This window comes from Nocardia carnea NBRC 14403 (assembly GCF_000308515.1).
GTDB classification, from domain to species: Bacteria; Actinomycetota; Actinomycetes; order Mycobacteriales; family Mycobacteriaceae; genus Nocardia; species Nocardia carnea.
Map to the genome: position 1 here is coordinate 57,672 of NZ_BAFV01000072.1, position 57,671 is coordinate 115,342.

The window sequence follows — 57,671 nt, forward strand, 5'->3', positions numbered from 1 at the left end:
TCGTCGAACATTCGGCGTATTCCCGCTGCTTAACGTGGCATTCACCCCGGCGCCGGGCGTGCCGAAGGCTGAGAGCGGCCCACCCTGGCCTATGGAGGACCGTGTGGTGGTAATCCCCCGGCGCCGGGTGTCCAACGTTGACACTTTGCTTGGGGAGAGGGAGATATGCACGAGCGACTTACGTCCGTCCGGACGCCTCCGAACAGGGGAATGGGCCGTGCCGTACAGCTGTCGAACGCCGAACCCTGTTCGGATCTCGCGCTTCTCCAGCGAGTCGCCGCGGGGATTCGTGCGCTCGACGCAGGCGTTGTTCCCGGCCTGCCGACACCAGGCGACCAGGGCCTGGTCAGCACTGAATTCGAGCGCGCTGTCGGTCGATTGCGTGCCGCCGATATCGAAGTGGCGCGGGATGCCCGGTAAGCGGGCGGTCGTGCTGCAGCGGGCAGACGACGACGGCCTCGAACTCGAACGGTTGGTCCGGTTGCACGATCTCCGTGTCGTGTTCACCGCGGTCACCGATACCGTCGTGCCGCGGCTGGCCGTGATGATCGCGGCCGGGCACGCGCTCGAGAATCGCGCCGAAGTCGTCGTCGTACCGCATCTCACTGCGGAGGACGTGTGGAAGGCACGGGAATGGCACGCACTCGTCGAGATCGCCGACGTGGTCGGCGCCGATGTGGTGCTCGAATGCAGCGCCGTTTTCCCTCGGCGGGCGCAGAATTGAACGAACTCGTCCAGGGCCCGCACGAAAGGGAACAAGATATGCGGCTGGCGATCAGAACACTGTCGCGCCTCGTGACCGATACCGGGAATCGCCATGAACTACATGAGGTAGCTGCTGAACTCGGGATCTCGCTGATCGACTGATATGGCGAAGAATCCTCGACGGAGCCTGGGAAGGCGGTCGGCCGATGGTCCGGCGAGAAACCGGGATCGGCGGGCTCAGCCGGCGCGCAAGAGGCGGAATCGGGAGCCGTGGAACACCAAGGGTTCACGTCCGGGGTGGATTGCGAGACGGTGGACGCGCAGGATGACCACCGTGTGGTCGCCTGCGGGGACATGCGCTTCGGGGGTGCCTTCGATCCAGACCGAGGCTCCGTCGATGAACACAGCTTCACCCGTGCCGTCGTGCAGGTCCAGGCCGCGGAAGCGGTCGCCGTCGCGGGAGGCCAGTGAGCGGGCGGCGTCCTGCTGGTCGGTGCCGAGGAGGCTGAGGCCGAGGTGGCCCGCGTGGACGAGGCGGGTCCAGGTGGCGGAGGTGTTCTGGATGCAGAACGACACCAGCGGCGGGTCCAGGGAGACCGGGACGAAGGTGCTCACGGCGAGACCGTGTGGTTTGCCGTCGACCCGGGCGCAGACCGCCACCACCCCGCTGGGGAAGTTGGCGAACGCACGGCGCAGGCCCGTGCCGTCGGCGGGGGTTTCGAAAAGCTCGTTCACGATTCGACCTCTTGTTTTTCGGGAGACACCGTGGACAACGCTTGCGCTACCGGGCGCCAGCGTTCGGCGTAGGCGGCGAGTACACCGTCGTCGCGGAAGGTCCGGTCGGACAGGTAGAGGCCGGGCAGGGCGGTGGTCGCGCCCAGCTCCACCAGTACGGGTTTGAGCAATAGATCAGGGGCGAGGGCGTGTGCGGGGCCCGCGCCGAGCATCAGCGGAACGGCGAGCACACCTTCGAGCCCGGTGCCGCCTTCGAACTGTTCCAGGAACAGTTTCAGCAGGCCGGTGTAGGTGGCTTTGAATGTGGGGCTGGCGAAGACAACCAGTTCGGCGGTGGCGACGGTGCGCACGGTTTCGGTGACCGCCGGGTCGCCCCAGCCGAGCAGGGCGGGCCCGAGATCGACCAGGTCGATGATCGCCGGTTCGGTATCGGGGCGCAGCGCCGCGGCGAGCGCGACACCGGCCGACAGGGTGCGGGATGCCGGTTTCGGGTTGCCGGCCACCACGGTTACGGCCACGTCGACGCCTCCTCCCCGGCCGACGCCGGGATCGCTGAGTGCTGTATGGCCAGTCCAGCATCTGGACGCGCGACCCCGCCAGGGTTGAGATCGAGGCGATCGGAACCGGACGGGCAGCGTTTACATGTTCCCGAAGGGGCACCGGCACCGCTTCACTGCCGGGCCGAGCGCAGCGCCGACAACCTGGTTCGCTTCGACGTCGATCTCCGCCTCGGCACCGCACCTCGGCGTAACAGGACCGCCGGGCCTACGCGGCACGATATCGAATCGACGGCAGCGATGTGCGGGCGCCGGAAATACAACACGGTCCACGATTCGCGGTGGAACGCTCCGTCACCCGAGCTACGTCCGGGTGACGGCGCGATCGAAGCACCGATGCGGCGCGGTGCGTTCCGGCATCGACTTACCGCGAACCGCCTACTGCGATGTCCCGAGGCATTCGCCGACGATTTTGGTGGTCGCGGCTTCGGCCTTGGTTTTGTCGTCCGGGCTCAGGCCGAGGGTCTCCGGATCGGCCATCCGGGTATCGAACTCGTCGCTGATCATGGTTTGCAGGCCCTCTTGGGAAATACCTTCCGCCAGGTAGACCTTGGCGGCACAGTCGGCGAAGGCCGGGTCTTTGAGACCTTTTTCCTGCAGGGCTTTCGACAGGTCCGCCTCGGTGAGCGCGGGCGCGGATTCGGTATCGCTACCGCAGGCCGCCAACAGCGGCAGAATGACTAGGGTCGCGGCAAAAAGGGTCTTCCGCACCGGGTTCCTCTCTCAGATGTATCACCTGGACGCCGCGGTGCTCGGGGGATCGTCCCACGGTCGTCCGCGTGACGCCCACGCATGTGTGTAGTCGCAGTCACACTCGTGCCGCAACTCGGAAGCCGATAATTCGAGAAGGCTCACATCGCGCGACATCGAACAATACGGATGCGAACCGAACTGATGTCCCCTGCCTGCTGTTAATGTGATTCCGCAGTTCGGGTCCCGATCGGAGAGCTGGATATGACTGATCTCGAGCACCATCGCGAAGGCAGCGGTGAGCCCCTCGTCCTGGTCCACGGTGTGGGCAGCCGGTGGCAGGTGTGGGAACCGATCATCGGCACCCTCGCCGAACATTTCGACGTGATCGCGGTCGATCTGCCCGGTTTCGGCGGTTCCGCACCACTACCCCGGACCACCGTCGACACGCTGACCGGCGCGCTCGCCGATTTCTTGGCCGCCCAGGGCATCGAGCGGCCGCATCTCGCGGGTAATTCGATGGGTGGCGGGATCTCGCTGAACCTCGGCGCCCGCGGCCTGGCACGCTCGGTGACAGCCTTCTCACCGATCTTCTTCTGGGACACACCGGGCCGGGTCTGGTGTCAGCAATCGCTGGGTCAGTCCAAGAAACTCGGCCGTATCCTCGGCCCGGCAATGCCGAAGGTGCTCGGCACACCGGCCGGCCGCACCGTGTTCTTGAGCCTGGTCTTCGGTAAGCCGTGGGCGGTCGATACGCAGACCGCCCTGGACACCGCCGAAGGCGCGGTGAAATCGCTGGGTTTCTCACCGGCGCTGGACTCGTTCACCGAGGCCGAACTCGCGGACCCGGCGGCGCTCGCGGACCTTCCGGTGACCATCGCCTGGGGTAACCGCGACATATTGCTCACCTACAAGACCCAGAGCCGGCGCGCCCGCGAGGTCCTCCCGCACGCCCGCCACATCACGCTGGAAGGCAGCGGGCATACGCCGTTCTACGACGATCCCGCCGCCTGCGCCCGCGTAATACTCGCCCAACTGCCCTCGTAACGGAACCCCGGAGACGCACCGGAGCGCAGTGTCCGCCGGCCACGGCAACGCGCACCGATACCGACGGCTGGGCGCGGAGGGCACCGGCGATAGCCGATATGTGGTCCGCTGCCCGTTCGGCCGCCCACTGACGATGCGGTTCGAACGGGCCGACCGCTTCCGGCAGTCGACGAGGCCGCTGACCGCCGGAGCGCCGGCCGAGGCCGGTTCGCTTCACCCGTGCGGCGCCGGAAACCTCAGCGACCCTGCCATACCGGGTCGCGCTTCTCGGCGAATGCGAGCGCGCCCTCGGCCGCGTCCTTGGAAGTGATCGCAGGAAGAGCGAGTTCCCCCTGCTTCGCGAAACCCTCGGCGGCACTCCAATCCGGGGACTCGTCGATGATCCGCTTACTGGCCGCCACCGCCAGCGGAGCCGCGGCCGCGATCTCACCCGCCAGCTCCAGCGCGACCTCCAGCGCCTCGCCGGGTTCGGTTACCCGGTTGACCAGCCCCAGCTGATGCAACCGTTCGGCGCTGATCCGGCCACCGGTCAACGCCAGTTCCGCCGCGATACTGCGCGGCAGGCGCTGAGTCAGGCGCATCACGCCGCCGGCCGCCGCCACGAGTCCGCGTTTCACCTCGGGGATACCGAATTTCGCGTCCCGGGCGGCGACGATGAGGTCACCGGAGAGTGCCAGTTCGAAACCACCGGCCAGGGCGAAACCCTCGACCGCCGAGATCATCGGTTTGGCCGGCGGTTTCGCGGTGATACCGAGCGGTCCGCGATGTTCGGTCACCGGGAATTCCCCGCGGGTCATCCCGATCAGATCCATTCCGGCGCTGAAGGTTCCGTCGGCCCCGGTGAACACGAGTACCCGCGCGGTATCGTCGGCCTCGAATTCGTCGATCGCGGCCTCGATCGCCTTCGCCGTCGCCAGGTCGATGGCGTTGCGCGCCGCGGGCCGGTTGACGGTGAGCACGGTGATCGCATCACACCGGTCCAGGAGCACGGTGTCGGTCATCAGACTGTCCTCTCGCTGCGCAGAATGAAACGGTCGGCGGCGGTGATCTCGATGGCAGCGCCCAACCGGTCGCCGATGGTGCAGGCGGCGACGGTTTCGCTGTCCGTCGCCCGGACAAGTATGCGTGCCCCGGCCGGGTTCAGCGCACTGACCACCACGGCTTCGGCTTCGTCGCCAGCTTCGCCCTTGCGGTGCGGGATCGTGTACGCCTCGATAACCGCCGGGCCCGTATAGCCGGGATCCGTCTCGCGCCGCGCCACCGGGACTTCGGCCTCCACCGGACGGAACGGTTCGGCCGGCGGTTTCGCCGAGTACACGCCCACCCCGTGTTTGGTGATGTACCAGCCGAGCGCGGTGGTGAGCCCGTAGTCGCCGGGATTGTCGCGCAGTATCCCGGCCATGGTGGCGATGCCGTGGGTGCTGTAGTTGTTGCCCGGACCGCCACCGAAGGTGAGACCGCCGGTGACCGTGAGCGATCGCGCGGGATCGTCGATCGGCAGGCCCAGCGCGGCGGCACCCACCTGCACGGCCACCGGGAAGCAGGAATACAGGTCGATATGGGCGATATCGTCGATACCGACCCCCGCGCCCGACAGCGCGGCCCGGCCGGCCGCCGCGATCGCCGGGGAGGCCGCCATATCGGTGCGTTCCGAGACGTACCAGGTATCGGTGGCGGTGGCGCCGCCGTGCGGGAAGACCCACCGTTCGCGGGGCACCCCGGCCGCGTCCGCGGCCGCGGCGCTGCACAGGATGAGGCCCGCGCCCTGGTCGACGGTCAGGTTCGCCATCAGCAGTTTCGGATACGGGGTCGACACCATCCGGTTGTCGGGTCCGGTGGTGACGAGTTCGGTGACGGTCCGCTGCGTCGGCATCCAGGCGTACGGGTTGCGGGCCGCGACCTCGGAGAACCGCGACCACAGCCCGCCTATCCGCGCGCGATGGGTCGGGAGATCGAGACCGAGACGGTTGCGCATCGCCGATTCCATCAGCGCGTATATGTAGATCGGGCCCCACAGCCCGGCCGCGGTTTCCATCGCCGAACTGGGGGCGTCGGTGGCGCCGATGATCTCGTCGGGGACGGCGTTCTCGTGCTGTTCGGGCCAGCCGGGGTCCACACCGGTTTTTTTGGCCTTGTTGAGCGAAGCCACCGATTCGGCGCCGCAGATCAGCGCGATATCGCATTTACCCTCGGTGATCTGCCGTCCCAGTAGGTTGAGCAGCCGCTGGGGGGCGTCGCCGCCGGCGGGCGCGGATTGCAGGGTCCGTTTCGGGGAGGCGCCGATCTGCGCAGCGACCGTCGCGGCAAGGTTCGGGTAGGAGCCGCTGACCGTGGCGACGGCGGCCACCACATCGGCGGATCGCAGCAGCGCATCGCCGGTTCCGCTGTCCGTACCGGCCCGGCGCAGCGATTCCGCCGCCAATTCGACTGCCCCGGGCAGACCTGGTTCACCGGACCGATGCACGATCTGTCCGACTCCGACGAGCACCGGTGTGCGCGGGTCCATTCCGGCTGGCAGCATACGTCCTCCGCTTCCTCACTGAAGTAAACCGCTGAAATGCGCGGTTAACTTCTCGATTAGACCATGGAGTGATCTACGGCGCTCTCGAGCAACGATTCCACGGACTCACCGCTGGTGACAATTCAGCAACAACCCCGCCGACCTGTGTGACACCAGCAGGGAACCGCCGCGCAAAGCCTCTGATCAGCCCATATCCACTGCTAACATGACCGCGATCTGCCAGCCAGTCGAAATGAGCCGTGTAACAGATCCCGAGGTGCCCACGTTTATCCGCGGCGATTCTCGACGCAACCCGGAGGTCCGACGGACTTGAAAAGAACCGGATCCATACTTATGTCTCTGCTGGCGGGCGCATCGGCCGCAATGCTCGCGGCGACCGCACCGGCCACGGCGAATCCCAACGCCATCAATCCCATACCGGTGCTGAACGGCACCAATGGGCTTCCGCAATTACACGGGGCCACCCGGGCCGTTTTCCAGGTCACCGGTATGGCCAGCCCGAACGGCACCCACACCTACAACATGCTCGGCACCGATCTGGGCATCATGTGGGACAACGGGCACGGTGAAATGCTCACCGCGTTCGGTGATACCGCCGGCGTCGGATTCCCCAATCTCCTGTCCGGCAGTATGTGGGCGTGGCGCAGCAATGTGCTGGTCCGCAGCCATACCCACGACCCCCGGCACGGCATCTACTTCGACAGCGTGGTCCGCGACGTCTTCGGTCAGGCCCGTGATCTGATCCCCAGCCCGAAGATTCCGTTCCTGGAGATCAGCCGTATTCCGACCGCCGGCATCTCGGTGAACGGCGTGCAGTACATGAGCATGATGTCGGTGAAGACGTGGGATACCCCCGGCGAATGGACAACCAATTATTCCGGGCTGGCCGCGTCCGCCGACAACGGCGAAACCTGGGCCGATCTGACATTCGCCCGCCGGCCCAACGAAGGCGCCAACCGCAATTTCCAGATGAATGCCTTCGCGAAAGACGGTGGCTACGTTTATGTTTACGGTACCGCGTCGGGCCGCGACAATGCCGCCTACATATCCCGGGTCCGCGAGGCGGATATCCAGAATCTGGGCGCCTACGAATACTGGGACGGCGGTAGTTGGAAGCACGGCGACGTGAACGCCGCGAAGCCGATCATGCACGGGGTCGGCGAATTGTCGGTCATGTGGAACGACCATCTGGGTCAATATGTTTCGCTGACCACCGACCCGTTCAATTCGGTGGTGATGCGTACTGCCCCCGCCCCCCAGGGCCCGTGGAGCCCGCCCCGGGTGCTGATCGACGCGCGAGAGCTGCCGACCGCGTACGCGCCCTCGATCTTCCCGTATCAGACCGGTAGTGACCTGTACTTCCTCACCACCGTCCACAACCAGTACAACGTGGTCCTGATGCGCACTCGCCTCTGATCGCGGTTGACCTAAACGATAGTTGAGGTACGAGGCTGGTTCCCGACACTCCGACGAGCCACCAGGAGCCTGGCGTGACCACGACCTCGACATCCACCGATACCGCCGGCGCAGTGCACCGGTGGCTGCGCGACAACGCGCGGCCCGTACACGGAACCGACGCCGCCGATACCGGTCCGGATCTGCGGACGCTGACCGACCACCTGGCCGCGGCCACCGTGGTCGGCCTCGGCGAATCCACCCGCTTCTCGCACCAGACCTACGGGATCCGGGAACGGATTCTTCGCACCTTGGTCGGCGAGCACGGCTTCCGTGCCCTCGCCATCCAGGACAGCGCACGTTCCGGCGCCAGGCTCGACGCCTACGTACGCACGGGCAGCGGTGATCCGCACACCGCGCTCGCCGGCGCCTGGCGCCCCCTGCGCACGGCCGAAACCGTCGCGACGCTCGAATGGCTGCGCGCCTACAACATCGACCATCCCGGCGATCAGGTCGGCATTTTCGGCATCCGGCCGGCGTCCGCCGAATCCGCCGACTACGACGAGGTGCTCGCCTACGCCCACCGGTGGGCTCCGGACCGGGCCGGCGAACTCGCCGCACATCTGACCCCGATCCGCAGTGCACACCGGATCGACGAGCATGTCCAGCATCACCAGGGCATCCACCCCGGCCGGCCGTTCGCCGAAGGCGCCCGCGCCGCACTCACGCTGCTGCATTCGTTGCCGCAGCCGGCCGGCCCCGAGGCCGCCGCGGCCTATTCGAGGACACTCGACCGCGCCCGGCTGATCGTGGCCTTCCACGAGAACAGCGTGGCGGGTCGCGGGAGCTTCGGTGGCGACGACCCAGAACCGGCCCGGGCGATCATCGACCACCACCTCGCCACCGGTGCACGAATCGTGTATTGGGACGGGATCGCCCACACCGCCGGTGCCGAGATCGGCCTCGGCGCGGCCGAGACCCGGTTCCACGGTGAAGGCAGCGGGCTGCGCGCATATTTCGGTACCGGCTACCTCTCGGTGGCGATCGGTTTCCAGCACGGCGATCTGGGCTCGGCAATTGCGCCCGGCCCGCACCCGGACCTCATCGACGCCGATCTGGGGACCGTCGACCTGCCCGCCTACTACGTCGACCTGCGCGACGACGCACCGCCGGCGGTCCGGGCATGGCTGTCGGCACCGGCACGGATGCGGGTGATCAGTGGCGTGTACGACCCTGCCGAAGACGAGGCCGCGCGGTTCGAGGTGAGTTCGCCGGCAGCGGCTTTCGACATCCTCGTCCACGTCCGTGAAACCTCGCCGGTGCATTGGCTGCCCGACCCCGCCGACAAGTGATATCCGACCCCGAAGCGATACGAACCGGGCACCGCGTCCATACACTGGCCGTATGGACGCGGCCGAGTGGGATGCGCGGTATGTGCAGAGCGAACTGGTGTGGGGCGCACCGCCGAACAACACGGTGGTGGAGTTCGTGCACGGGCTGGACCGGCGCATACCGCGCGCGCCCGGCCCGGACGGCACGGTTCCCGAATTCCCGCGCGCACTGGATCTGGCCAGCGGGGAGGGCCGTAACGCGCTGTGGCTGGCCACCCACGGCTGGCAGGTGCACGCGGTGGATTTCTCCCAGGTCGGGATCGATAAGGGTCGTACGGTGGCGACACGGCTGACCCGGTCGATCCGGGAGCGGATCACCTGGCAGTGCGCCGATCTCACCGAACCGGGTGTGGATATCGGCGGGCCGTACGAACTGGTCCTGATGGTGTTCCTGCACCTGCCGGCCGGGCAGCGTCGCGAGATGGTCCGGCGGGCGGCGCAACTGCTCACCCGCGGCGGCATGCTGCTCGTACTCGGGCACGACAGCGCGAATCCGGAACGAGGGCACGGCGGTCCGCAGGATCCGGAGATCCTGTTCACGCCCGAGGATGTGGTCGCCGATCTGGGCGAGGACAGCGGCCTGCAGATCGATACCGCCCAGCAGGTCCTGCGGCCGACCGAAGCAGGAGATGCGATCGATGCCCTCGTGGTCGCCACCAAACCGGTTGAATAGCCCCGGACCACGCAGGCGATACGGTCAGGCGCCTGTGTCAGCGCGGCCCGTTCGACTCGAGATGGGTAGTCTCACCGACTCCAGCGCCGGAACCAGGGCGCGAGTGTTTCGGCGATGGTGTCGAATCCCTTCTTGAGAGAATGCGGCTGTCCGGCGATAACCCTGACCTCTGCCGCGTCCGCCAGGTCCGGGATGCCGAACGGATCGCTACCACCGTTGATCACCACGACCTCGGCCGGTGCGGCGGCCAGTAATTCGTCGCGCCGGGATTTCTCCGGTTTCCCGGGCGGATGCAGCGGGAAGGACACCGCCACGATGCCGCGGGCGCCGAGTTCGCCGGCGGTCCGGCAGGCTACCCGCGCCCCGTTGCTGCGGCCGCCCTGTATCAGCGGCAGATCGGGGCCGAGGTCCGACCGCAGGGCGGCGACGAGTTCGGCCCAGGCCCTGTCCTGCGGCTCCGGCTTACCGGGCGCACGGCGGCCGGCCACCCGATAGGGCTGCAGGACTCGGGCCACCACACCGCCCGCGGCCAGTGCCGTATCGCGCACCGTCAGGATGTCCCGGCCGTCCACACCGCCACCGGCGCCGTGGGTGAATACCAGCAGGAAGGCGGGGTCGTCCGGGTGGTCGATCTCGGCCTCGGCGGGCCCGGCGCTCGTCTCGATCCGCACACCTCACCCTATCTACTCCGGGACCGGGCGCACTGCCGCGCGCCGGTGCGTCGCGGCACCCGGGCTGCACCGTAAATACCTGATCAGAACGTGTCTATCCGAAAATCGGGGAGGGTGGAGCTCGGATTCCGCGATATCGCCGGCGGCACTGTCATAGGGCGTCATATACCCCTGGGACCGCCCTTGGCCGGTTGTTTTTGCAGGTCACGGAGCCGCGGCCTGTTTTCCGCGTCACATTGCCGCGAGAAGCTTTGCCGACTGCCTTACCCGTCGGTAATATAGGTTGTAAGTTACCCGCGAGTAGCCTGCCGCGTTCCGGTAGCTACCCGGTGGCAACAACGGGCGGGAACGGCTAACCACACCGACCGCACCCGACTCAACGGAGAGTGAGTATCACAATGGGTCATTACAAGAGCAACGTCCGCGACCTGGAGTTCAACCTCTTCGAGGTCCTCGGTCTGGACAAGATCCTGGAGTCCGGCGCCTACGGCGATCTGGACGCCGACACCGTCAAGGAGATGCTCAACGAGGTGCGTCGCCTGGCCGAAGGCCCGCTGGGCGAATCCTTCGCCGACGCCGACCGCAACCCGCCGGTCTTCGACCCGGAAACCCATACGGTGAGCCTCCCCGAGTCGTTCAAGAAGAGCTACCGGACCCTGCAGGAAGGCGGCTGGGACAGCTTCTCCGTCGACCCCGAACTGGGCGGTATCGATGTTCCGCGCGCCGCCTACTGGGCCATCGCCGAACTGATCCTCGGCGCGCAGCCCGCGGCCTTCATGTACGCCGCCGGCCCCGGTTTCGCGAACATCTTCTACAACAACGCCACCGAAGAGCAGCAGAAGTGGGCCAAGATCGCCGTCGAACAGGGCTGGGGCGCCACCATGGTGCTCACCGAGCCCGACGCCGGCTCCGATGTGGGCGCGGGCCGAACCAAGGCGGTTCAGCAGGAGGACGGCTCCTGGCATATCGAGGGCGTGAAACGCTTCATCACCTCGGCCGACTCCGACGACCTCTTCCCGAACATCATGCATCTGGTGCTCGCCCGCCCCGAAGGCGCCGGCCCGGGCACCAAGGGCCTGTCGCTGTTCTTCGTGCCGAAGTTCCACTTCGACCACGAGACCGGTGAACTGGGCGACCGCAACGGCGTATTCGTCACCAATGTCGAGCACAAGATGGGCCTGAAGGTTTCGGCCACCTGTGAGGTCACCTTCGGCGGCCACGGCATCCCGGCCAAGGGCTGGCTCGTGGGCGAGGTGCACAAGGGTATCGCGCAGATGTTCGAGGTCATCGAACATGCGCGGATGATGGTGGGCACCAAGGCCATCGCGACCCTGTCCACCGGTTACCTGAACGCGCTCGACTACGCCAAGCAGCGCGTACAGGGTGCCGATCTGACCAAGATGTCGGATAAGGCGGCGCCGCGGGTCACCGTCACCCACCACCCGGATGTGCGGCGCAGCCTGGCCACCCAGAAGGCGTACGCCGAGGGCCTGCGCGCGGTGTATCTGTACACCGCGGCCCACCAGGACGCCGATGTCGCCGCGGCCGTTTCCGGTGCCGACGCCGATCTCGCGGCCCGGGTCAACGATCTGCTGCTGCCGATCGTGAAGGGTGTGGGTTCCGAGCGGGCCTACCAGTACCTCACCGAATCGCTGCAGACCCTGGGTGGTTCCGGCTTCCTGCAGGACTACCCGATCGAGCAGTACATCCGCGACGCCAAGATCGACTCGCTGTACGAGGGCACCACCGCCATCCAGGCGCAGGACTTCTTCTTCCGCAAGATCGCCCGTGACCGCGGTGTCGCGCTGGGGCATGTGGCCGGACAAGTCCAGAAGTTCATCGACTCCGAGGCGGGCAACGGTCGGCTCAAGGCCGAGAGCAAGCTGCTGGCGACCGCGCTCGAGGATGTGCAGGCCATGGCCGCCACCCTCACCGGGCACCTGATGGGCGCCCAGGAGCAGACCGACGAGCTGTACAAGGTCGGCCTGGGTTCCGTGCGGTTCCTGCTCTCGGTCGGCGATCTGCTGATCGGCTGGCAGCTGCTGCGGCAGGCCGAGGTCGCCGGTGCCGCGCTGGATGCCGGCGCGGAAGATGCGGACAAGGCCTTCTACCAGGGCAAGGTCGGCGTGGCGCAGTTCTTCGCCCGCAATATCCTGCCGGAGCTGACCGCTACTCGCACCATCCTGTCGAATCTGGACAACGACATCATGGAGCTGGACGAAGCGGCGTTCTGATCCGCTGCGAAATCGCTCTGCCGGCGGCCCGGATATCCGGGCCGCCGGTTTTTTGTGGACTGCCCGGATGCCCGCGGCCGGCGGAGAGCGCACAGCCGACGAATCCATGAGCCGGTGACGGCATACAGCGGTCGAAAGAATCGTTTCGAATTCCTCCCCACTTCAACATATATCGCACCGGGGGCCTTGCGGCAAGACCCGGGTGGTGCCGCAGAATATCCGGCCGAAGCCACGGTACCTGCGGAAACAGGTTTGCTCGTGGTGGCCGGGGACCACGGATTTCGAGGGATGGGCGATATATGTTCGATGTGATCATTACCGGCGGCGGGCCCACGGGCATGATGCTGGCCTGCGAATTGCGGTTGCACGGTGTGCGCGTGGTCGTGCTGGAAAAGAACGCCCAGCCGTCCGAATTCATCCGCGGGACCGGACTGCACGTACGCAGTATCGAAATTCTGGACCAGCGCGGGATCTTGGAGCGTTTCCTCGCCCACGGGCAGAAGTACCCGCTTCGCAGTCATTTCGCCGGTATCGACAAAGCCGTGCCCGCCGGGCTCGATACCGCCCACCCTTACATCCTCGGTATCCCCCAGCCGGTCACCGACCGGCTGCTGACCGAACGCGCGCAGGAACTGGGCGCGGAGATCCGGCGCGGCTACGAGCTGACCGGGCTGGAGCAGGATGAACACGGGGTCACCGCCGAGCTCGCCGACGGCACGCGGCTGCGGGCTCACTACCTCGTCGGCTGCGATGGAGGGCGCAGCACGGTACGCGATCTGATCGAGGTGGAATTTCCCGGGGAACCGTCCACAACGGATGCGCTGCTGGGCGAAATGGCGGTGACCGCCGCCCCGGACACCATCACCACCGTGATGTCCGAAGTGCGCAGAACAGAACACCGATTCGGTCTCATGCCGCTCGGCGACGGTCTCTACCGAGTGCTGGTGCCCGCGGCCGAGGTGGCGGCCGACCGGTCGGTGCCGCCGTCCCTCGCGGATTTCGCCCGGCAGCTGCGCGCCGTTGCGGGTACCGATTTCGGGGTGCATTCGCCGCGGCGGCTGTCCCGGTTCGGTGATGCCACCCGGCTGGCCGAACGCTATCGGGTCGGGCGAGTACTGCTGGCCGGCGACGCGGGACATATCCATCCGCCACTCGGCGGGCAGGGTCTCAATCTCGGGGTCCAGGACGCGTTCAATCTCGGCTGGAAACTCGCGGCCGCGTTGACGGACTGGGCGCCGGACGATCTGCTCGACAGTTACGAGACCGAACGCCGCCCGGTGGCCGCGGGCGTGCTGGCGAATACCCGGGCGCAATCGGAACTGCTCTCCAATGAGCCAGGGCCACGGGCAGTGCGCGGGCTGGTTTCGGAACTGATGGACTTCCCCGAAGTGACCCGCCATCTGCTGGCCAAGATCACCGCGCTCGATATCCGCTACGACTTCGGCGGCGACGAGCCACTGGGACGGCGGTTGCGGGATATCGCATTGACCGGGGGCCGGCTGTACGCACTGATGCACCGCGGTCGCGGTTTGCTGCTCGACCGGACCGGGCGGCTCTCCGTCGCCGGGTGGGCGGACCGTATCGACCGTATCGCCGACCCTGGCGCCGAGCTGGATACGCCCGCCGTCCTGCTGCGACCCGACGGGCATGTCGCCTGGGCCGGAGAGGATCAGCAGGAGTTGCTCGACCGGATTCCGCGGTGGTTCGGTAGCGCGGACCGGCACGCCGATACCGCGGCCGTGGCAAGATGGCCCGCAGACCGCGCAGTTCCGCAGGAGGACAACCGAGAATGACTCGTCACCCGCTGTCCGTACTCGTGCGTGCCGGGATAGTGGGTGCCACCGCGGCGCTCGTCCTGGCCGGTCCGGCCGTTGCGGACCCCAATAATGTGAATCCGATCCCGGGGGTCAACGGCCAGCCACGCGGCCTGCCGTCGCTACCGGGCGAAACCCAGGCCGTCTTCCAGGTCACCGGGATGGACAGCCCCAACCACACCGAACGGGTGAACGTGCTCGGCACCGATCTCGGGGTGATGTGGGACGACGGAGCCGGAACCATGATCACGGCGTTCGGTGATTCCGCGGGCCTGGGTATCCCCAACCTGCTGGCCGGCAGCGCATGGGCGTGGAGCAGCAATGTGCTCTTCCACAGCCGTACCAAGGACCCGTCGCAGGGCATAGTTTTCGACGGCGCAGTCCCGAATCCGCTGCCCAGTCCGAAGATCCCGGGTATCGAGATCAGCCTGATCCCGACGGCCGGGGTCGCGGTGGGCGGTGTGCAGTACATGAGCATGATGTCGGTGAAGGAATGGGGTGACCACGGCAAGTGGACCACCAACTTCGCCACCCTCGCCTCCTCCGGTGACGGCGGCCGGACCTGGGCCCAGCTGCCCACCACCCGCCGGGCGAACGGCGGCGGCCACGAACGTTTTCAGCAGAACGCGTTCGTGAAGGCCGATGGGTACGTGTACCGGTACGGCACGGCGGCCGGGCGGGGCAACCCCGGCCACATCTCCCGGGTGCGCGAAGCGGATATCGCGAATATGGACGCCTACGAGTACTGGGACGGCCGCGGCTGGAAGGTGAACGATCCGGCGGCGGCGACGCCGATCGTCGAGGGTGTCGCCGAACTGTCTGTGCAATGGAACGACCATCTGCGCAAATACGTGATGCTGACGACCGATCCGCACAACTCGGTGGTGCTGCGCACCGCGGACAGCCCGGAAGGTCCGTGGAGTACACCGCGGGTGCTGGTGGAGGCGGCTTCGCTGCCCACCGCCTACGCGCCCATGATCTTCCCCTACCAGACGGGCAGCGACCTGTACTTCCTGCTCACGGTGCACCGGCAGTACAACGTCCTGTTGATGCGTACACCGCTGTAGGCCGTCAGGGCCCCACCACCCGAGCCGGAGAACGGGACTGCGCAGTCACCGTACCGGCCCTGTCTCCGTCTGCCGCGCCGCGCCCGAACCCCGCAGACCCGAATCGGAATACTCCTGCGCAGCCCCGTCTCGGTGCGAGCCCGGCCGGCCCAGCGGTGTCCTGAGCAGAGAGTCCACTCACGGACACCGGCGATCCGCAGGCGTAGAAAACCGGACAGGTGAGCGGTGAACCGGTACCGGGCCCACCCGTGCTCAGGTAGCACGCGGCCACAGGCCGGAGCCGACCGAGCACCGGCCGGGCAGAACCCCACCTGCTACCGGCCCGGACTTCAGCGGTTACCCGCCCGGTTGGTGGGCCGGCTGCCCTCATTTCCGCTGCTCGGCTCGGCCGTCGGCGCGGCGGTTTCCTCGGGCTGTTCCTCTTCGGACTTCTCGTCGTCCGGGGAAACGCATTTCACCTCGGGAACCGGGTCGTACTTGACCGTCCGCGTATGGCGCGAAATCTCCTGCCCCGTGTTGATATCGGTGATCACCCGGGTATCGGCGATCGTGAAACCGGGTGCTCCGGTGGAGGCGATACAGTCGTCGCCCGCGGGCAGGGTGATGGTTTCCGGTTCGGTCGGCTTGGATTTGTCGCCGGTGATGGATTCGACGTTCACCGTCTTGGTGCCCCAGATACGCACCGTCACATCGGAGCTGTCCGCGAACGCCTGGATGTACACGCCATGCGGGGTGTTGTTGCGGAACTGCAGGTCGATGGCGCCGTCGAAGACGGTCGCCTCGCGGGCGGCCGGGTAGCGGGAGATGTAGTAGCTGTGCTCGGTGTGGCCCGCGTCCTCGAGCCCGGCGAAATAGGCGGCGTTGTAGAGAGTTGTGGCGAACTGGCTGATCCCGCCACCGACGGCCGTGCTGGGACGGCCGTGGTCGATGATGCCGGATTCCACATACCCCTCGGCCGCACCGCGGGTGCCGGTATGCCCGTTCAGCGAGAACGTGTCACCGGGTTTCACGACCGCGCCGTTCACCTCTTGCGCGACGGTGCGGATATTCACACCCGACGGACCGGAGAAATCACCGGTGGTGAACTCACCCACCACTTCGGTGATCCCCAGCGACTCCGCCGCCTGTGTGGTGAGCTTCGGTTCGATCCGCTCGTAGATCGCCGCGGTGGTGCGCTGCGGCCCGGCGGCGGCCAGCATCGCCGGCAACTGCTCCAGCGATTTGGGCCAGTTGATCTTGTCGCCGACGACGGCGGGTACCACGGTCGGCGCACCGGAAAAGGTGAAGGTCGCATCCTTCGGTTCGACCTCGGTCGGCGCCAGCTGCGGGGCGAGCAGATCCGTCGCCACCTTGTGGTCGAATTCGACGCGCAGCCCGCCGTGGCCGTCCGGAACGAATTTCACGATGGCGGCGATCTGCTCCGGGTTCAGAGTTGCGGTTCCGCTGTCCTTGCCCGAATACACCACCGGCGCGCTCACTGCGGGCTCGGCGATCTCGTGCAGCGCCTTCTCGATGGCGTCGCGCCGGACCGCGGGTGGCGCGGGGGTAACGGGCAGATCCAGGGTGTTCGCCGTGGCCCACTGGTCGGTGAGCACGGTCCGCGCCCCGGCCGTGTCCAGAATCCGGCCCGGCACCGGGTTCACCGCGACCGGCCGGATGCCCTCGAAGGCGATACCGCCCTCGACCGGCGGCTGATCATGGACCCGCAATTCGTCGAGCGTGCGCCCGAACGTGGCCTCGTCGACCGTGCTGGCCACCGTGACCTCGCGGGTGGCGACGAACGACAGCAACCGGGCGGCCGGATTGAGCGGCTGGCCACCCACCCGCTCCCAGGTGGCGTCCCAGTCCACGCCGAGGCCGGCGGCGCTGGGTACCAGCTCGGTCTGCACATCGGCGATCTTCACCGGGACCACCTCGCCGGAGCGAGCGTCGAGTGTGGTCTGCAGCTTCGCGCGCGCCTCGTCCTTGTCCATCCCGCCGATCGCGACCCCCGCGACCTCCACACCACGCGGCATGCTGCCGGAAGTCATCACCAGGTCGGCGATATAGCCCACCAGGGCGATACCGAACACCACGGCGGCGGCCAGTAGGACGCGGCGCGCGGTCGCGGAATCGCGGAACCGGTCGCGGATGCCGGACGGCGAACGCTTGTTCCGGTCGTCTCCGCCGTCGCCGCCGGAACCGCCCGAGCGGCCCTGCGGTGGACGGGGTGGCGCCGGGGGGACCGAACCGCTCTGTGCGAGGGCGTCGGTCGCGGCGGTGTCATCGGAGTAGGCCGGCCAGGCGGCCTCCTCGCCCGCCAGGCGTTGCGTGAGGGCGGAGGATTCGAAGACTTCCGTGGGAGCGTCGGAATCGGGGCCGGCGGCGGCATAGGCGCCCGGCGGCGGATTGGGGCCGGTGCGTGGCAACTGCTGGGTTGCGAAATCCGATCCGGCCGGATCGACGCCGCCCCCGGTCTGCCGCGGTCCGGTATACCCCGCCGCGAGCGGCGCGGCAGCCGGACGGGAAACGGTCGGAGCGGGGCCGGAGGTTTGGCTGGGCGAGCCCTCGGATACTGAATCTGGAGAGGCGGCGGGGTCGTCCGCGCCGGGCGCACCCGTCGGCGGGTTCAACCACGAACTGCCGCCGCGCCAGCCGGGCGCGACGGTTTCTGCCGGATTCGGTTGTGCGGGCGGCTGTGCCTGCTGGTCACGACCGGTATGCGACGGCTGAGATGGGCCGCCGCCGGTCGGCTGTGGTCGGCCGGGGTCGTGTCTGTCGCCGCGGTCGGTATTCGATTCGCCGCTCACGAACCGTCCTCCCCAATCGATATGTCCGGGGACTCGCGAGTGCGAGCCTTCGCCAACGATAGTTGTCCGAACTGTAATCTTCAGTGCCTGATCGATCACAGCTGCGCCATCGGGCGGTCCGGGCAGCGTCTCAATTGAGACACCGCACCGTAGCCGGGCGATACCGCGCACCGGCCTGCACGGCCACTGCGCGATACCGGTCCGGACAGCAAAGTGGCCCCGTGCAGTCGCCGGGTCGGGGGTCAGGCGAATACACGGAGCCAACCGGTATATCGACCCCGCCGACAGGGCGTTACACCCGCGCACACAGAAGTTCGCGACGGCGGCGGGCACAATCGACTACGACCTGCGATCCGGACCTCCAACCCAGGGAAAAGAGGACGCGAGATGCAGTTGGGCATGATCGGGCTCGGCCGGATGGGCGCAAATATCGTGCGACGGATCGTCGCGGCCGGCCATACCGCGGTGGGCTGCGAACGCCATCCGGAAGTGATCACCGGCCTCACCACCGAACTGGGCGACGGTTTCCGCGGTAGTACCGATCTGCGGGAATTCCTCGCGATGCTGGACACCCCGCGCGTGGTCTGGGTGATGATCCCCGCCGGGGCGACCGGCGCGGTGATCGATCAACTGGCCGACCTGCTCGAACCCGGCGATATCGTGATCGACGGCGGCAACAGCCGTTACCACGACGATATCGCCCGCGCCGCGAAGCTGAATCCGCTCGGCCTCCACTATCTCGATATCGGCACCTCCGGCGGGGTCTTCGGCCGCGAACGCGGTTTCTGCCTGATGGTCGGCGGCGAACCGGAACCGTTCCGGCTGGTGGAACCCCTGCTGCAGGCGATCGCGCCCGGTATCGCGGCCGCGCCCCGCACCCCCGGCCGCGCAGGTGAGCCGAGCCCGGCCGAACAGGGGTATCTGCACTGCGGCCCGGCCGGGGCCGGGCATTTCGTGAAGATGGTCCACAACGGGATCGAGTACGGCGTGATGGCCGCCTACGCCGAGGGCCTCAACATCCTGCACAAAGCCGACTACGGCAACCGCGCGGCGGGCGAATACTCCGCCGAGGAAACGCCGCTGGAGAACCCCGAATACTACCGCTACGACCTCGATATCGCGCAGGTCACCGAGGTGTGGCGGCGCGGTTCGGTGGTCGCGTCGTGGCTGTTGGATCTGACTGCGGCCCAGCTGCACGCCGATCCGAACCTGGACTCCTTCGGCGGTCGCGTCTCGGATTCCGGCGAGGGCCGCTGGACCCTGGACGCCGCGGTCGATATCGGCGTACCCGCCCCTGTCCTCTCCGCCGCCCTGTTCCAGCGCTTCGCCTCCCGCGGCGAATCCGGCTACGCCGACAAAACCCTCTCGGCTATGCGCGAGGCCTTCGGCGGGCACCACGAACTACCGGGCACCGAATAGGCATCCGATCCGCGCGGCCCGCGGCCGCACACACGCAGTAGGCAGGCACGGCAGACGCGACAGCGAGCGGTTCGAAATCCGCGGGCAGTCCTGTCTCGACCGGTCCACCGTGCCGGCGAGCTCCCTGCTCCCGCCGGCACGACGCCCCCCGGTTCTCAACCCACCCGTTTCGCGAGGGCCCCACCCGGACCACCGTCACCCCGGACAGCCGCCGAGGCTCAGCGGTCCCCCTCGCATGGCCCACCCCCGAACCCATCGGGTGGGGCCCGCCCGGTTCTGGAGCGACGGAGCGGGGGAGCGAAGCGGAGGAGCGCAGGAGTGAAGAACCGGGCCCAACAGGGCCCCACCCTCGAGACGCGGAGCGTCTCCAAAATTACAGCCCGCCCCTCCACGGAAGGTCCACCGCGAGAGCAGGGGCATATAGACGACCACGCCCTTCACTTCGCGCCGATCAGCACACTCACCGCGGCGGCATAGTCGATCTGCCCGCTCCGAAGCTCACTCGCCCCGGCCTGGAATCGCCGCACCCGACCCGCGCGCAGCCGGATGCGGCGATATCCGCTCAGCGCTCCAGAATGGCGACCACGCCCTGCCCGCCCGCAGCGCAGATGGAGATCAGCGCCCGACCGGAGCCCTTCTCGGCCAGCATCTTGGCCGTCTGGGCGACGATCCGCCCACCGGTGGCCGCGAACGGATGCCCGGCTGCCAGGGAGGACCCGTTGACGTTCAGCTTGGTCCGGTCGATCGGGCCGAGGGCACCGTCGAGACCCAGCCGCTCCTTGCAGTACTGATCCGATTCCCACGCCTGCAGGGTGGCCAGCACCACCGACGCGAAGGCTTCGTGGATCTCGTAGTAGTCGAAATCCTGCAAGGTGAGGCCGTTGCGGGCCAGCATGCGGGGCACCGCGTAGGTCGGGGCCATCAGCAGGCCGTCGGGGCCGTGGATGTAATCGACGGCCGCGACTTCGCTGTCCACCAGATGTGCCAGTACCGGCAGGCGGCGTTCGGCGGCCCATTCGTCGCTGGACAGCAGTACCGCCGAGGCGCCGTCGGTGAGTGGTGTGGAGTTACCGGCCGTCATGGTGGCGTCGCCGAGTTTCACGCCGAAGACCGGTTTCAGGGTGGCCAGTTTCTCGACCGAGGAGTTGGGGCGCAGATTGTCGTCGCGGGTGAGCCCGAGGAAAGGCGTCACCAGATCGTCGAAGAATCCGCGCTCGTAGGCGGCGGCCATGTTCTTGTGCGACAGGTAGGCCAGTTCGTCCTGCGCCTCGCGGGCGATACCGAATTCCTTGGCGGTGACCGCCGCGTGTTCGCCCATGGACATCCCGGTGCGCGGTTCGGCATTACGCGGGATCTCGATACCGACCATGCCGGGCCGCAGCTGACCCACCAGCTTGAGCCGGTCGGCGTTGGTGCGGGCGCGGTTGATGTTCAGCATCCATTCGCGCATCCGCTCGCTCACGCCGATCGGCGCATCGGAGGTGGTATCGGTTCCGCCGCCGATACCGGCCTCGATCCGGCCGGCCGCGATGGCGTCGCCGACGGTGACCACGGCCTGCAGGCCGGTGCCGCAGGCCAGCTGCAGATCGTGGGCGGGGGTGTAGGGGCTCAGCGTGCTGCCGAGCACGCTCTCCCGGATCATGCCGTGTTCGCCGACCCGTTTGAGGACGGCACCGCCGGCGACCATGCCCAGGCGTTCGCCCTGCAGGCCGAAACGGCTCACCAGACCGTCCAGGGTCGCGGTGAACATGTCCTGGTTGGAGGCGTGCGCGTAGGCCTTGTCGGAGCGGGCGAACGGGATGCGGTTGCCGCCGACGATGGCGACCGGACGGGTCGAACGGGGTGTGGTGGTCACTCGGGTCTCCCAGGTTGTCGAGTTGGCGAGATGGTCGGGTGTTTCCGGCTCCGGATCCGCGGTACCCGGCCGCGGCGGCCGACGCCCGCCCGCGATCGGTTTACGATAAACTTACTCCGGAGTAAGTTCAATGTCGACACCGCCTCCGGCGACTGTGCGCCGGCTAACCTGCCGACCCCGCTCCCGCGGGCGAAGCGCAGTTCGGGCAGCAACGGCGCCGGTGCGGCGGTACCGGTGCACGACCGGTACCGACACCACTCGAGCAACAGAAAAGGTGGGAACAGTGGCAGCCAAGAGCAAGGGCGCACCCAACCTCTACGGATCGTTCGTCAACTCCGCGCCCGGCGGGTTCCTCGCGAACAAGCTGGGCCTGCCGAAGCCGGAGAAACTACGGCGCTACGCCGCCGGCGAACCCGCACTGCCCGGCCCGGTACTGCTGGGCGGTAAGGGCCGCGTGGCCGAACCGCTGCGCGCGCTGCTGGCCGGCGACTACACCTTCGCCGATGCACCGGCCGCCGGCACCAAGTACGGCGCGCTGGTCTTCGACGCCACCGGCATCGGCAGCATCGAGGATCTTTCGCAGCTCTACCAGTTCTTCCAGCCGGCCATGCGCAGTATCGCGCCGTCGGGCCGGGTGCTGGTCATCGGCACCACCCCGGAACTCGCCGGATCGGTCGAGGGCCAGATCGCCCAGCGGGCGCTGGAGGGCTTCACCCGTTCGGTCGGTAAGGAACTGCTGCGCGGCGCCACCTCGCAGCTGGTGTACCTGCACCCCGAAGCCTCCCCGGCGGCCACCGGGCTGGCCTCGACGCTGCGCTTCGTCCTTTCGGCCAAATCGGCGTTCGTGGACGCGCAGGTGATCCGGGTCGGCAAGGACGATTCGACCGCACCCGCCGATTGGGACCGCCCGCTCGACGGGAAGGTCGCCGTGGTCACCGGCGCGGCGCGCGGTATCGGCGCCACCATCGCCGAGGTCTTCGCCCGGGACGGCGCGACCGTGATCGTCGCCGATATCCCCGCCGCGGGCGAGGCGCTGGCGGAAACGGCGAACAAGGTCGGCGGTACCGCGCTGGCACTCGACGTGACCGCCGCGGACGCGGCCGAGCGGCTCGCCGAATTCGCCACCGAACGTTTCGGCGGTATCGACATCATCGTGCACAATGCCGGGATCACCCGCGACAAACTGCTCGCGAACATGGACGAGGGCCGCTGGAACGCGGTGCTGAACGTGAACCTCGCCGCCCCGCACCGAATCACCGAGGGACTGGTGTCCTCGGGCGCTCTGAAGGCGGGCGGCCGCGTGATCGACGTATCCTCCATCGCGGGTATCGCCGGAAATCGCGGGCAGACCAACTACGGCGCCTCCAAGGCCGGTGTCATCGGTATGGTGAACGCCGAGGCGCCCGCGCTGGCCGAGAAGAACATCACCATCAACGCCGTGGCGCCCGGATTCATCGAAACCGCCATGACCGCCGCGATCCCGCTGGCGACCCGTGAGGGCGGCCGGCTGATGGCCTCGCTCAACCAGGGTGGGCAGACCGTGGACGTCGCCGAAACCGTCGCCTTCTTCGCGAGCCCGGCGTCCAATGCGGTGAACGGCAATATCGTCCGCGTCTGCGGCCAGAGCATGATCGGCGCGTGATGACCGAGACCATCACCCTCGACGCACCCCCGAAGAACGGCAGTCTCTATGTGAAGGCTGCCCTGGGAGCGGTTCCGCTGCCGTTCGTATCCGGCCGGGCGCCGGCCATCCCGGACCGCGAGGTCCGGCTCGAGGGCCTGCGGGTGGATCCGGAACATCTGGCCGCGTACTGCCGCGCCACCGGGTTGCGGTTCGGCGACAAACTGCCGCTGACCTATCCGTTCGTCATCACCTTCCCGATGGTGATGAAAATGATCGTGCAACGCGATTTCCCGTTCGTCGCGGTGGGCGCCGTCCACGCGGAGAACCTGATCGAACGCACCCGCGATATCTCGGTCGGCGAACCGCTCGATATCACCGCGCATATCGAGAACCTGCGCGAACACCCCAAGGGTCTGCTGGTGGATGCGATCAGCGAGATCCGGGTCGGGCGGGAACTGGTGTGGCGGCAGGTGACCACCTTGCTGCATCAGCAGAAGACCTCGCTGTCGGGCGGCCCGAAACCCGAACCCAAACCGGAAGAGGTCCCACCGCCGCCGCTGCGGACCCTGAAGGTCGACCAGTCGACGATCACCCGCTACGCGAACGCGTCCGGCGACCAGAACCCCATCCATACCTCGGCATTGGGTGCCAAGGCGTTCGGTTTCCCGCGGGCAATCGCCCACGGGATGTGGTCGGCGGCGGCCATCCTGGCCACGCTGGAGGGCCGGATTCCCGGTGCGGTGTCCTACGCGGTGAAGTTCGGTAAACCGATTCTGCTGCCCTCGACCGTGAACGTGTACGCGGATCAGGTCGCCGACAGCTGGGAACTCGCCCTGCGGCATCCGAAAAAGGGCTACCCCCACCTCACCGCCACTCTGCACTGAACCGGCGCATCCCGGCGAACAGGCACAGAATCCCGCTCCCGTAGCCCCGGGAGCGGGATTCTGTCGTTCGGTCGATGAGAGGTACGCGATGCCGGCGGGCCCTGTCCAAGGACCTCGGCTGGTATCTGTCCCGGGGCGGGATCGCGTCGTTCCGGGTGATCGAAGTGCACACTGCCGTCGACACAGCTTCGTCCAGCTACCGAAAAAGCTCCCCGGACCACAGGTCCGGGGAGCTTTTCGTCGACTCTGTTCGGGCGACCGTTTCAGCCGAGGGTCAGAGATCCTTCGGCATCTTGATGGTCTCCGTCGGTGCGTCCGCACCACTGCTACGCGGCAGGGTGGTGGTCGGCGCATCCGAGCCGGCGGGAGCCGGAGCCGGGCCGCCGGGACGGCTACCCGAGGGGCCACCGGCACGGGCCGGGCGGCCGGAACCGCCGCCCATGACGCCGAGCAGGATGCCGGCGATCAGCGCGATGACGCCGAGGACACCGAGGACGATCGGCAGGATACGGCCGAACAGCGAGAGCTGGTCGATATTGTCCTTCGCGATCGCGAGCTGGGCTTCGACGGTATCGGTGTCGAACACCAGATGCGATTTGAGCGCGGGCACCTCGGGCTTGTCGGCGGAGCGCGCGTAGAAGATGTTGAGCTGCTCGCCGCCCTTGACGACGGTGCCGGTCTGCGGCTCGACCCACAGATCGCGGACGTTGCTGTAGAAGCGCGACATGGTGATCGGCTCATCGCCGCCCTCGAGGCCCCACTTCGCGGCCGGCAGGCTCAGCTTGTTGGTGGGCAGGTTGGAGACCTTGGACAGATCGGTCGGCGGGACGTTCTGCCGGAAGTGGTAGACCGTGGTGCCGTTGATCTCGGTCTCTTCCACGAACTCCATATCGGTGCTGGTCTCGGCATAGACGTCGAAGTACGGGTAGGTCTTCTTCTCGGTGCCGATCGGGAACCGGTACTGCAGGCCGGTGCGGTGGACCGGTTCGGCGATACTCTCGCCCTTGCTGTTGGTTGCCATCGCGATCGACCCGTTGGGATCGGTGGACACCGGCTCACCGGTCTTGCGATCGATGGTGACGCGGTCGACGTAGGCCGACAGCACACCGGTATCGCCCCGCTTGTCGATCCGGCGCAAGGTGTTACCGGCCTGGATCGTCATCTGATCGGCATCGGAGGGGTCTTCGATGGTGAGGAAACGCTGGGAGACGAGCGGAACGTTCTCGTTGACCTCGGCGCTGCGCCCTTCTTCGGTCAGCGAAGTCGAGTCCAGGACCAGGCTCTCCTGGTCCGGCTGGTTGACCGCGACGGTAGTGATCTCGAGATCGAGGGGAGTCTTCGCCATTTTGCCGATGGTGTAGGTAGGGATCATCAGCGCGGCAACGATCAGCAACGCGCCGAGACCCACGAGCACGCAGGCAACCGTCCTTCTGGTTCCGGCACTCAGTGCCATGCAATGTCTCCTCGTCGTAGAACACAGGTCGTTCCGCGGGTACAGCGGGGCGCCGCGGCACTCGTGAGCCCTGACACTAACAGCCACGGCGTTTCGTGGGCATTGGCGAGGCCGGAATCGGACCCAAATCGGCAGGAGTTTAGCGCGCATTGTGAAATACCGCCTTCCCCACGGCGCGGGCGGACGGGCAGACTGGGAGCCGATGACCACCACCCCGACCACCGAACCCGGAGCTCAGCCCGATATCGGCCACATCGGACCGGCCGCCGCCGACGGGGCACCGGCCGCTGTCATGGGGGCTTCCGGACCCGGGCCGACCACGGCGCCACCGGCCGCCGCCCAGCAGCGTTCCTTTCTCCCCGCGCTGGAGGGTATGCGCGGGCTGGCGGCCCTCGGGGTGCTGGTCACCCATGTGGCGTTCCAGACCGGCGCCACCGCGATACCCGTTCTCGGCCGGCTGCTGGAACGTTTCGATATGGCGGTCGCGGTGTTCTTCGCGCTGTCGGGCTTCCTGCTGTGGCGGCCGCACGCATCGGCGGCCCGCGGTCTCGGCAACGCCCCCACTCTCGGTTACTACCTGCGCCACCGGGTCGCCCGCATCGTGCCCGCCTATTGGATCGTGGTGTGTGCGGTGCTGATCCTGGTCCCGGCGGCCGCGGGCACTGCCGGCGTGCAGGTGTGGTTGTCCAACCTGCTGCTCCTGCAGGTTTTCATTCCGCTCACGCTGACCGATGGGCTCACCCAGATGTGGAGCCTGTCGGTGGAGGTGGCCTTTTATCTGGTGCTGCCGCTGCTGGCTTGGCTCCTGCACGGCCTGCGCGGACGCACGGCGGCCGCGCGGGTACCGGCCGTGCTGTTACTCGGTCTGGTGTTCCTGGGCTGGAACTTCATTCCGGTGCCGACCCCGGGCGGCATCCACGCCGACAACTGGCTACCCGCCTACATACCGTGGTTCGCCGGCGGCATGCTGCTGGCCGAACTGCTCTGCGACGAGCAGCGGGCGAGATGGCGGCGGATCCTCGGCAATCAGCGGCTGATGTGGGCGATCGCCGGCGTGACGTTCGCGCTCTCGGCCACCGACCTCGGCGGGGTCGCCGGGTTGACCCGGGCCGAACCGTGGCAGTACGCGGCCAAAATGGGTCTCGGCACGGTGATCGGTTTCGCGCTGCTCGCGCCGCTGGTCCTCGGCCCGGCGGATAAAAGCCGCCGCTGGCTCACCTCGGCCCCCGCGGCAACGGTCGGCCGCTGGTCCTACGGCATCTTCATCTGGCATCTGGCCGTGCTGTCGGTGATCTTCCCGGTTTTCGGGATCCTGCCCTTCCACGGCGACTTCGTGAAGGTCCTGGTGCTCACGGCGGCGTTCACGCTGCCGATCGCCGCGGCGAGTCACGCGCTGGTGGAGGAACCCTGCCGGCAGTGGGCCCGGCACTTCGACCGGCGGCGCTGAGTTCCGCCGGGTCAGCAGGAGCAGTCGCAGCACTCACAGCAGCAGCCGTCGCCACCGCCGCAACGACCGCAATCCCGGCAGCAGCCGGCACAGTCACAGCAGCTACCGCAATCACACCCCCGGGAAGCCCAGGACTTCCGCCGTTCACCATTGCAGGGATTGGTGTGGTCGGCGCAGCACGCGTAGCCGGTGCAGTACTGAGTGAGCAGCAACTGGATCGCCTCGCCGGCGCCGGGACGCCGAGGTGGCGCGGAAGCATCGTGTTCGAGAGAGTTACACGCTCCCGCGGTATCGCCGGCGGATGCGCCGACCGGAGTGGCGACGGCGGCTCCGAGGCGGCGCACGGCCGCGGCCAGCGGGTCCAGTAGCGCCCAGCGCAGTGCGGGCACTCTGGTCAGTCCCGCAGAGCGCAGCGATTCACGTAGTGCACGGTCCGATTCGCGGACCAGGTCGTAGGCCTCTGCGGGTGGGGTCGCGGTGGCGGCCAGCGGGTTGAACCGGTGCGCGGCGGCGTCGGCGGTGTAGTCGGTGAGGGCGTCGGTGAGATGGGCGATCCGGCCGAACTCCGCACCCGCCGCGCGCAGCGGCTCGGTATTGTCCGGGCGGCCGGCCAGTACAGCTGTATGAGCGAAGAATTCCGCGGCACAGCGCCGGCTGGCCACGGTCAGTTCGTCCAGGTCGAGGGTATCGAACGGGCCGGATGCGGCGGCGATCCGTTTCTCGGTACCCGCCTGCGCCTCGATCGCCGCGACCAGCGGCTCGATATCCAGGCCGATCCCCGCGGCATGCGCGTTTGCACCGGCCGACCAGCCGGTCGCGATGCGGCGCATCGGCCGGTGCAGCCGGACCCGGAGATCACCATCGACGATATGGTCACCCACCTTGGCCGAGCCCAGCAGCAGCGATGCCGTAGCGGCGAGCCGGACCGGGGCCGAAGTACCGACCGGTACCCGTGCCGTCCGCATTCCGCGTAGCGGACAAGGACCTGCGGTGCGCCGGGGTGCCGGGATTTCGGCCTGCGCTTCGGTCAGCAGACTCAGCACTATCGCATCGGTATTGGTGGCGGCCCGGGCGATCTGTCCACCACCGTCGCGCAGCCCCAGGCACAGACCACACATATGGGACTGCCAAAGACCTGGATCGATACCGTACTTCGCTGCGCCGTGCCGGCACGGCCGCAATAACCCGAACACCTCGCCCTCCCCGCGGACGTCGTCCTCCGCAACGACCGCTGACCCGAAATTACGGAGCGCCGGGATCGGCCGCAAGCCGCAGAAAACCACGGCCGCCGGGGAATTCGGACTAATCGCCCGATTCGGCGGCGGAATCGGGTTTACGGCCGGACAGACCGCGCCAGGCCAGTGCATCCAGTAGATCTACTGCCTCGGCCACATCGATCCCGCCGCCGGCGACCGTATCGGCGATCGCCTCCCCCGCGCCGATCACGGCGACCGCGACGATATCGAAGTTGGTACCGGGTTCGGCGTGCTTGGCGCTGGATTCCAGCAGTTTCGCGGTGAGTTCGATAACCCGCTGGCGGGCGTTCTCGATCTCCGAGGCGAAGGCCTGCTGACCGAGCGCCTGCCGGTAGAGGACCTGCCAGGAATTGCGGTGGGTATCGACGAAACCGAGGAACCCCTCGAGCGCGGTGCGCAATTGTTCGTGCGGGCTGAGCAGCGGGTTACCGGCCGGGGCGACCGACTCCAGGAACCGCATACCCTCGCGCTGGATGCAGGCACGGAACAATTCGTCCTTGGAGCCGTAGTAGAGGTACAGCATCGGTTTGGAGATCTCGGCCTCGGCGGCGATGGCGTCCATGGAGGTTTCGTGGAAGCCTTTGCGCGAGAAGACTTCGACAGCGGCATCGAGCATCTGCTGCTCGCGCACCGCTCTCGGAAGTCTTTTCGTACCGCCCGCCATTACGTCTCCTACCGCATCGAACCCTTTATATTACTCCAAAGTAAGTTGACCGGGCCCGGAAACCACCCCGGCGGCGCAGGTGCGCCGCTCGCGGATCGGAGACGGTCCCGGAATTCCGGGCGAAGGTCAGCACTGTACTCGGATAGCGGTCACCGGCGACGCGTACACCGGACAGCGGCGCGGACCGCGCGACCCTCCCCCGGAAATCAGCAGGCGCGCGGGATCTGCTTGTAATCGGCCATCCGCAACACCGACTCGTCCACCCGGTCCATGGGCAGCCGGCCCGCGGCAACCGCCTCCTCCAGGTGGTCCAGCACCTGTCCCACGGCATCGGTGCTGATCCACAGGGCGTTGTCGGCACCGGCCACCAGGGTGGCCTCGACCGCCTCCGGGATGGACATGCGGTCGGTGATCGCCGCCATACCGCTGAGGTCGTCGGTGAAGATCACGCCGTCGAACGGGGCCGCGCCGTAACCGGAACCTTCCCGCAGCAGGCTCATGACCTCCGGGCTGATACTGGCGGGCACACCGGGAGTGGTCAGACCGGGAACATCCAGATGCCCGACCATCACCGCCGAATCGCTGTCGATCAGCTCCCGGAACGGCACCAGATCACGGGCCACCAGCTGCTCCAGCGGCGCCACCTCGACCGCGCCCAGATGCGAATCGCCGGTACCGGCGCCGTGGCCGGGGAAATGCTTGAGCACCGTACCCAGACCCACCTCATGCATGGCCCGGATATAGGCATCGGCGTATTCGGTGACCACAGCCGGATCGTCGGAGAAGGAGCGGTCGCCGATCACCGAATCGTCGGGCTGCGAACTCACATCGATATCGGGCGCGAAATCGACGGTGATCCCCAGGTCACGCATGGCGCGGGCGCGGTCGAGGGTGGCGTTGTAGAACTGATCGGGCGTCATCGTCTCCGCGGTCTCCCGGGCCGACGGCGCGGTACCGATCAGGCTCGCCAGCCGCGATACCCGGCCACCCTCCTCGTCGGTGGTGACCATCAGCGGCACCTTCGCTGCGGCCCGTACCTGTTCGAGTTCACCGCTGGTCAAGATCGACAGATCGGTCCAGCTACCGACGAAGATCCCGCCGACCTGATGGTCGCGCACCACCGACAACGCGTCCTCGGTACCGGTGACCCCGACGGTGAGCAGCTGCGCCAATTTCTCCCGGGTGGTGAACTGACCGAGGTACTCGGCGGCACAATCCTCCGGGGTCGTGGTGGGTGCGGGCGCGGCACTCGTCCCGCCCTCCGGGGAGCGCTCCCCCGGCGTGGGCGTTCCGGTGCCGCCACCGTCGCCGCCGGCACAGGCGGTCAGGATCATCGCGAGCACCGCGAGCAGGACGAACGGCAACTTCCGCATCGTTGAACGGTATCCCGCGCGCCACGTAGGTAAAAGCTCGGCTCGGTTTCGGGACAGCGGTAATCTGGAATCATCTGCTCGCCGGCTCCGCCTCGGAGGTCGCCATGCCCTGCGATCTGATGCTCATCGCCTACGACGGGTCCGAACACGCCAAACGCGCGATCGAATACGCCGGGCGCTTCCTCACCGCGAACAGGGCGGTGGTGCTCACCGCCTGGGAGCCGATGGTCCGGCAGGCCGCCCGTATATCGGGAATATCCGGGATGGTGCAGCCGGAATGGGTGCCCGATGAGGAAATGGAAGATATCGCCTATACGACGGCCCGCGAGATCAATGCCGAAGGTGTGCACCTCGCGGGGCTGGCGGGATTGAACGCCGAGGCCCGCACCCAGGAATCCACCGGCAGTATCTGGCATGCGATCGTCGAGGTCGCCGACGAACTCGATGTCGATATCGTCGTCGCCGGCACCCGCGGCGCCACCGGGCTGCGCGCCCTGGTGCACAGCAGTGTGGCGGACGCGGTGCTCAAGCACTGTCATCGACCGGTCTTCCTGGTGCCACCGGTGCCGCAGGTGCGCACGTTGGGCAACGGGCACAGCCGGCGCACCGAAACCTGACGATCCAAAGCCCACCGGTTCACCGCTGCACGAGATCGGGACCTCGGTGTGGTCACGAGGTCGGACCCCGTCGAGGGGGTTACGGTCGGACCATGACCGGGTTCCTGCTGGCACGACCCGACAGCGTGGTCCGCGCGGAAGGTGTGCGCACCGCGTTCCCCGATCCGTGGCAGGCGGTCGACGCCCTGCACGGTGGTACCGCGGCGATCACCGGCGCGCTCCCGTTCGACCCGCGCCGCCCGGCCGCGCTGGTCGAGCCCGAGAAGTTCGCGCATATCGCGGGCCCGTGGCGACCGGCTGCGCTGCCGGAACTCCCCCGCATACGCGTGGTGAGCGAGCAGCCCTCCCCGGACGAGCATCGCGAACGGGTCGCGCGGCTGGTCGGCATCCTCGCCGATCCGGAACAGCCGCTGCGCAAAGTGGTGGCCGCGCGGTCGGTGCCGGCCGCGGCGGATACCGCGCTCGACCCGCAGACCCTCGCCGCCTATCTACTCACCAGGCATCCGCGCGCGAATGTTTTCACGGTCGACCTCACCCCTGCCGGAGACACCGGCGCGACCCTGGTGGGTGCGAGCCCGGAGACGCTGGTCCAGCGCGCCGGGTCGTCGGTCACCGTGTATCCGCTGGCCGGAACGCTGCCGCGGCTGTCCGATCCCGGAGCGGACAACGCCCAGGCGCAGCGGCTGGCGGCCAGTACGAAGAACCGGTCCGAGCACGCGTTCGTCGTCGACTGGATCACCGAACGGCTCACCCCGGTCTGCGCCCGGCTCACCGTGCCGCCACGCGCGCAACTGGTCAGCACGCGCGATGTATGGCATCTGGGTACCCCGATCCACGGTGTGCTGCGGGATCCGGCGCCCAGTGCCCTGGAACTCGCGCTGCTCCTGCATCCGACGCCGGCGGTCTGCGGCACTCCCACCGCCCAAGCGCTCGAATACATCACCACTCACGAGGAGGACCGCGGATTCTACGGCGGTGCGGTCGGTTGGTGCGATTCGCGCGGTGACGGGTGCTGGGTGGTCGCGATCCGCAGTGCGCGACTATCGGCCGACAGGCTTTCCCTGCGAGCCTGGGCGGGCGGCGGAATCGTCGCGGCCTCGGATCCACAGGCCGAACTCGACGAGACGACGAGCAAACTGCACACTCTGCTCGGCGCGCTGAACATTCCGCAGGCGCGCGGGTGAGGGCGCGGATCGCACGGTGGCAGGTTCTCCCCGGCGGAACAGGCCTGGCAGTCACCACCGGCCGCGGGCACCCAGTAGGGTGAATCGCCGGACTGTACGTTTCCGGACCGGCGCGTTACTGCTAGGTTGGCCCGGATACTGCCTGCATCTAGTTTGGAGTGCTGCGATGAAGTTTGCTGTCCCCGGTGTTGCGAGTGCGGTGGGCGGTGCCCTGCTGGGCGCGATCGCGGTCTTCGCCATCACCGCCGCAGTACAGCAGAACACCCGCCCCGAAGTGGACCGCAGCGGTAACGCGGACAGTTCGCTGCTCAACAGCGTCGAATACGGCAAGCGCTGACACCCCTACCGTCCCCGCCACGTCCCCGCCCGGTACTCGCGGCGGGGACGCCGAACGCCTGACCCACGGTGCCCGAGCAGTCCGAAACCGCAGCCTCGCCGCGCGCGGAAACCGGTAGCGCGCCGGAAGCCGCCGACCGGCTGGGACCGCGCTGGTTCGCCGGATCGGCCGTTATCGCCTTCCTGCTCACCTTCCTGCAGGCCCCCGGGCTCACCGTCGCCGACACCAAATACGACCTGGCCGAAAATCCACTCGGCTTCCTGGGCCGAGCCGCGCATATGTGGAGCAGCCAGGCCCCGATGGGGCAGGTCCAGAACCAGGCCTACGGCTACTTCTTCCCGCACGGCGCGTTCTTCGCGCTGGGTGATCTCCTCTCGATTCCCGCCTGGGTAACCCAGCGGATCTGGTGGGCGCTGCTGCTGCTCGCCGGGTTCTGGGGTGTTGTCAAGCTCTGCGAAACGCTCGGTATCGGCGGGCGCGGAGCGCGGATCATCGCCGCCGCCACGTACGCGCTGTCCCCGCGGGTGCTCACCACCCTCGGATCCATCTCCTCCGAAACCCTGCCGATGATGCTGGCGCCGTGGGTACTGCTCGCACCCGCGGCCCTCGGTACGGCCTACCGGCGGCGCCGGCACGGCGGAGCGCGGTCTCCGGCAGGAAGTGCGCTGGCCCTGGCGCTGATGGGTGCGGTGAACGCGGTCGCGACGGTGGCGGCCTTCCTGCCCGCGCTGCTGTGGTGGGCCGGTTACCGGCCCAACCGGGCCTGGTGGCGGTTCACCCTGGCCTGGGTACCGCTGCTGGTGCTCGCGGTCGCGTGGTGGGCGGTGCCGCTACTGCTGCTCGGCCGGGTGAGCCCGCCGTTCCTCGACTACATCGAATCGTCCGGGGTCACCACACAGTGGGCGTCGCTGGGGGAAGTGCTGCGCGGCACCGACAGCTGGACCCCGTTCGTCTCACCGGAGCGGATTGCGGGCGCGGTACTGGTCACCCAGCCCGCCGCGGTTCTGGCCACCGGCCTGCTCGCCGCCGCGGGGATGGCGGGCCTGGCGATGCGCTCGATGCCCGGGCGCGGGCGGCTGGTGCTCATCCTGTGTGTGGGTCTCACCGGTATCTGCGCGGGTTATGTGGGCCAGCTCGGCGGGCCGTTCGCCGAATCCGTCCGCATCTTCCTCGATTCCGGCGGCGCACCGCTGCGGAACGTACACAAACTGGAGCCGCTGATCCGGCTGCCGCTGGTGCTGGGTCTCGCGCAACTGCTGGCCCGGGTGCCGCTACCCGGTTCGGTGCGCACCGGGCAGTGGCGCACTGCGTTCGCCAACCCGCACCGCGACCGCCGGGTCGCGGTGGCGATGCTGATCCTGGCCGCGCTCGCACTGTCCACCTCGTTGGCCTGGACCGGCAAACTCGCGCCACGTGGTGCCTACGACGAGGTGCCCGGCTACTGGCAGCAGACCGCCGACTGGTTACGCGACAACGCCGCCGACACCCGGGCACTGGTGGTGCCGGGCGCGCCTTTCGGCAGTCAGGTTTGGGGCCTGACCAGGGACGAACCTCTGCAGGCGCTGGCCGAGACCCCCTGGGCGGTGCGGGACGCGGTCCCGTTGAATCCTCCGGGAACCATCCGCGCCATGGATTCGGTGCAGCGCCTCATCGCCGACGGCCGGCCCTCGGACGGCCTGGCGCCCGCGCTGCGCGGACAGGGCATCGGGATACTGGTGCTGCGCAACGATTTGGATCCGGATACCTCGCGGTCCACCCGGCCGCTGCTGGCGCACAGCGCGGTGGAGGGCTCGCCGGGGCTGCGTAAGGTCGCGGAATTCGGTGAGCCGATCGAACACGGGTCCGGTAACGAAGAATTCGTGGTCGACGCCGATCTGCGGCCGGAGTACCCGGCGGTGGAGATCTATCGCGTCGAAACTCCGGCGCCGGGCACCCCCGCCGAGGTACGCAGCGGTACCGGCGCGCCCGCCGAATTCCCCGGGGCGTACACCGTTCCACTGGCCTCGGTCCCGAGGGTGCAGGGCGCGCCGGAAGTCCTGGAGCGACTCCACCGCGATCCCGCGACCTCGCACGAACCGACCCTGCTCGCCGCCGACGCCGCCGCCGCGGGCCTGCCGGCGGGCCCGGTTACCGTGACCGATACCCCGATGGACCGGGAAACCGATTTCGGGAAGGTCGATAACCACAACTCGGCGGTGCGCGCCCCCGGCGACGCCCGTCGCACGCACAACCTCGTACCGGATTACGCGGTCCCGGGTGCCGAACCGGTTCGCGGCGACTGGACCGGGGCCACCGTCACCGCATCCAGTTCGGCCGCCGATGCCACCCAGATCGGTGGCGCCGCGCCGGGTAATTCGACCGCGGCGATCGTCGACGGCGACCCCACTACCGCCTGGATCAGTAACGCGGGGGAATACGCTGTCGGCCAATGGTTGCGGCTCGATATGGACGAACCGTTCAATTCCGGGCTGCTGCGTTTCACCAGCACTCCCGCCGCCATCGGCGACCCGGTGAAATGGGTGGAGGTGCGCACCGACAACGGCAGTGTCTCCGCCCGGATCGGCAAACCCGGGGAGCCGGTTTCGGTGCCGTTGCCGGTGGGTTCGACGGACTGGGTGAAGATCACGGCGCGCTCGACCGAACGCGGCAGTACGGGTGGTCAGTTCGGGATCAGCGAACTGGCGGTCGAGGACTACTCGGTACCCGAACTTCCGGTCCCGGTCGACATCCGGCACCGCACAGTACTTCCGGAACCACCGCCGGACACCACGGTGACCGGCTGGGACCTCGGGCAGGAATTCCCCGGCCGCAGCGCCTGTTTCGACGCGCCCGACCGTGTTCGCTGCGGAAAGGGACTGGCGCTGGCCCCGGAGGAGATGGGCGCATTCAGCCGCACCCTTTCGGTGCCCGCGCCGGTGACGGTCGATCCCCGGCTCACGGTCCGGCCACGGCAGGGCCCCGCGCTGGAAGCGCTGCTGACGGATCCCGCGCGACCGGTGGCGCGGGGTGCCTCCGATGTCGGCGATCTCCGCGGATCCGCCTTCGCCGCCACCGACGGCGATCCGCGCACCAGCTGGACGGCTCCCGAAGAGACCGCCCGCGATACCCGCGGCCCGAAACCGACGCTGACCGTCGAACTCCCCGAACCCACCCTGGTGACCGGGCTCGAACTGACCCCCTCGCTCGGCGGGCTGCCCGCCGCCCCGACCTCCGTGGCGGTGAACCTCGGCAACGGGCCGCAGGTCCGCGAACTCGACGACCCGGACGAGATTTCCCGGATCGACCTGCACCCCACGGTGACCGATCGGATCGAACTGAGTATCCGCAGCTGGGAATCGGTTCTGGACCGGACAGCTCTGGGCTACCACCAGGCCCAGCCCGCCGGGCTGGCCGAGGTGAACGTCCTGGGCCCGCAGTATCCGCCACCCGCACCGGACGACCGGATCGTCACCGTCGGCTGCGAAGCCGGGCCGACCGTCGCAGTCGGTGGCCGTCTGGTGCACACCAGTATCACCGCCACCGCCGGGGAATTACGTTCCGGCGCACCGATTCCCGCACAGACCTGTCCGGACCCCGCCGCTCCGCCGGTACTGGGGGCAGATCCCGGTGCGGCCCAGCCGGTTTCACTTCCGGCGGGTGAGGTCGATGTACTGGTCGCGCCGACCGAACTGTTCTTCGTCGACCGATTGCGCCTGTCCGGCACGCCGCCCGCACCGCCCGTCGCCGACAGTGGTACCCAGCTGCTCACACTTCCGCTCAGCACGAATATCGGCTGGCGGGCCCACACCGCCGACGGGCAGGAACTCGACCCCATCGTGGTGAACGGCTGGCAGCAGGGGTGGCTGCTACCCGCGGGCACCGCCGGACCGGTGACGGTGTCGTTCCCGATCGACACCTGGTACCGGGTTGCGATCTTCGGTGGCCTGTTGCTGCTGATACCGCTGCTCACCCTTGCCGTTCCGCGCGGACCCCGCGGCGATCCGGCGATCCCGGTACCGGTGTGGCGCACACCGTGGACAGTCGGCGCACTGGCACTGACGGCCGCGACCACGGTGATCGCCGGACCCGCCGCCACCGTGCTCACGGTCGCGGGTCTGGCGGTACTGCGGTTCGTACCGCGGCTGCCGCGACGGGCCCTGGCGGCCGTCGCCGGAATCGGTACCGCGGTATCGGCCGCCGCCCTGTCGACCGGGCCTTGGCGGATGCCGGGCGGCTATATGGGTGATTCGCTGTGGGTGCAGGTGCCTGCACTGATCGCGGTGATCGCGGTAGGCCTGGCTGCGCTGCCGCCGATTACGCGGCGGTCACGGCCGGACGCTGCGCCGCCGCCCGAATGACCAGCAGCGCCACCAGCGCGGTGGTCGCGCCGGCGACGAGCGCGGCGGTCACGATGAGACCGGTGACGGAATTCGCCACGACCAGCATCAACACCACCTCGAGTACCAATCCCACCCAGGCCAGCGTGGCCGATGCGGTCCGGTTCACCGCAATCGCCGAGAGCAGCGCGCCCTGCAGAACGGCCAGGATCGCGCCGTGCAGCGCGAACAACCACAGCAATCCCTGGATCGGGGCGTAGTCGTGACCGGCCAGCAACGGCGCCAGCGGAGCCGCCACCGCCGCACCGAACACCGCGATCACCCCGATACCGGCGAGCACCGCGAGCGCCGAACGTATCGCCGAACCGGACGACGCGGGCTGCGCCATCCGCGGATACAACACCACACCCACTGCCTGCGGTAGCCAGAACGCGATCTTGGTAGCAATGGTGCCCAGCGCGTACCGGCTGGCATCGGGTTCCTCGAGCACCATCCGGACCACGATCAGATCGGCCGACGACAACGCCATCAACGCCGCCTGCACCTGCGCCGCCCGCAGCACCGCGGCCACATCGGCCAATCCCGGTTTCGCGGCGTCGCCGGACCCGGCCGATTCGGGTGTCGACCCGCCGGGGCCTGCCTGCTTCGGCCGTACGCCGCCCGGTGGGCCGGTCAGCTCGGAGTCCACGCCCCGCGAAGTCCCCGGAAACGCGGAATCGCCGGGCACTTCCGCTCCACGTCCCGCACCGTGGTTTCCGGGCGCGTCCACGTGTGCCGCACCGGCGACAATCCGCCCGTACCCGGCCGCCGCGGCAACACCACCGGCCGCTGCCCACAACGCTGCCGTGGCACCGCCGCCCACGGCCAGTACCACCAGCGCCGGAACAACCTTCGCGATACCGGTCACCCCCAGCACCATCGCCAATCCGCGGAACCGTTTCTGTCCCTGCAGCACCCCCTGCTCACCCGCCAGAACCACCAGGGCAGGCGCCGAACCGAGCGCGGCCGCGGCCGCCGCGACCCCCACGTCCAACAGCACACTCACTACCGGAACCAGCACCACCGCCGCGGCCGCCACGAGGACCGCACACCGCCAGCGCAGCGCGCGCAGCGCCGCGATATCGGATCCGTGCACGAGTTCGCGGGCCACTACATTCTGCAAGGCCAGCGCCGGAACCGCGCACAGCAGCTGGACGGCGAGCAGGCTGGCGAATTCGCTGTACCCGGCCACACCGAGCCAGCGCCCGGCCAGCAACTGGAGCAGATAACTCGCGATATTCGCGGTCATCGCACCCGCCGTGACCAGGGTCATGTCCGCCACGGCGGGAAGACGGCGAACGAACTGCACGCGGGCAAGTCTCCCACCCGCGGCGCCGAGTGGACCGGTCCGCCCCGCCCGGATCCGCGAACGTAGGGTGACTGGCCGTGGGTGCACAACGAGCGGGCCGGTGGACACGGTGGCTCCCGGCCGGGTACAGCCTGCTGCTCACCCTCCTGATCACGGCGCCGCTGCTACGGTCGGGCTACCTTCTGCTCCGCGATGCCGTGAGCACCCCCCGCTCCTACCTCACCGATACCGCACTCGGCCTGGGCGACGCAGCTCCCCGGGCCGTACCGCAGGACGCCCTGCTCGCCACTCTTTCGGTACTCGCCGACGGCGGCGTGGTGGTCAAGGTGATCCTGGTGGCCGCGCTCTGGGCCGCCGGCTACGGCGCCGCCCTCCTGGCCCGCGACCTGCTGCGTGCCCCGGTCGCCGCGCAACTGGTCGCCACCACGCTCACGGTCTGGAACCCCTACGTCGCCGAACGCCTGTTGCAGGGGCATTGGAGCCTGCTCACCGGCTACGCGGCACTGCCCTGGATCGCTCTGGCAGCCCTCCGGGTCCGCAGCGGGACAAGCGCCGGGTCCGGCTCCGCGCTTCCGCCGGACACCACCCCTCATTCCGGTGATCGGGTCGGACCCGATGCGGGACCGGATTCGGGCAATGGACGCGGGCGACCACCGGCAATCGGGTTCCCGGTGCTTCGGCGAACGGCCGCGGACCTGACCGGAACCCGCTTGCGGTCCTACAACTTCCGGAACTGGGCCGTGCTCGTCGGCCTCCTCGCCGCGGCAGGGCTCACTCCGACCGGCGCGCTACTCGGCGCAATCGTCGCCGTGGCGATCGCCGGTGGGCGGCGGTTGGCCGGTGTACTCGTGCTGGTCGCGGCGGCCTGCCTGCCGTGGCTGCTGGCGACCGCTGTTTCCGGGGTCGCAGCCGAACCTTCGGACCCGGCGGGTGTACCCGCCTTCGCCGCCCGCGCGGAGCCATGGCTGGGCACCGTGGGCAGTCTCGCCGGGCTGGGTGGGATCTGGAACGCAGACGCCGTCCCCGATTCCCGCACCACACCGCTGGCCGCGATCGCGACGATCCTGCTGCTGACCGTCGTCGCATTCGGAATCCGCAGGGTGACGGCCGCGGACGGCGACCCCGAACGCACCCGCGCCCGCCGCATCCTGCTCGTCCTCGCCGCGGCGGCGGTCGCGCTACCGGCCCTCGCCGCGACCCCGGCCGGGCTGGTTGTCATGGAGTGGCTGGTCGTGCACATCCCCGGCGCCGGTCTGCTCCGCGATACACAGAAGTTCGTCGCCCTCGCCGTCCCCGGATACGCACTGTGCGCCGCGGCCGCCTGCGCGATTGCGACCGGCCGCCGGTCCACCGATGACACCGCTATGCGACGCGAGGATTCCCCCCACGTACCCGGTTCCGCCGGCCGGACGCCCGGAATCACCCTCGACCAGCTTCCCGGCGCCGCGTCCGGCGGAACACGCCGTGAGGTCGGCGACGACTCCCATGGACCGGCCCCGCACGGCACACCGGCCGCTACCTCCACCGAACCACCGGCGTCCACTCCCGGCGGTGTAACCGGCTCCAGTACCAGCGAAACAACCGGTTCTCATTCCGGCGACGACGCCACCGGCGACTCCGGCGGCGCAGAAGGTCGCACGGGCGGCGACGCAGCCGGTTTACACGCCGAGCACGCAGTAGATACCGGCGACGACCGTGCAATCGCACCCGGCGCGGCCGGCGAGCCGGAAGCCGGCGCGATGGCTTCCGGCCCGGCCCGGGACACACAGACCGCGGGCTTCCCCGCCGCCGGGCCTATGCGCGCATCGGTTGCCTCGGCCGTGCTCTTCATCGGGATGCTTCTCCTGCCGCTACCCGACCTGGGCTGGGGTGTGGGCGGACAGATGCGTGCCGTCCAGTACCCGGACTCCTGGGCCGAGGTGGCCGAACGTATCGACGGTCCCGGTGATATCGCGGTTCTCCCCGGCGGTATGTTCCGGCGCTTCCCCTACTCCGGTACGGCACCGGTCCTCGATCCGGCCCCGCGAATGCTGCCGCGCGATGTCCTGCAAACCGGTGCACTGCCGGTCCGCGGCGAGACCGTGACCGGGGAGGGCACGCGCGCGCAGACCGTGGAAGACCTATTGCTCACCGGCGGCGAGGCGGCCGAACTCGCACGACTGGGTGTCGGCTGGGTCCTCGTCGAGCGTGATTCACCGGGTCCGCTGGGCGAATCCGCGACCACCCTCGCCCAGCTGAACCGGGTTTTCGACAGCGATGAATTGCGTCTCTACCAGGTCCCGGACGTGGCACCCCGGCCCACACTCGACCACCGCACGCTGCTGATCGGCGCACATATCCTGTGGGCGCTACTCCTGGTGACACCGCTGCTCGCGACGCTGCTCCCACATATCCGGTGCCGCCGACCGCTCGACCGAGACCACGTCCGGCCTCGAAACGAGTGATTCCGAATGCCTATCGGTGCGTAGACCGGCGGCACCCTGGACGCTGAACGACCGGTAGACGAGTACCCGGTTGACCGGCTCGCCCAGGCAGTCGCAGCCTCAGGCACCGACCTCGGTGATCTGCGCCGCGCGCTCGTCCCCCGGAAAAATCAGTCCGCTGATCCGCCGGCCTGTGGCTGCGGCGGCCAGTACTTCGTGCACGCCCGCGGCCGTATGTTCCCAGGAGAATTCCCGGGCCCGGGAACGGGCTTTCTCGCCCATGATGGTGCGGGCGGCCGCATCGTCGAGCAGTTCGCCGACGATGGTCGCCAGCTGGTCCGCGTCGTCGGCCAGCAGTCCGGTCACCCCGTCGATGACCGAATCGGTGAGGCCCCGGGAGGAGCGATAGCCCACGGTGGGTACCCCGTGCTGTGCGGCTTCGATCACTGCCAGTCCCCAGCCTTCTTTCCGGGATGGCAGCACATGCACCCAGGCCCGGGACAGCAGTTCGTGTTTACGGCCTTCGCCGACATGTCCGTGGAAGGTCACCGCGTCGGCGATGCCGAGGGCCGCGGCCTGCTCCTTCAGCTTGTCCGCCCACCAGCCGCCGCCGATCACATCGAGGTGCAGGGCGGGGATCCGGGTGCGCAGACGCGCGACGGCGGTGAGCGCGTCCTCGATCTGTTTATGCGGTACCAGTCGCGACAGCACCACCACCCGAGGTTCGGGCGTGCGCACCGCCGCGGTTCCGGTGGCGACCTCGGCGGGAACGGGTTCGGCACCGTTGCGGACGACCGCGATCCGGGACCGGTCCACGCCCAGCGTCGCCAGTTCCTCGGCGGAGGGCAGCGAAACCGTCAGGTACTGGTCGTGGCGATGGATCCGCGGTGACAGCGACGATTCGATCCACCAGCCGATCCGCCCCACCAGCTTGCCGGCGACCGGCCATTGTTCCCGGTGCCCGTGATGCACCAGCACCACCGACGGCGCGCCGGTAACCAGCCGGGCGAAGAACGGGATGCCGTTCTGCGTATCGATCACCGCGTCCGGCCGCACATCTTTCAGCGGGCCCAGGCCGAGCCGCCCGAACAGGATCGCTGCCAGCGCCCGGGGGTATACGGTGAACCGGCCCCCACCCCGGCTGATATCGATACCGTCGAGCCGCTCACGTTTCGCCGCCCCGGGATAGCGGGCCGTCCGCAGGGTCACCCGCACGCCGCGGGCGGCCAGATGGGCGCCGACCTGCTCCAGGTACCGCTCACTGCCGCCGCCCTGCGGATGCCCGGTATCACGCCAGCAGAGTAGGAGTACTTCGCGCACGTCGGGGCTTCTCCGGTTGGTTCGGGTCCCGCGAACGGGACTCTGTCGCAGTGGTCCCGCGGACGGGACTGTCCAATCGTCCCGCGGACGGGACAGGCATCGCGCTACACCCTAGCGCGCAGTTCTCCCCGGCAGGTCGCCCCACCTGCATGTCTCATGCTTTTGCCAATGTCGGGGCGCCGGACCGGGCGCAGCGCAGTGGAATCGTTATCGGAGGTCCCGGCCGCGCAACGCCGGAGATACTGTGGGCTGTCACAATATGCGAGACTCGGCATCGTGCTCGACGCCGAGGAGTCCTCCATGGTCCGGATACCGCCCGCTGCGGCGGACCCCGCCCCCGCAGCCGCGGATGTTCCCGGCCCCCGGGCGGCGGAAGGAGTCGCACCGCGGCAGTCACGGAAACGGTTCCGTTTCGCCCGGCGCGCCACCCTGGGCCGTTCGGTACGGCTGCTGCGGAGTTTCCGATTCGAGCAAACAGACCCGGCCCGCTTCTACGGCGGTATCGCGACCGACAGCGTGCATCTGCTCGGTGATTATTACGCCGATCTCACGGGCCGTGATCTCTCCGGAACCACCGTGCTGGACGTCGGCGGTGGTCCCGGTTACTTCGCCGACGAATTCGCCCGGGCCGGCGCCCGGTACATCCCGGTCGAGCCAGACCCCTCCGAGATGCATGCCGCGGGTATCGCGGTTCCGGCGGCGGTGCGCGGCTCCGGAATGGCGCTACCGTTTCGCGACGATGCCGTCGATATCTGTTTCTCGTCGAATGTCGCCGAACATATCCCGGATCCGTGGCGGATGGCCGACGAAATGGTGCGGGTGACCAAACCCGGCGGGATCGTCGTGCTCTCCTACACCGTGTGGCTCGGGCCGTTCGGTGGTCACGAAACCGGGCCCTGGCATTACTTCGGTGGCGAGTACGCCGCGCGCCGGTACCGGCGGAAGAACGGACAGGAGCCGAAGAACCGTTTCGGGGTGTCGCTGTTCGCGGTACCCGCACGCGACGGTGTGCGCTGGTCCGAGCGCACGTCCGCGACCGTGCATGCGGTATTCCCGCGCTATCACCCACGCTGGGCCTGGTGGCTGGTCCGGATACCCGGACTGCGGGAGCTACTCGTCAGCAATCTGGTGGTGGTCGCCGAAAAGCCGGGCGGGCCACCGCGGCGCGACTAGAGCGCGAGTTGCGGGCGACGCCGGCCGATCCGGTCGCGCCAGCCGTTGCGGACCACGGGTTCGGCCCGGGTCCAGGGTGATTCCTGGATGGCAAGCCCGACGGTTTCGAGTGTCGTGAGGCCGACCTGATCGGCCAACCCTCCGACCACCGCCACCGCTTCGGCCGCTTGTATGGCGGCCATCGCCTGTTCGGTGGTCAGGGTCCGTCCCGGTAGGAACGAGACGACCCAGCCGCCGCTGCCAACGCTTTTCGCTTGATGGTCGGTCTGGTCGCTGGTCATCAACGCCCGGCCGATCACTTGCACCGCCATGAACGCACTCCCGATTGTGGGTCTTCGGTTCGATGAATGGAGCGAGCTGATACCTGGCTAACATCATGCGTGATCCAGCAACAAATCGCAATAGTGCGTTCGATGAAATACGAACCGAGAGGGAAGAATTCGGCGCCGAGCCGGCCGACGGCCGGCGGACATCGCCGGGAAAAGGCACGGACCAGCCCCGGAAGCCGTACGAGTCCGACTGCCGCGCAGCACAAACCCTGCCACAGTCGAGTAACCGACAACCGGGAATACGTGAAATAACCCCTATGACAGAACATCCCGAACGTTTTCGGGAAACCCCTGGCGGGCAAACTATTCGGTAACCAGCAACGCCCGCAGAATCTGGCCACCATCCGGCGACCCGTCGGCCGCGTCGACCACTTCCACCTGCCACCCCGCCGGCAGCGCCGACTGCAACCGGCCGGCGGCTCGATGCAGTGGAGTGCTCACCGGAACATCATCACTGGACTGCGGGGACAGCTGCCCTTCGGCCATTTCCAACCACCTCTCGCGGAGTGATCGGCTCGGCCATGGATCGTGCGACAGGCGGGCCGATCAGGAGCGGGACAGTCCGGCAATCAGCTTTGCGTGAGCATGGGATTCGATACCCACCCAGAATAAGGCAAAACCGGCGGTAATTTCGGAGCCGCTCCGCGGCTCGAGAGAGGGGCCCTGATGGGCCCGGTTCCTCACTCCTCCGCTCCTCCGCTTCGCTCCCCCGCTCCAGAACCGGGCGGGCCCCCCGGGGAAGGTGAACCATCCGGAGAGGTGGGATACGCGGCGAGCTGCAGTGGGCCGGCGGCTCGGGTCGGTCGGTGCGGCGGCGGGTGGTATGGAGACGGATCGTCTACCCCGAGAGTGAGGGCGACAGCACCGAGGGTGGGCGCCGCCATCTCACAGCGCTCACCCTCGGGCCTCCGATCACTGAATACGCTGTTTCAGCGCCTCGAATTCATCACGCACGCCGGAAGGCAGCTTGTCACCGACGAATTCGAACCACTCTTCGATGAGCGGGATCTCCGCCCGCCACTCGTCGGCATCCACCGCCAGCGCCGCATCCACATCGGCCGGGTCCACGTCCAGACCCGCCAGATCCATCTGGGCGGCCGTCGGCACATTGCCGATCGGGGTGCTCTCGGCCGCGGCCGTACCCTCGATCCGGCCGATAACCCATTCCAGGACACGCGAGTTCTCGCCGAAGCCCGGCCACAGGAACCGGCCGTCGTCGCCGCGGCGGAACCAGTTCACGTAGAAGATCTTCGGCAGTTTTGCGGCGTCGGCGTTCTTACCGACATTGATCCAGTGCGCCATGTAGTCGCCGACGTGGTAACCCATGAACGGCAGCATGGCCATCGGGTCGCGGCGCACGGTGCCGACCTTGCCTTCGGCGGCTGCGGTCTGCTCCGAGGACAGGGTGGCGCCCATGAACACGCCGTGCTGCCAGTCGAAGGATTCGGTGACCAGCGGGACAGTGGTCTTGCGACGCCCGCCGAACAGGATCGCCGAAATCGGCACCCCCTGCGGATCGTCCCATTCGGCGGCCAGCGTCGGGCACTGCGACATCGGGGTGCAGTACCGCGAGTTGGGATGCGCGGCCAGCGTTTCGGTTTCCCGCAGGTACCAGTCGTTGCCCTTCCAGTCGATCAGGTGATCGGGCTCGCCTTCGAGGCCTTCCCACCACACATCGTTGTCGTCGGTGTGGGCGACGTTGGTGTAGACGGTGTTACCGGCTTCCAGCGTCTCGATCGCGTTCGGGTTGGAGGAGCGGTTGGTGCCCGGGGCGACACCGAAGAAACCGAACTCCGGGTTCACCGCGTACAGCCGGCCGTCCTTGCCGAACCGCATCCAGGCGATATCGTCGCCCAGGGTTTCGGCGCGCCAGCCCGGGACCGTCGGCTGGATCATCGCGAGGTTGGTCTTACCGCAGGCGCTCGGGAACGCGGCGGCCACGTAGTACGCCTTGTCCTCGGGCGAGATCAGCTTGAGGATGAGCATATGTTCGGCCAGCCAGCCCTCGTCGTGGGCCATGGCCGAGGCGATACGCAGCGAGTAGCACTTCTTGCCGAGCAGCGCGTTACCGCCGTAGCCGGAGCCGTAGCTCCAGATCTCGCGGTCCTCGGGGAAGTGGGTGATGTATTTGGTGTCGTTGCACGGCCACGGGACATCGGCCTGGCCCTCGGCCAGCGGCGCGCCCACCGAATGCAGTGCCTTCACGAACGGCCGATCCGTGCCCAGCAGATCGAGCGCAGCCCGGCCCATACGTGTCATCACCCGCATGGAGACCACCACATATTCCGAATCGGTGAGTTCGACACCCAGCTTGGGGTCCTCGGCACCGAGCGGGCCCATGCAGAACGGCACCACGTACATGGTGCGGCCCTTCATCGAGCCGCGGTACAGCTCGGTCATGGTGGCGCGCATCTCGGTGGGGTCGACCCAGTTGTTGGTCGGACCGGCATCCGATTCGGATTCGGAACAGATGTAGGTGCGCGATTCGACCCGGGCCACGTCCGAGGGGTCGGATAACGCGAGGAACGAGTTCGGCTTCTTCTTCTCGTCCAGCTTCTTGAAGGTGCCCGCCTCGACGAGCTGGGCGGTGAGCCGGTCCCATTCGGCGTCGGAACCGTCCGCCCACACGACTCGCTCCGGCTGAGTCAGTTCGGCGACCTCCTGAACCCAGGCGAGCAGTTCGCTGTGTTCGGTCGGCGCGGTGCCGTCGGATCCACGAAGACCGGGAATGGTCGCTGAGGTCATGAAAACTCTCCTGAAATGGGCGGCAACAGCTGCATCCGCCCTGGCCCTCGGGCCCGTGACCAGCGCGAAAACACCTAGCGCCACCATTGGCGGGTGAGGCGCCCGCTACGTCCCGCTGTACCCACCACCGGGTCTCCGGGGGTGTGTACCAGGACCAAGCGGACGCCCAGGTTCCTGTCTAGAGGTTAACGCGGTATTGCGGCCCCTATGGAAGCGGGTTGCCTATCAATAGGGGTGGACAAACTAATTTCCGGAATCCGGCGCCCACTGCTCGAGTATCTGCCGGTCACGTGCACAGGCGGCGAGCCGGCCGGGCTGTCCGGAGGTGGCCCGGCGCAGCGCGGTTTCGAGCTCGGCGACCCGCCGGTCCACGGCGAGCATCCGATCCGCAGCGGACCGGACCATTTCGTCTGAGAGTTCCGTTTCGGCCTCCACCAGGGCAGTTACCGCACGCTGCTCGAGCTGGGCCTTCACATTCGCGATGGCGTCCACGACCCATTGCCGCAGGTGATCCCGGTCGGCAAGCTGGCGGCGGGCACGTACCACCCAGGCCGCGGCCCCCGCGCCGAGCAGCAAGGTGACCGGGATGGTGGCCACGTCCAGGGCAGGCACGAGCGCCAGCGGCGAGACGAGCAGCCGTCCCAGACCGACGCCTGCCGACGCACCGACAACTATCATGAGGTGATCTTCGACACCCCGGCCACGGGGTTGCGGATCCGGGCCGAGTGTGGGTGCCGGGTCGTGCCGGTGAACCGGGGCCCGGTCCGGCGCGCCGGGTCCGGCGGCGGCCGCGCGCGCCCGCAACTCGGTGAGCCGGGCGGCGATATCGCGGTCGACCGTATCGGTGAGCGCCGCCACCGCGGAACGCAGGCGCTCCGGGAAACCGGCCCGCCCCGCACGGTCCAGTCGGTCGAGTTCGGTGCGGGCTTCGGCGTGCAGCGCGCGCCCCCGGTGCCCCACCTGGGTCAGCAGATCCATCCGCGCCAGGTTGAGCTGGGCGCGCAGCGTGGACACCGCGACCGCCCGCCCGCCGTCGCGTTCGGCGAGCAGCCGCGCTCGTTCGGCACGCAGCATTTCGGCTTCGCTACCGGCCGCGAGCAGCGCCTCCTCCTGCGCGATGCGGTCGAGGGTCTGGGCCACCACCTGCGCGGTGGCGGCGGACCGGCGGGTGTCCACGGTGGTGGTGTCGGTGGTGAGTGCGGCCAGCCGGGCGTGCAGCGAGGCGAGGCCGGACCGGTCCAGCAGCGCCGAATCCGCGGCGGTCCGGGCGGCGAGCGCCAGCCGGGCGGAAACCGGCACGATCTCGCAGTCGAGTCCGGCGGCGGTGAGGAGTTCGGCGCTACGGTCGCGGACCAGCTGCCAGTCGAGATGGGCGTGGGTGCCGTTCAGGACCAGCAGTACCCGGCTACCGGCCGCGCTCAGCCGGCGGACGAGATCGAGTTCGGTGGCACCGATCACCACACCGGCATCCAGGACCAGCACGGTGACCGCGCCCGCGGCAGCGCCGGCGGGGTCGGCCGACGGCGCGCTCAGTTCTATCCGGGGCTGGAAACGGGCGAGTTCGGTGCGTAGCAGGGTGGTGTTCGCGTCGTCGGGGCCCAGCAGCCGGACCTCCGCGTTCTCCCCGGCGACGGTCATGGTGTCGAGCAGCGCCATACCCTGGGGGTTCCAGCGGCGCACCACGGCAGCGACCGGTTCGGGGAACGTCGCACCGTGTGAGGCCGGAGCCGCGGCGGCAGAGCCGGCTCCTGGACCGAGGTCGGTATCCGACCCCGCGTCAGAGTCCGACACTGCTCATCCGTTCCCATACCCGCACGTAGCCGTTGTGTACGCGTACCGCGGCCCGCCGGGCGGCCGGTGACAGATCGCTGGCTACCACCGCCCGCCACCGGATGGCGCGGGCCAGGGCGTCGTCGGCGTCCTCGGGTTCGAACCGGGGATAGCCGGCCGCCAGATGCGATACCGCTGGATCGACCAGCCCGCCGCACAGGCCCAGCCACCTCGCTTCGTCGGTATCCAGGTATTCGGTGATCAGCGCACGCGCCCGGCTCGTGCCCTGCGGGACAGCCCGCGCCGCCAAGCGGGTCAGTTCGTCGACCAGCCCGCCGGCCCGCCGGGATATCGCCTGTTGATAACGCAGCCCGAGCAGCCGGGCCACAGGTTCGATCCCGCTCACAGTGTTCAGGATCTGCAGCACCGTCTGCGGTGTCAGGTCGGGTTCGCGTTCGAGCGCCGCCAGCACACAGGCGACCCCGTACAGATCCCAGCGTTCGAGCAGATCCGCCCGCTCCTCGGTATCGGGCCCCGCGGACGGAGAGGCGAAAGCCTCGGCCGATACCGCCGACAGGGAACGGTTACCGGCATGCCGGCGCAGCAGCGCCAGATCGGCCTCGCGCAGCGCACCGGCGACCGTTCGCGCGGCGAGGCTTCCGACGATCGGGAAGGCCGGTAGCCCGAACGCCCGGGAGAACTGTTCCGCGGCCGCTACGGCGTCGGCCCAGCCGGTGCCGATCGCATCGGATTTGTTCACCACCACCAGCGTGCGCTCCGGCGGTAGCGATCCCAGGATCCGCCGGTCCCCCGGGGACGGGGTACTGGCCAGGACATAGACGATGATGTCGGCATCGAGCACGGGGTCCGGGAAACCTGGTTCGTCGACCGGCGCGGTCTCGGCTCCGTGCTGCAGACCCAGCGCCTCGGCCACCGTGGTGCGCCCCGACCGGGCGCGACCCGCCACCTGCGCCCGCGGTAGCGACCGCCACCGCTGGACCGCCGCCTCGATCCCGTTCGCGACACCGGTATCCACCCCGTCGCCCATCCGCAACGTCGAAATCATCCGCTCGAGCGGATCCGCTGCCCCCGCCTCCCGCATGTACCTGTCCGATCTTTCGACTGTCACCGTTCGCACCCCCTGTTCCGGTGCGCATTCTGTCAGAAGAGCGCCCACAGCGCGCCGAGGCCCGGTCCGCAATCGCTCCATGCGAGCCAACCCACTGACTCGTTCGGCACCAGACTCCTGTCTCGACCACATCGGTCGACTTCATACCGCCCTGGCACGCTTCATCAGCCGTGGCCGACATCCAAGGGTAGGCGTAATGAATATCGCGTTCAGCTGTGAGGTCAGTGGCGCTCGGGTAGGTCGTCGCCGGAGCGGCTTTATCACTGAACGTGGCGGCCTGCAAACTTTGCTGGCGGCCCAGAGGCAGCGTCTCGGAACCGATCAACTGGCAAATCCCGGTCTTCGCGGTTCTGGAGTCACCCTCGGATCACGAATTTGGTTCCGAGGCTTATTTCGGCAAGCCCGCCCCTTCCACCCGACCGCCTGATGTCATCTGCATCCAACCCATTACCCACTGACCGCCACGCCCCATTTCTACCGTGACAGCGATCGTTCCGCCGATGTACGTGAATGAACGTTGATCAGAAACACTTGCCGATCCCCAACATCACAGCCTAGACTGACCTAGTCGAAGCAATCGACAAAGATCGATCGGGGAGTTCAATGGGAGGGTTCAAGATGATTGCACGTTTTGCCGTTGGTTTTGGCGTGGCAGCGGCGACCATCGCGGGCAGCTTTGGCGTGGGAGCTGCTTCGGCGACGATAGAAGATCCATCCGGAAATACCCACGCAACCTGCTTGAGCATGAGGGACTGGTACATTAAGTCTGGTGTTCAGGTGGGACCGTGTTACTACGACGCCCAGAAAGACAGCTTCGTATTCGACGAACTGTAACAATGTCGGATCACCCGTAAATATGCTCTCGAAAATGGCGTCGAACGCTGCTTGGAACGCCGCAGTCATGCGGTACATACAGCGTCCGACGCCTTTTTGTGGCGGACAATTAGCAGGCGACCGAAGAGATTTCGATACGTCCTGTATTGTTTCGCACTTGACGAGCACGCGCTCAGGCTAGTCGGCGGTATCGAGCTGTCCGAGCCGAATGAACGGCCACGTGATTACGAAAATGGACGCCGAAATATCTTAGCGTATCAGTCGGGTTCCCGCGGCGCCAACAGCGAACGCGCTTTCTTCCGCCCGGGTATCATAATTCTTCTGGCACTGTGATGCCTTGCCAGAGATTTGCCACCGATGACTTCTGCGTATCCGGCGACGCCTCTCACTGCTCCTACGGTGTAGCCGGCGTCCGACCACACCGGCGACCATGCAGGATTCCTTAGCATTCACACCCAACGGTATCCGATGCGACCCCAGCGGGATGTGGGTTGTAACTATGGTGGCTGATTCGCTCAGCTTCGGACGTTGGGGGAGCGTCAACTCCCCAACATTCGACTCCGGAGAATTCTCCGGTCGATTTGCGGCTCCAGGGATTCAAAGCAGTTAAACTTTGCCCGTACCAGATTGGCAAGTAGGATTGCTGACCGCGTTTTTGTCCGGCGAACATCAATACTAGTCTTCCGCCCGACGACTGGATTGTCTCGCTACGGGCTGGACTGGTCGGACTTCGCTTGCCTTGGCGTACTTTCCGTGTCGGCCTTCGCCGATGGTCCAAGTCACCGGCATCCCCGGCGTGATCTGCTGTTCGTCGCCTTGGTACTGCCAGAGGGAGAACCACACATCACCGGCGTGGCTGGCGATGAGCCCGTCGTAGCTGTGGGGCAGCCACCAGCGGATGACGCCGTCGAGGCTTGGATCTGGATCTTTAGCTGCTTCGACCTGGCCATAAGGTATTGAGCCCCCGGGGCCATGCCACCCGTTTTCGGCCGGAAGCAACGGCTGGTCCCCGCCCTCGGGGTCGGCAGGCCATATCTTTCCGCTGCGTGACAGCACGTCGTCGTGGATTTCCCGGGCCAGTCCGTAGGCCACACCGCTAGGGGTGCTCTCGCCTGGGGTGCATCCAAGGAGGACATTCAGGGCCGGGACGGTGAATCGATCCACCACACCGGCGGGGAAGACTGCCTCAGGAGACGCTCGGGAATCGTTTCGTCGATGTGTACTTCGAAGCCGAGAGCCGACTCGATGTCGGCCGCCAGCAGGTCGGCGCCTTGACGCGCTGTCTCCTGGTCGATGGAGCTATCCTGCCGAATAGGGGACGGTGCATCGGTTGATGGGGGTCACGTACAAGACCTTTCCGGCGGCGTGGGAGGCGATGACCTGGATTTCGTCTCCTGACTCGTAGACGTAGCGGCCATCGTGATATCGGGGGATCGTCATGTGCAGATTGTCGTCCTTATAGATTTCCCGCGTGAGCAGGCTTTGACCGTTGATCAGTATCTGGTAGTCGTAACGGCCGGGCACATGGGAGATGTCGTTGATGAACATGGCCCACGCGATATTGCCGATGGAGTCCGCCCCCGCCGGTTGGGGGTCGACTTCGACTCTGCCCCAGTTGGTCGTGACTCTGTAGTTCGTGCACGGCTGGTAATCGGCGTGTGCGGGGCCCGCGGCCTGCACGCTCGTGATCAGCAGCATCGCCGACGCCACGATAAACAGCAGGATGCGACTGAACCGACTGGCCGGCCCCGGAGGCCGTTGAGTGTGGCCGAGAAGGGCCACCTGCGCGGCCGGTGAGGCAGACTCGGGTTCCGTCGGTACGATCGCTCTTGCAGCGATGAGCGGGCGGAAAAGGTTCAAGACGTGTTCCCTATCTGTGTGTTCTGAACTGTGAACAGCTGCAGCGCAGCTCCGGTGTGGGGAAGTGGCAGCTCCCCGACACCGGGTTTGTTCACGCGGGTGTCCGGTCGTGGCGTGGTGGGCGTAGTGATTCCGCGCCGTTGTTTGTCGTCTCGGTTTCAGAGAGTGAGCGTGCTTTCCGGCTCCGGTGTGCTCGCGGTCGCGACTGCGGGCCCTGTTCGGTGGCCGGCGGTGCCGGGGGGAGTAGGGGCCAGGCCGCGCAAGCTGGAGACAGAGGTGGCGAGGACGGGATTGGTCCCGAGGGCAGGTGCGAGTGGCGGCGTCGGTGCCGCCGGCTGCGGGTCTTGCCCTTCGTCGTTGCCGGTGGTGTCCTCGACGCCTTGGAGTTGGGTCTCCACCGGGGTTTCCTCGTCGAGTGTTGCGGCGATCTCCTCGTCGCCGGCGTCTTCGCCCACATCGACCATGAGCTCTTCTTCTTGGCCGCCGTCGTCGACGAGAGCGCTGTCATCAGGGGCTTCGGGCAGGGGAAGGTCGGGCTCGGCTGGGCCGGTGGGAGTTGACGGTTGGTTGTCGGTGGCGTCGATGATGGCCGCGGTGGCATCGCCGGTGGCTGTGATGATCTCGTCGAGATTGCCGGCCAGGGAACCGACAGCGGTGATCATGTCGGGGATCGTGCCGGTGATCGTGCCGACCGCGGTCACCATGGCGGTGATATCGGCAGGTGTCCACTCACCCGATGTGCCGGTTTCGGCCGGTGGCGTGGCCGGCGAGTCGCCTAAGCCCAGTGCGGCATCGTCTCCGGTCGCCGAGTCGTCCATGCCGAGTCCGGCGTCGTCTCCCGCAGTCGCAGAATCGCCGGTGTTCGACGGGGCACCGGCGCCGACCGGGACGCCGGTAGTCGTTTCGGTGTCGAGGCCGGCGGTTTCGCTGATCTCCGCGGCCGCCGGTGTGGTGGTCAGCGCCAGACTGGACGGGGTGCTCGGGCTTGCCGGGTTCTGGGGGAGTTCGGGTGTGGTTTGGGCAGGGTTTTGCCGCGCCGGGGCGCTTTCGCTGTCCGGTTCGGGGGATGCTCGAGGGATTCCGACGGCAGCGAGATAGACCGGCTCGCCCGAGGTGGCGGTGAGTTCGGTGTCGGCGGCCGGGGTGCCGCCGGGTGAGCGAAACGCTGTGGGGTCGATGCCCTCGATCGCGGTGACCAATTGTGTGTAGGCGCCGGTCACGGTGGTGTGAGTCTCGGAGCATACCGTCGTGAAACGGGCGACCTTGGTATCGAACTCGGTGACGAAGACCTTGTCGAGCCAGGCGCGGCATGCTGCGGCCGGCTCGGAGCCCTCGACGTAGTGCTCGGCGAGTTCGGTGCGTAGTCGGTCCTGTACCGATTGGCTCGTATCGCCGCGTCCCTGGGCGAGGTCGATGAGCCAATCGATCTGCTGTGGGGTCTTGCCCGCCGCGGTGGCGGGGTCGAACTCGTTTTTGATCGTGTCGGCTTTGGCGCGGACAGCGTCGTCGATCCGGGTGACGGCCGTGGTGGCGGCGGCGTGCACGGCGCGCAGGGCATCGATGTTCGAGGCGACCGTGGTGCCGGTGTCGGTGAGGTATTGCTGGGCGTTGTCGGCGGCGGGCGACCCGTTCCAGTACGCGGCTACCTCGCCGAACCGGGTGGTTTGGGTGGTGGCCTGGTCATCGAGGCGGCCGTCGAGTTCCTCGCCCAGCACGGTAGCCAGGTTCCGCAACGATTCCAGGTCTGTGCCGCGCTGCTGGTCGTATTGGGCGGCCAGCGCGAAGTAGTCCCCGCCCGTAGGAGTGTGGCCTGTCCATTCCAGGTAGCGCGGCCCGAAGACCTCGAAATAGCGCAGTCCCGCAGCGCCTGCATCCAGGATGGCGTCGATGCTGTCGGTGTCGGTAGGTTTCATTCGAACGCTCCCGCCACCGCGCCGAGTTTGACCGCGGTCGACTGATCGACACCGGCGCAGCTGCTTGCGCTGGCCTGCAACGCCGAACCACAGTCCTGTACGCAATTGGCCCAGGAGAAAAGAGAACGTCGCAGGTCTTCCAACCCTTGTGACAGGCGGTCACCGGCCGACTGGTAGCCGCGGCCGGCATCGGCGGTATCGAACCCGCGCAGCGCATCGGCGACACGCACCGCGGCATCGTTGACGGTGCTTGCCGACCCCTGCAAATCACCGGCGATGCCCTGCACTGCCGCCACATCCATCAACATCACTGTGTCCTCCCTCGCCAGACACCACCTGTAGGCCGGGCTTTCACTGGCCCCGACGATCTCGGTACCCCGAGCCCCCACAGATGCGAATCCTGTTTTGTTACTGGCTTTGACGGCCGCTTCCGGCAATCGGTTCCCCCCGTCCGCGAAAAACTTTTCGGCGAGAGCACAGTCACACCGGATTTCACCCTCCCCGCGCCGAACCCTATGGGCTATAGGGCACGTCGCCCGGTTGTAGCCAGCACGTGGAAAACCTTCGAGACCAGGGCTGTGTCAGTGCGGCAGCGGAAACAGAGCCCTCATCCACCTCATGGTTCCGAGGGCGATTCAAGAAATTTTCGAAGTCGAGGGAACCGATCGCGGGGAGGCCCCGTCCAACCTTGTACGAACGCGTTTGGCCGGAGTGAACAAGAGCCGGGCCGGACCGGCGAATGGGCAGTATGTGGATTGCCGTGGAGTGAGAGGACCGAGATGGTGATGGAGTTGGCGACGGTGCAGAGCACCGCCGGGCGGTCCGCGAGCACCAGCAGAACCTGGTCAACGAGATAGCGCCGCAAGCCAGTGCGAGTACCTGCGCCGGTGTCGGTCGGTCGACCGTGGTCGATCCTGATGCGGTGGCAGGGCGTTCGAATGAGACCCGCCAGCGGTCTCGGGCTTGCCAAAACAGTGGGGGCACGCACCCCCGAATTGAGCATTGCAGGGCACGCGTACGCAGAAATGGCGTGACCTGCACTCCAGATTCCACTATGCCGATGACGATCGGCACAGGAGACGCTCGGAAACAGCATTTTCCGTAGGCGCCGGAATTCTGACATATGGCTTCGGGCATACCCATGCCCGAAAACCGAGGTGTTGAGGAGCTGCCACTCCTCAACATCCGGAGCTGCGCTGCAGCTGTTCACAGTTCAGAACACACAGATAGGGAACACGTCATGAACCTTTTCCGCACGATCATCGCTGCGAGCTCGATCGTACTCGCGCCGGTAGCCATCACGATGGCCGTCCCGGGCGCTGCCCAGGCCACTCCGCTCGGTTGTACAGCCGGTTTCCTGGGACTCGGCGCCGCAGCCGCCGGCTCCGCCGGCGGCGTAACAACTGTCCCCTCATTACTGGCAGCCGGAGGCGCGACCGCCGTGATCTTCGACCAGTGCCCGATGATGCCGAAAGAAGGCCAAGTAATGGACATTCCGGCCGGCGCGACCTGCGTTGCGCTCGACAACCCCAAAAACCGGGTGCCCTGCCCCAGCAAGGCACGCGTTTACCCTGGCCAGATGGTGGCCTGACTTTGTAGGTAAGTTGAGTCAGGCACGACAGTGCGTCAAGAATCGCCTACAGCACAGGAGCGCGATGGCTGAACGATGGACCTTCTGGCTCAACCTGGTCGCATGCACCGCGCTGTCGGTCTCGGCCATTGAGATCGTTCGGACCTCGGGTTCGAGAATCGTGCTGGCTCTCGTCCTCGTGTCGATAGCTGTTCTCGTAGTGACGCTGTTCCGCCGGCGCGCTGACTCGGGCATCCGCATTCGGAGCAATCACCAGCAACCGTGAGGATTGGGCGAACAAGCCCTTCTACATCGGCCCCGACCTCTTTCAGGTCGGGGCCGAGACACGGAAGCCGAATACGATCTATCAAAAGCTACGGCGACCTGCCTAGCTCGACGGTGCCCGGTCGGCCCTGCGGTGCTCGTCCTACCTGATTCGACCAGCCCGCACGGACAGCGGTGGCATCACGCTCCGCGTGTCCGGCACCGCGATCACTCGCCCATCGTCCCCTGATCAGTCTGCCGCCACTCGCTCGTCCCATCCGGATTACGGTGGTACTCCCAAGCCGAGTAGTCGCCGTCGTTCTCCACCACGCTCACCTGGTCGGCGTAGCCGTCGAGGTCGGTATCGGTCCAGACGCTCATCGAATCGGGGCCGGTGGCGACGAAGGTGTCGAGTACGCCGTCAACGATGAGGTCCTGGGTGGGCGTTTCCATTTCCACCGGACCCAGGCCGTCCATAGACGAGGTCGCTCCGAGACTCGGCGTGCCGGAGAACTCTTCTGATGCAGACATGGATTCTCTTGAGCTCCACTGGTCGACGCGGGGATGTCCCGGTCCATCCTTCCATCCCCGGCGGTACGGTGCAGCCCCGGTACCGGCAGGAATGGAGGCTGCTGGTGGCTCTGGACACAAGACGTTCACGAGGTGCGCACCGGTATCACCGCTTCGGCGGGAAGATTCCGAGAGAGCTGGTAGGCAGTGCGTGTGCCCCGCTCGGCGACATGTAAGCGGTGCTTATGTCTTGACTCCCGGCCGGTGCATCCTTGTCCGGTCTTGCGTCTCCCAGCGTTCGTTGCCCACCATGCCGCCCCTGCCGGAAGCCCGCGCCCCCTCGTCGCGACTCCGTTGCCTGGCTTCGGTCACAGCCATGGCCTTTTCGGCCAATAAACCCTCGCTACCAGCGAATTCAACTATCAGCCAATATAATTCAGGCGCGGAACAGTGTTCTGACGCTGTAGGCTCCCCGCCATGTTGAAGTATCTGATCACTGGGGTGATGATCGCTACTTCTCCTTCGGCGCGGCCGGTACGGCGGCGGCTGATTACACCGTTGGCCATTACTCCACCCACGGAGCCTGTGTCGCGAACGGGGTGGGTAAATTCGGCAATCACGGGCTGGGTAAGACCTGGTTCTGCCGTCAGTCCGGTGGGGGTTACGACCTGATTCATCGCTGAGCTGCTACAGGAGTCGGGATGGTCTCGCATCCGCGATGAGATCCCAGGGCATCGCGCCGAGCCCGTGGCCACCCTTGGCGCGACGATGATCTCTCAGCGCCGTGTCGTCGCGAACCCTGCGGAGAATCTGCTCCTCGGCCGCTCGATCGACAGCGACCCCGTCGGCTACCGGCGGGGTCGCTGTCTGCTTGATACCGGCACGACGCGTCATCGGACATCTCGGATAGACGTGCTTGCAGCACTAGCGCCGGACGATAATGGCCCCGGGACGAGATCCCGAAGCCGAGTTGCCGAGGCTCTGCGCATGCTGCTCCTATATGGGGAACCGATGAGACGCTCGCTGCGTCGAAGTAGCTGTGAGGATCAGTAGCTGTATGACTCGACTCGAGCCGGGTGACCGGTGATGGCGCCCGAACCGATTACCGCCAACTCCGCAGTCATGGCGGACGCCGCGATGTTCCTTCGGCAGATCGCGACCACGGTCGGTGACGGATTCCGTCGCATTGACGCCGAGATCGACGGCATGACCTATTGGGGCGGCCCCGCCGCGCAGGCGTTCACCGCAGGATGGCAGGAGGCAAGCGAGGGCGCAGTGACACTGCTGTCTTCCCTGGAAGCGATGGCCGACCTGCTGGGAGTGCAGGGCGAAGAATTCGCCTCAGTAGACGAGACCTTGGCGGCCGACTTGGCCGATACCGGTCCGCGTCCGAGCTCGCTCAATATCTGACCACCAGGGGTTTTCCTGCGATGTCTCGACATAACGTAGACACCGACGCGCTTGACGCGCTCAACGCCCAACTGCGCGGGCTACTCGGTTTCACCGACGACCAACTGATACTGCTGCAGCAACGGATGAACCAGCTTCACAACGGCGATGGCGCGGCCGAGCCGTGGACCGGCGAAGCCGCCGCCGCTGCCCGCGCCGCCATGGACACCTGGAATGCCGGCGCCCAGAAGATGCGTGACGGGCTGGCGGAAATGGAAGCCGCCAGCAAGAACGCCCACAACTCCTACACCAGCACTTTCGCAACGATCCTGGCCCGTCTCGACCGTGGCCCCGCCCCCGAAGGTGGCGCGCAGTG

Annotated in this window: 49 protein-coding genes (2 of these 49 cut by a window edge); 24 read left to right on the forward strand and 25 right to left on the reverse strand. The window is 67.6% G+C overall.

Going from position 1 to position 57,671, the window contains the following annotated elements; genetic code table 11:
- The first annotated feature begins 409 nt into the window (after positions 1-409).
- Positions 410-724, forward strand: a complete 315-nt coding sequence (locus tag ON22_RS36875; RefSeq protein ID WP_033246482.1) for a hypothetical protein — start codon at positions 410-412, stop codon at positions 722-724.
- Positions 725-942: 218 nt separating this feature from the next.
- On the opposite strand, the gene ON22_RS25525 is transcribed toward ON22_RS36875, so the two are convergent.
- The 3 genes from ON22_RS25525 to ON22_RS25535 form a co-directional block, all read right to left on the reverse strand.
- Positions 943-1,440: a flavin reductase family protein gene (locus tag ON22_RS25525; protein WP_033246483.1), complete on the reverse strand. Its 498-nt coding sequence runs from the start codon at positions 1,438-1,440 to the stop codon at positions 943-945.
- Entirely contained in the window at positions 1,437-1,958 is a 522-nt protein-coding gene (locus ON22_RS25530) for an NADPH-dependent FMN reductase (protein ID WP_033246484.1), read from the reverse strand. The genes ON22_RS25525 and ON22_RS25530 overlap by 4 nt, the downstream gene beginning before the upstream one ends.
- A gap of 417 nt (positions 1,959-2,375) precedes the next feature.
- On the reverse strand, positions 2,376-2,708 hold the full coding sequence (locus tag ON22_RS25535) for a hypothetical protein (RefSeq protein ID WP_033246485.1): 333 nt from the start codon (positions 2,706-2,708) through the stop codon (positions 2,376-2,378).
- Between the two features lie 243 nt (positions 2,709-2,951).
- Between ON22_RS25535 and ON22_RS25540 the strand changes: the two genes are divergently transcribed.
- The gene (locus ON22_RS25540; protein ID WP_033246486.1) at positions 2,952-3,734 is read left to right on the forward strand and encodes an alpha/beta fold hydrolase; all 783 of its coding nucleotides are present in this window, start codon (positions 2,952-2,954) and stop codon (positions 3,732-3,734) included.
- A 236-nt stretch (positions 3,735-3,970) separates the two neighbouring features.
- Here ON22_RS25540 and ON22_RS25545 read toward each other — a convergent pair whose 3' ends face one another.
- Together ON22_RS25545 and ON22_RS25550 are read right to left on the reverse strand one after the other, a co-directional pair.
- Positions 3,971-4,735 carry a crotonase/enoyl-CoA hydratase family protein gene (locus ON22_RS25545; protein ID WP_033246487.1) on the reverse strand — a complete coding sequence of 255 codons (765 nt, stop codon included), beginning with the start codon at positions 4,733-4,735 and terminating at the stop codon, positions 3,971-3,973.
- Positions 4,735-6,255: a TLP1 C-terminal extension domain-containing protein gene (locus tag ON22_RS25550; protein WP_033246488.1), complete on the reverse strand. Its 1,521-nt coding sequence runs from the start codon at positions 6,253-6,255 to the stop codon at positions 4,735-4,737. The genes ON22_RS25545 and ON22_RS25550 overlap by 1 nt, the downstream gene beginning before the upstream one ends.
- A 333-nt stretch (positions 6,256-6,588) precedes the next feature.
- On the opposite strand from ON22_RS25550, the gene ON22_RS25555 reads away from it, so the two are divergent.
- The 3 genes from ON22_RS25555 to ON22_RS25565 all read left to right on the forward strand — a co-directional run bounded on the left by ON22_RS25555 (position 6,589) and on the right by ON22_RS25565 (position 9,714).
- Positions 6,589-7,671, forward strand: coding sequence for a glycoside hydrolase family 183 protein (locus ON22_RS25555; RefSeq protein ID WP_086007806.1), 1,083 nt, complete (start codon positions 6,589-6,591; stop codon positions 7,669-7,671).
- Between the two features lie 74 nt (positions 7,672-7,745).
- Positions 7,746-9,002 (forward strand): erythromycin esterase family protein, encoded by a 1,257-nt coding sequence (locus tag ON22_RS25560; protein ID WP_051158072.1) that lies wholly within the window; start codon positions 7,746-7,748, stop codon positions 9,000-9,002.
- Between the two features lie 52 nt (positions 9,003-9,054).
- Positions 9,055-9,714, forward strand: a complete 660-nt coding sequence (locus tag ON22_RS25565) for a class I SAM-dependent methyltransferase (protein WP_033246490.1) — start codon at positions 9,055-9,057, stop codon at positions 9,712-9,714.
- 71 nt (positions 9,715-9,785) lie between these two features.
- On the opposite strand, the gene ON22_RS25570 is transcribed toward ON22_RS25565, so the two are convergent.
- Positions 9,786-10,385, reverse strand: coding sequence for an alpha/beta hydrolase family protein (locus tag ON22_RS25570; protein WP_033246491.1), 600 nt, complete (start codon positions 10,383-10,385; stop codon positions 9,786-9,788).
- 398 nt (positions 10,386-10,783) lie between these two features.
- Between ON22_RS25570 and ON22_RS25575 the strand changes: the two genes are divergently transcribed.
- From ON22_RS25575 to ON22_RS25585, 3 genes are all read left to right on the forward strand, one after another.
- Complete coding sequence (locus ON22_RS25575) at positions 10,784-12,619, forward strand: acyl-CoA dehydrogenase (protein ID WP_043740613.1); 1,836 nt, start codon at positions 10,784-10,786, stop codon at positions 12,617-12,619.
- A 299-nt stretch (positions 12,620-12,918) separates the two neighbouring features.
- Positions 12,919-14,412 (forward strand): rifampin monooxygenase, encoded by a 1,494-nt coding sequence (gene rox, locus ON22_RS25580; protein ID WP_081595833.1) that lies wholly within the window; start codon positions 12,919-12,921, stop codon positions 14,410-14,412.
- On the forward strand, positions 14,409-15,500 hold the full coding sequence (locus ON22_RS25585) for a glycoside hydrolase family 183 protein (protein WP_086007807.1): 1,092 nt from the start codon (positions 14,409-14,411) through the stop codon (positions 15,498-15,500). The genes rox and ON22_RS25585 overlap by 4 nt, the downstream gene beginning before the upstream one ends.
- A gap of 329 nt (positions 15,501-15,829) precedes the next feature.
- On the opposite strand, the gene ON22_RS25590 is transcribed toward ON22_RS25585, so the two are convergent.
- Positions 15,830-18,388, reverse strand: a complete 2,559-nt coding sequence (locus ON22_RS25590; RefSeq protein ID WP_231508732.1) for a VanW family protein — start codon at positions 18,386-18,388, stop codon at positions 15,830-15,832.
- A gap of 288 nt (positions 18,389-18,676) precedes the next feature.
- Here ON22_RS25590 and gnd point away from each other — a divergent pair, with 288 nt between their 5' ends.
- Positions 18,677-19,708 carry a phosphogluconate dehydrogenase (NAD(+)-dependent, decarboxylating) gene (gnd, locus tag ON22_RS25595; RefSeq protein WP_033246494.1) on the forward strand — a complete coding sequence of 344 codons (1,032 nt, stop codon included), beginning with the start codon at positions 18,677-18,679 and terminating at the stop codon, positions 19,706-19,708.
- 562 nt (positions 19,709-20,270) lie between these two features.
- On the opposite strand, the gene ON22_RS25600 is transcribed toward gnd, so the two are convergent.
- Positions 20,271-21,563, reverse strand: coding sequence for an acetyl-CoA C-acetyltransferase (locus ON22_RS25600; RefSeq protein ID WP_033246495.1), 1,293 nt, complete (start codon positions 21,561-21,563; stop codon positions 20,271-20,273).
- Positions 21,564-21,846: 283 nt separating this feature from the next.
- On the opposite strand from ON22_RS25600, the gene ON22_RS25605 reads away from it, so the two are divergent.
- Complete coding sequence (locus ON22_RS25605) at positions 21,847-23,205, forward strand: 3-oxoacyl-ACP reductase (RefSeq protein WP_033246496.1); 1,359 nt, start codon at positions 21,847-21,849, stop codon at positions 23,203-23,205.
- Positions 23,205-24,071: a MaoC family dehydratase gene (locus tag ON22_RS25610; protein WP_033246497.1), complete on the forward strand. Its 867-nt coding sequence runs from the start codon at positions 23,205-23,207 to the stop codon at positions 24,069-24,071. Before ON22_RS25605 ends, ON22_RS25610 begins: the two co-directional genes overlap by 1 nt.
- 274 nt (positions 24,072-24,345) lie before the next feature.
- Here ON22_RS25610 and pgfA read toward each other — a convergent pair whose 3' ends face one another.
- Positions 24,346-25,524: a cell envelope lipid trafficking protein PgfA gene (pgfA, locus tag ON22_RS25615; protein ID WP_033246498.1), complete on the reverse strand. Its 1,179-nt coding sequence runs from the start codon at positions 25,522-25,524 to the stop codon at positions 24,346-24,348.
- 292 nt (positions 25,525-25,816) lie between these two features.
- Here pgfA and ON22_RS25620 point away from each other — a divergent pair, with 292 nt between their 5' ends.
- Entirely contained in the window at positions 25,817-26,971 is a 1,155-nt protein-coding gene (locus ON22_RS25620) for an acyltransferase family protein (protein WP_033246697.1), read from the forward strand.
- An 11-nt stretch (positions 26,972-26,982) separates the two neighbouring features.
- Here the strand turns inward: ON22_RS25620 and ON22_RS25625 are convergent, their stop codons facing one another.
- From ON22_RS25625 to ON22_RS25635, 3 genes are all read right to left on the reverse strand, one after another.
- Entirely contained in the window at positions 26,983-28,164 is a 1,182-nt protein-coding gene (locus ON22_RS25625) for a DUF5685 family protein (protein ID WP_033246698.1), read from the reverse strand.
- Between the two features lie 109 nt (positions 28,165-28,273).
- Positions 28,274-28,891, reverse strand: a complete 618-nt coding sequence (locus tag ON22_RS25630) for a TetR/AcrR family transcriptional regulator (protein ID WP_033246499.1) — start codon at positions 28,889-28,891, stop codon at positions 28,274-28,276.
- Between the two features lie 206 nt (positions 28,892-29,097).
- Entirely contained in the window at positions 29,098-30,264 is a 1,167-nt protein-coding gene (locus tag ON22_RS25635; RefSeq protein ID WP_033246500.1) for a glycoside hydrolase family 3 N-terminal domain-containing protein, read from the reverse strand.
- A 104-nt stretch (positions 30,265-30,368) separates the two neighbouring features.
- Between ON22_RS25635 and ON22_RS25640 the strand changes: the two genes are divergently transcribed.
- The 4 genes from ON22_RS25640 to ON22_RS25650 all read left to right on the forward strand — a co-directional run bounded on the left by ON22_RS25640 (position 30,369) and on the right by ON22_RS25650 (position 36,739).
- Complete coding sequence (locus tag ON22_RS25640; protein WP_051158073.1) at positions 30,369-30,881, forward strand: universal stress protein; 513 nt, start codon at positions 30,369-30,371, stop codon at positions 30,879-30,881.
- A 92-nt stretch (positions 30,882-30,973) separates the two neighbouring features.
- The gene (locus ON22_RS25645) at positions 30,974-32,065 is read left to right on the forward strand and encodes an isochorismate synthase (RefSeq protein ID WP_033246501.1); all 1,092 of its coding nucleotides are present in this window, start codon (positions 30,974-30,976) and stop codon (positions 32,063-32,065) included.
- Positions 32,066-32,231: 166 nt separating this feature from the next.
- Positions 32,232-32,402, forward strand: a complete 171-nt coding sequence (locus ON22_RS35980; RefSeq protein WP_081595835.1) for a DUF2613 domain-containing protein — start codon at positions 32,232-32,234, stop codon at positions 32,400-32,402.
- A 68-nt stretch (positions 32,403-32,470) separates the two neighbouring features.
- On the forward strand, positions 32,471-36,739 hold the full coding sequence (locus ON22_RS25650; RefSeq protein ID WP_081595836.1) for an alpha-(1->3)-arabinofuranosyltransferase: 4,269 nt from the start codon (positions 32,471-32,473) through the stop codon (positions 36,737-36,739).
- On the opposite strand, the gene ON22_RS25655 is transcribed toward ON22_RS25650, so the two are convergent.
- Positions 36,696-38,066 carry a hypothetical protein gene (locus tag ON22_RS25655; RefSeq protein ID WP_033246502.1) on the reverse strand — a complete coding sequence of 457 codons (1,371 nt, stop codon included), beginning with the start codon at positions 38,064-38,066 and terminating at the stop codon, positions 36,696-36,698. The genes ON22_RS25650 and ON22_RS25655 overlap by 44 nt on opposite strands.
- A gap of 77 nt (positions 38,067-38,143) precedes the next feature.
- Here ON22_RS25655 and ON22_RS38150 point away from each other — a divergent pair, with 77 nt between their 5' ends.
- Positions 38,144-40,510 carry an MmpA family trehalose lipid delivery protein gene (locus ON22_RS38150; RefSeq protein WP_063820658.1) on the forward strand — a complete coding sequence of 789 codons (2,367 nt, stop codon included), beginning with the start codon at positions 38,144-38,146 and terminating at the stop codon, positions 40,508-40,510.
- 99 nt (positions 40,511-40,609) lie between these two features.
- Here the strand turns inward: ON22_RS38150 and ON22_RS25665 are convergent, their stop codons facing one another.
- A complete protein-coding gene (locus ON22_RS25665; RefSeq protein ID WP_033246503.1) occupies positions 40,610-41,809 on the reverse strand; it encodes a glycosyltransferase family 4 protein in 1,200 nt (399 codons plus the stop codon).
- Between the two features lie 276 nt (positions 41,810-42,085).
- Here ON22_RS25665 and ON22_RS25670 point away from each other — a divergent pair, with 276 nt between their 5' ends.
- Positions 42,086-42,982, forward strand: a complete 897-nt coding sequence (locus ON22_RS25670; RefSeq protein ID WP_231508733.1) for a class I SAM-dependent methyltransferase — start codon at positions 42,086-42,088, stop codon at positions 42,980-42,982.
- On the opposite strand, the gene ON22_RS25675 is transcribed toward ON22_RS25670, so the two are convergent.
- The 5 genes from ON22_RS25675 to ON22_RS34935 all read right to left on the reverse strand — a co-directional run bounded on the left by ON22_RS25675 (position 42,979) and on the right by ON22_RS34935 (position 48,955).
- Positions 42,979-43,293: a hypothetical protein gene (locus tag ON22_RS25675; protein WP_051158074.1), complete on the reverse strand. Its 315-nt coding sequence runs from the start codon at positions 43,291-43,293 to the stop codon at positions 42,979-42,981. The two genes, ON22_RS25670 and ON22_RS25675, sit on opposite strands and share 4 nt — an antisense overlap.
- Positions 43,294-43,614: 321 nt before the next feature.
- Positions 43,615-43,797 (reverse strand): hypothetical protein, encoded by a 183-nt coding sequence (locus ON22_RS25680; protein WP_033246504.1) that lies wholly within the window; start codon positions 43,795-43,797, stop codon positions 43,615-43,617.
- A 426-nt stretch (positions 43,798-44,223) separates the two neighbouring features.
- Positions 44,224-46,056 carry a phosphoenolpyruvate carboxykinase (GTP) gene (locus ON22_RS25685; RefSeq protein ID WP_033246505.1) on the reverse strand — a complete coding sequence of 611 codons (1,833 nt, stop codon included), beginning with the start codon at positions 46,054-46,056 and terminating at the stop codon, positions 44,224-44,226.
- A gap of 243 nt (positions 46,057-46,299) precedes the next feature.
- Positions 46,300-47,847, reverse strand: coding sequence for a coiled-coil domain-containing protein (locus ON22_RS25690; RefSeq protein ID WP_051158075.1), 1,548 nt, complete (start codon positions 47,845-47,847; stop codon positions 46,300-46,302).
- Positions 47,834-48,955, reverse strand: a complete 1,122-nt coding sequence (locus ON22_RS34935; RefSeq protein ID WP_255218557.1) for a hypothetical protein — start codon at positions 48,953-48,955, stop codon at positions 47,834-47,836. Before ON22_RS34935 ends, ON22_RS25690 begins: the two co-directional genes overlap by 14 nt.
- Positions 48,956-49,558: 603 nt before the next feature.
- Between ON22_RS34935 and ON22_RS25700 the strand changes: the two genes are divergently transcribed.
- Positions 49,559-49,789, forward strand: coding sequence for a hypothetical protein (locus ON22_RS25700; protein ID WP_033246506.1), 231 nt, complete (start codon positions 49,559-49,561; stop codon positions 49,787-49,789).
- Between the two features lie 675 nt (positions 49,790-50,464).
- On the opposite strand, the gene ON22_RS36885 is transcribed toward ON22_RS25700, so the two are convergent.
- The 4 genes from ON22_RS36885 to ON22_RS25715 all read right to left on the reverse strand — a co-directional run bounded on the left by ON22_RS36885 (position 50,465) and on the right by ON22_RS25715 (position 53,864).
- Positions 50,465-50,881 carry a hypothetical protein gene (locus tag ON22_RS36885; RefSeq protein ID WP_156052392.1) on the reverse strand — a complete coding sequence of 139 codons (417 nt, stop codon included), beginning with the start codon at positions 50,879-50,881 and terminating at the stop codon, positions 50,465-50,467.
- 207 nt (positions 50,882-51,088) lie between these two features.
- The gene (locus tag ON22_RS25705; protein ID WP_156052393.1) at positions 51,089-51,649 is read right to left on the reverse strand and encodes a hypothetical protein; all 561 of its coding nucleotides are present in this window, start codon (positions 51,647-51,649) and stop codon (positions 51,089-51,091) included.
- Between the two features lie 158 nt (positions 51,650-51,807).
- Complete coding sequence (locus tag ON22_RS25710) at positions 51,808-53,562, reverse strand: hypothetical protein (RefSeq protein WP_033246508.1); 1,755 nt, start codon at positions 53,560-53,562, stop codon at positions 51,808-51,810.
- Positions 53,559-53,864, reverse strand: a complete 306-nt coding sequence (locus ON22_RS25715; RefSeq protein WP_169332481.1) for a hypothetical protein — start codon at positions 53,862-53,864, stop codon at positions 53,559-53,561. The genes ON22_RS25710 and ON22_RS25715 overlap by 4 nt, the downstream gene beginning before the upstream one ends.
- Before the next feature lie 938 nt (positions 53,865-54,802).
- Between ON22_RS25715 and ON22_RS25720 the strand changes: the two genes are divergently transcribed.
- Positions 54,803-55,153, forward strand: a complete 351-nt coding sequence (locus tag ON22_RS25720; RefSeq protein ID WP_033246510.1) for a hypothetical protein — start codon at positions 54,803-54,805, stop codon at positions 55,151-55,153.
- 64 nt (positions 55,154-55,217) lie between these two features.
- Entirely contained in the window at positions 55,218-55,418 is a 201-nt protein-coding gene (locus ON22_RS25725) for a hypothetical protein (protein WP_033246511.1), read from the forward strand.
- Positions 55,419-55,624: 206 nt separating this feature from the next.
- On the opposite strand, the gene ON22_RS25730 is transcribed toward ON22_RS25725, so the two are convergent.
- Both ON22_RS25730 and ON22_RS36890 read right to left on the reverse strand, forming a co-directional pair.
- Positions 55,625-55,927 carry a DUF6802 family protein gene (locus ON22_RS25730; protein WP_033246512.1) on the reverse strand — a complete coding sequence of 101 codons (303 nt, stop codon included), beginning with the start codon at positions 55,925-55,927 and terminating at the stop codon, positions 55,625-55,627.
- Between the two features lie 401 nt (positions 55,928-56,328).
- Positions 56,329-56,583: a hypothetical protein gene (locus ON22_RS36890; RefSeq protein WP_157170435.1), complete on the reverse strand. Its 255-nt coding sequence runs from the start codon at positions 56,581-56,583 to the stop codon at positions 56,329-56,331.
- Positions 56,584-56,992: 409 nt separating this feature from the next.
- Here ON22_RS36890 and ON22_RS25735 point away from each other — a divergent pair, with 409 nt between their 5' ends.
- Positions 56,993-57,316 carry a WXG100 family type VII secretion target gene (locus ON22_RS25735; RefSeq protein WP_033246513.1) on the forward strand — a complete coding sequence of 108 codons (324 nt, stop codon included), beginning with the start codon at positions 56,993-56,995 and terminating at the stop codon, positions 57,314-57,316.
- A 20-nt stretch (positions 57,317-57,336) separates the two neighbouring features.
- Positions 57,337-57,671, forward strand: the 5' portion of a protein-coding gene (locus ON22_RS25740; RefSeq protein WP_033246514.1) for a WXG100 family type VII secretion target. 1 nt of this gene lie beyond the right edge of the window; 335 of the gene's 336 nt are visible here — the first part of the coding sequence; it begins with the start codon at positions 57,337-57,339; its stop codon straddles the right edge of the window (only 2 of its three bases are visible, at positions 57,670-57,671).
- Positions 57,669-57,671 carry the start of a hypothetical protein gene (locus tag ON22_RS25745; protein ID WP_033246515.1) on the forward strand. The gene runs 1,491 nt beyond the window's last position, so 3 of the gene's 1,494 nt are visible here — the first part of the coding sequence; the start codon lies at positions 57,669-57,671; its stop codon lies beyond the right edge, outside the window. The genes ON22_RS25740 and ON22_RS25745 overlap by 4 nt, the downstream gene beginning before the upstream one ends.

Bases quoted from the DNA above. Each gene is read 5' to 3' on its own strand.
- ON22_RS25620 (WP_033246697.1), top strand. From the start codon at position 25,817: ATGGGGGCTTCCGGACCCGGGCCGACCACGGCGCCACCGGCCGCCGCC.
- ON22_RS25635 (WP_033246500.1), bottom strand. From the start codon at position 30,264: ATGCGGAAGTTGCCGTTCGTCCTGCTCGCGGTGCTCGCGATGATCCTG.
- rox (WP_081595833.1), top strand. From the start codon at position 12,919: ATGTTCGATGTGATCATTACCGGCGGCGGGCCCACGGGCATGATGCTG.
- ON22_RS25545 (WP_033246487.1), bottom strand. From the start codon at position 4,735: ATGACCGACACCGTGCTCCTGGACCGGTGTGATGCGATCACCGTGCTC.
- ON22_RS25720 (WP_033246510.1), top strand. From the start codon at position 54,803: ATGAACCTTTTCCGCACGATCATCGCTGCGAGCTCGATCGTACTCGCG.
- ON22_RS25575 (WP_043740613.1), top strand. From the start codon at position 10,784: ATGGGTCATTACAAGAGCAACGTCCGCGACCTGGAGTTCAACCTCTTC.
- ON22_RS25725 (WP_033246511.1), top strand. From the start codon at position 55,218: ATGGCTGAACGATGGACCTTCTGGCTCAACCTGGTCGCATGCACCGCG.
- ON22_RS36890 (WP_157170435.1), bottom strand. From the start codon at position 56,583: ATGAATCAGGTCGTAACCCCCACCGGACTGACGGCAGAACCAGGTCTT.
- ON22_RS25540 (WP_033246486.1), top strand. From the start codon at position 2,952: ATGACTGATCTCGAGCACCATCGCGAAGGCAGCGGTGAGCCCCTCGTC.
- ON22_RS25685 (WP_033246505.1), bottom strand. From the start codon at position 46,056: ATGACCTCAGCGACCATTCCCGGTCTTCGTGGATCCGACGGCACCGCG.
- ON22_RS25645 (WP_033246501.1), top strand. From the start codon at position 30,974: ATGACCGGGTTCCTGCTGGCACGACCCGACAGCGTGGTCCGCGCGGAA.
- ON22_RS25700 (WP_033246506.1), top strand. From the start codon at position 49,559: ATGGGAGGGTTCAAGATGATTGCACGTTTTGCCGTTGGTTTTGGCGTG.
- ON22_RS25680 (WP_033246504.1), bottom strand. From the start codon at position 43,797: ATGGCCGAAGGGCAGCTGTCCCCGCAGTCCAGTGATGATGTTCCGGTG.
- ON22_RS25585 (WP_086007807.1), top strand. From the start codon at position 14,409: ATGACTCGTCACCCGCTGTCCGTACTCGTGCGTGCCGGGATAGTGGGT.
- ON22_RS35980 (WP_081595835.1), top strand. From the start codon at position 32,232: ATGAAGTTTGCTGTCCCCGGTGTTGCGAGTGCGGTGGGCGGTGCCCTG.
- ON22_RS25675 (WP_051158074.1), bottom strand. From the start codon at position 43,293: ATGGCGGTGCAAGTGATCGGCCGGGCGTTGATGACCAGCGACCAGACC.
- ON22_RS25735 (WP_033246513.1), top strand. From the start codon at position 56,993: ATGGCGCCCGAACCGATTACCGCCAACTCCGCAGTCATGGCGGACGCC.
- ON22_RS25710 (WP_033246508.1), bottom strand. From the start codon at position 53,562: ATGAAACCTACCGACACCGACAGCATCGACGCCATCCTGGATGCAGGC.
- ON22_RS25640 (WP_051158073.1), top strand. From the start codon at position 30,369: ATGCCCTGCGATCTGATGCTCATCGCCTACGACGGGTCCGAACACGCC.
- ON22_RS25715 (WP_169332481.1), bottom strand. From the start codon at position 53,864: ATGGATGTGGCGGCAGTGCAGGGCATCGCCGGTGATTTGCAGGGGTCG.
- ON22_RS25550 (WP_033246488.1), bottom strand. From the start codon at position 6,255: ATGCTGCCAGCCGGAATGGACCCGCGCACACCGGTGCTCGTCGGAGTC.
- ON22_RS25610 (WP_033246497.1), top strand. From the start codon at position 23,205: ATGACCGAGACCATCACCCTCGACGCACCCCCGAAGAACGGCAGTCTC.
- ON22_RS36875 (WP_033246482.1), top strand. From the start codon at position 410: ATGCCCGGTAAGCGGGCGGTCGTGCTGCAGCGGGCAGACGACGACGGC.
- pgfA (WP_033246498.1), bottom strand. From the start codon at position 25,524: ATGGCACTGAGTGCCGGAACCAGAAGGACGGTTGCCTGCGTGCTCGTG.
- ON22_RS25730 (WP_033246512.1), bottom strand. From the start codon at position 55,927: ATGTCTGCATCAGAAGAGTTCTCCGGCACGCCGAGTCTCGGAGCGACC.
- ON22_RS25555 (WP_086007806.1), top strand. From the start codon at position 6,589: ATGTCTCTGCTGGCGGGCGCATCGGCCGCAATGCTCGCGGCGACCGCA.
- gnd (WP_033246494.1), top strand. From the start codon at position 18,677: ATGCAGTTGGGCATGATCGGGCTCGGCCGGATGGGCGCAAATATCGTG.
- ON22_RS25565 (WP_033246490.1), top strand. From the start codon at position 9,055: ATGGACGCGGCCGAGTGGGATGCGCGGTATGTGCAGAGCGAACTGGTG.
- ON22_RS25630 (WP_033246499.1), bottom strand. From the start codon at position 28,891: ATGGCGGGCGGTACGAAAAGACTTCCGAGAGCGGTGCGCGAGCAGCAG.